Genomic DNA, 46666 nt, shown 5'->3' on the forward strand with positions numbered 1-46666 from the left:
CACCGCGTCCACGATCGTCAGCCTCATCCACCGGGTCCGCCCCTCGGGCGCCTTGATCCGCTGGGTCGTTCCGTTGGGCCGCAGGAAGCTCGTCCGCTCGCCCTTCTCGGTCTCCACCCGCACCCTGGTCGCCGCCGCCCGCACGCTCGCCTGCGGCAGCGGCGTGACCTCGAAGGAGGACGGCATGGCGTAGGGGCCGGTGAAGCCGATGCGCAGCCACTGCCCGTCCGGCGTGTCGGGCGCGCCCTCCGCCCAGGCGGTGTCCGGGTCGCCGTCGAAGGCGTTCACCGGGTCGTACTGCGGCAGGTGGAACAGCCAGTTGCCGTACGAGGAGGCCGACACCGACGCGGCACCGCGCAGTTCGGCCACCGTCTGGTGCCCGGTGCCCGCGGCCGGCAGGATCTGGCGCGGTTCCTCACCCGGGTCCTGCTGCGCCCCGGACGCGTTGCGCTCGTCACGCGTGTACGTGTACGAGGTGTTGGCGTTGACCAGCCCGAACCGGGTGTCGGCCCGCCGCAGCCCGTCGCCCACGACCTGCACGGCGGGGGTGCCGAGCCCGGGATGGTCGTCGCCGGTCAGCACGGCCGGCCGGCCGCGCAGCCGCGACGCCAGCGGCAGCAGCGCCTCCGGCCCGCCGGACACCACGGCGGTGCCGGCGACCGGCAGCACCCCGGCAGGCCCGGGCCGGACGACGTCGGCACCGGCGGGCCGGTAGATCTCCACGGCCCGCTGCCGCGGGTACAGCCCCTCCACCTGGAGCGGCGCGTCCTGCGGGATCCGGCCGCCGGTCATCACCGGCCCGAGCCCCGTCACCCGCTCGTACCCGGACTGCTCGAGCGTCCGCTTGACGGTCGTGGTCGGCACGTAGCCGATCTGGTCGGGGTCGAGGTCGTTGCGCACGACGACGTGGTACAGCCCGGCCCGGCTCAGGTAGTCGGCGAGGCCCGGCACCTCGGCACCGGACATCAGCGCCTGCTCGACGGCGTCCATCGCGCGCCGGTTGCCGGGCGTGCCGAACGGCACGTGGTCCCGCTGCGCCCAGCGCGATCCGGCGAGCACGTCGAGCGGCTGGTCGATGGGGGAGCCCCAGGTGTAGAGACCGTGCGCGGTCGCCGGGACGACCAGGGCGCGGGAGTCGGGCGAGTACTCCTCCAGCCAGTCGGCCGTGGCCTGCCAGTAGGCCGGGAGCTCGCGGAACGAACCCGGGTTGAGGATCGAGCCGTTGAGGTACGGCCAGACGAGCCCCGGCAGGACCAGCACGGCCGCGACCAGCGGGGCGAAACGCCGTCCGCGCACCGGCCGGGCCCCGCGCGGCTCGGCCGCCACGCCCACCAGATGGGCCAGGCCCAGCACCAGGGCCAGGGCGAGCCCCGTCTGGAACTTGTAGATGTTCCGGAACGGCGACAGCCACCCGTCCAGCCAGCCCTGCACGACCCCGTGGAACGGCGCCCCGAACGCCCCGCCGTACCCGGCGAGCAGCACCAGCGCCGTCACCAGCACCGTCAGCACCAGCCAGCGCCGCTCGGGCATGTCCCGCCGGGCGAGCCCGGCCAGGCCCAGTCCGGCGGCCAGCGCCGAGCACACGATCACCACCACCGACGAGGCCACGGTCCAGCCGGCCGGCAGCCACGCCTCACCGAAGTGCAGGTAGGCGACCCAGTTCCCGGCGCCGCGCAGCGCCTCGGCCGCCGACATGGTGCCGGTGGTCGTCTCCGCGGTCTCTATGTAGGGGAGGAAGTTCTCGCCGTGGACGCCGAGCAGCAGCAACGGCACCCACCACCAGGCCGTCACCACGGCCACGGCCGGCGCCCACCAGGCGATCAGCCCGCGCATCCGCGGCCCCGGCGGCCGGGACAGCAGGTACAGCCCGGCCGGCAGCAGGGACGCCAGCGTCGCCGAGGCGTTCACCCCGCCCATGAACGGCACGAGCAGCGCCGACCGCAGCGCCGCGACCCGGGCCGTGTACCGCTCGTCCGCCAGCGGCAGCAGCACCCACGGCAGGAACGCCCCGGGCAGCGCCGCGGCCGACGTCGAGCCGACGACGGTCGTGAACAGCGGCCACAGCGCGTACGCCGAGGCCCCCAGCAGGCGGGACGCCGAGCTGCCCACCCGCAGCCGCTCGGCCAGCCGCAGCGCCCCCCAGAAGGCGACGGACACGACGACCGACAGCCACAGCCGCTCCGCCAGCCACACCGGCAGCCGCACGAGGCCGCACAGCCAGTGGAACGGCAGCATCGGCCACAGGTAGCCGACGTACTGGTCCTGGATGCCGCCGAACCCGGCCCGGTCGTGCCACAACTGCCCCAGGTCGGCGAGGAACCGGCCCGGGTCGACCGTGACACCGAGCTTGGTGTCGAAGGTCTGCCGCCCCGGCCGCACCGCGAGGAACAGCGTGAACACCGCGGCCCAGAACCCCAGCAGCCAGCGACGCGACCGGGGGCCTTCGGGCGGGCCCGCCGCGGCCGCGGTGGTGGGGACGGCTGCCGGGGGAGGAGCCTGGACCGTGGTCGTCATGGGGGACACCGCCGCAGAATGAGGAGGAGGTTCCAGGTGGCGAACTCGCGGAGGCCGGGCGCCTTGACGACGGCCTCCGCGAGGAAGGGCCAGTAGCGGGAGCGCGCCGAGACGACCGTGACGTCGTCGCGGGCACGCACCTGCCGCAGGGTGGGGCCGATGTGCACCGCGAACAGGTTCTCGCCGCGGGTGTGCTTGGCGGGCCTGCCGGTCCGCCGCGCGTGACGGGCCCGGGCCCGTTCGGCGCCGAAGTAGTGCCACGGGGCCCACTCGTGCCCGCCCCACGGCGACAGCCAGTTGGTGAACGACACGTAGATCAGCCCGCCCGGCCGCGTCACCCGCACCAGCTCGCTGAGGAACGTCGCCGGGTCGGCCACGTGCTCCAGCACGTTGGAGGAGAAGGTGACGTCGGCGACGCCGTCCCTCAGCGGCAGCAGGTAGCCGTCGGCGACGACGGCCGACTCGGGCGGCCTCTCGCCCAGTTCCGCCCGGTCGGGCTCGAAGAGGTGGGCCTGCGCGCCGCGCCGCCGGAACTCCTCGGTGAAGTACCCGCCACCGCCGCCGACGTCCAGCACGGTCCGTCCGGCGACGGGCCCGTCGCAGGCCTCGACCTGGTCGACGGCGTCGCGGGCGAGCAGCGCGTAGCAGCCCCGGGGATCGTCCTGCTCCCGGAGGAAGGCGCGGAACAGCGCGAGGGACCTGCGCAGGGAGGGGTCCTTCACGGAGCCCAGCCCCGCACCGCCTCCGCGGCGACGGCACCGAACTGCCGCACCGTGCGCTCCCACCGGAACCGGGCCGCCCGCTCCCGCGCCGCCTCGCCCATCAGCTCCCGCCGCCGCCCGGACAGGGCGAGCGCGCACCAGGCCGCCGCGAACGAGGACTCGCCCCGGGCGAGGACGCCGGTCTCCCCGTCGGCCACGGAGTCCTTCAGGCCCGGCACGTCGAAGGCGACCGCCGGCGTCTCGCGGGCCGCCGCCTCCGTCACGACCAGCCCCCACCCCTCCACGGCGGAGGGGTGCAGCAGCAGCCAGGCCGCGCACAGCAGCCGGTGCTTCTCGGCCTCCGGCACGTACCCGGTGAACTCCACACCAGGTCCGGCCAGTCGCTCGAGACGGCTCCGCTCGGGCCCGTCCCCGACGATCACCAGCCGCCCGCCGGTCACCGGACGCACCCGCTCCCACAGCCGCAGCAGGAGATCGATCCGCTTGTACTCGACGAGCCGCCCGACGGCGACGAACAGCGGCTCCGGTGACCGGTCGGCCCGCGGGCCCGGCTCCTCGACCCCGTTGTGCACGACCCGGATGCGCTCCCGCTCGACCCCGATGGCCCGCAGCGCGTGCGCGGTCGAGGAGGACACGGCGACCAGCAGACCGCGCCGGCGCGCCCCGGTCAGCGCCCAGTGCTCGAGCCGTCGGCCGATCCGGGCCGCCGGGGCCAGCGGACCGCCGAAGCGCATCGGCCACAGGTCGGTGTGGACGTGGTTGACCAGGCACAGCGTCGGTCCCCGGTGCCACAGCGGCGCCAGGTACGGCATGCCGTTGCACACCTCGACCAGCAGATCGCAGTCCCCGACCTGCCGGGCGAAGGCCGACCGGGCGCGCAGGTAGTGCCCGTAGGGACCGCCGGCCGACACGACACGGTAGTCGCGGAGGGGGGCACCTCCCTGCTCGAGCGGAGCCGGGAGCTCGCAGGACGCGGGCCCTCCGCACAGCAGGGTCACCTGGTGGCCCTGCCGGGCCAGTCCGTCGGCGAGCCGGTCGACCAGCAGCTCGGAGCCGCCGGCGGAGGGATTGCCCAGATCACGATGGGCGAGGAAGACGATCCGGCGCGGATGCGGGGGGAGCGCCGGGGGGTGCTGCGGCGCGCTGGGGGACACGGCGCGCAGCGGGGACGGCACGTGCTGGGGCATGGGTGCTCCAACTCGTCTCGGGGTGCGGGACTCCGCGTGGGGGAAACGGTGGGGTGGGTCGTCGCAGGGGGCGGCCTGTGGGGGCCTGAGCTCTTCCTGGGAGGGGGGTGGGGACGGGATGTGCCCGGGTGGGGTTGGACAGTTTTCGCCCGGACGTTCCCCGCGGCTACTCACCGACGTGACAAGTTCGGGCTTTGTTGCAGCTGACGTCACATCACATCGTGAGGGTGGGCCGGGGCGTAGCGGCCGTATCGGTCGGAACGGGGTGTTCCGGCTCCTTCCGTCCACGGGCCACCAGAACGCCGCCCACCACCGCGAGCACCAGCCCGGCCAGTCCGGCACCGATCGGCAACGTCGTGCCGAGCAGGCGCAGTTGGCCGCTGTCCCGCTTCGCCTGCCGTACCGCCTCCCGCTGCGTCGCGGTGGTGAAGGCGACCTTCCGGCTGTCCAGCAGCACCGCAGCGTCCTTTGTCCCGCCCGGCGCCCGCAGGGTCCGCCTCGGCCCGGTCCGCGCGTACAGAACCCGGCCCGTGGCCTGGTCGACGACCAGTTCGAAGCCGTGGTTGGCGTACCACTCCTCGGCCAGCACCTGCGGCCGCTCCGGCCGGCCGACGAGGGTGCCGGGCACCATCCGGGTGCCGGTCCTGGTGGGTTCCACCGAGCCGGTGAACCGGTACCCCGTGTAGCCCTGGACCTTCCCCGTGCCCCGGTAGCGCAGCACGACCGTGTCGCCGAGGGTGTTGTCCCACCACTGGTAGGACCGTTTCTGCACGTCGAAGGGGAACTTCAGGTACGCCTCGCCCTCGATGGAGGGCTTCTCCCCGCAGCAGTGCACGGGCCGGGTGGTCCTGCGGTCCATCACCCAGCGGTGCGGCGTGAAGTCCAGCGCGTCGTGCGGATCGGCGGCCGGCAGCGTCTCGTCCGTGTCGACCGTGGTCGTCACGTCCCAGACGGCGTTGCCGCTGCGCTCGCTCGCCTCGACGTCGCCCCGCACGCGCTGCGTCACGGTGATGTTCCGGCCGGGCACCGTCTCGATCCGGTCGGTGTCGAAGACGCTGCCCTTGCCGGTGTAGACGGCGGTCGTGTCGATGTCGATCGGGTTCACCGCTGCACGCGGCTGCACGTACCAGGCGAGCAGGGGTGCCAGCACCAGCAGGAACGTGCCGAGACCCAGCAGGAACAGGGAAAAGGGAGAGGCTGTACGGCGCATCCGGGCACTCCAGTGGCTTGGGACGGCTCGACGTACGAGGGGGCCGGCACGGCGGCGGAGACGGCGCGTGCGGCCGGGCCGGGAACCGTAGGCCGCTCTTGACGGGGTGTCAATGCTTGTCGAGACTGGGCCCGACAGGCAGGGACGGGACGCCCGGGGTGGGGCGACCTCCGGACGACCTCCGGACGCATCCGGACAGAGAGGCTGACCCTGCGATGTCCAGACTGCTCGCCGCGGCGCTCACCGTCGCGCTGGCCGCCGCCCTCGCCGTGGGCGCCGCGCTCGGCGTGGTCGCGCTGCTCGAAGCGACGCCCGACCAGCCCGACACCCCCCTGATCACGTACGAGCGGGCCGGGCAGGGGAGCTGACGGATGACGGCCGCCCGCACCGCAATCGTCACCCCCCTGTCGGCCTGGCTCGACGTACCGCGCCACCAGGTGCGCCGGTTCGCGGCGATCGCCATGGCCGAGGCGCCCGAACTGGCCGAGGAGATCCTCCGCGAGATCCAGCGGGAGTACCCCCATCTGCCCGTCGTCCTCGACGACTCCGGCGAGCCCATGGCCCTGGTGGGCATCCGCCGTGCCATCGAGGTCTTCGTGCAGCACCTGGAGCGCTCGGAGGGACGCCCGACCGTCCCGCCCGGCGTCTTCCAGGACTTCGGCCGAGGCGAGGGCCTCAACGGCCGCTCCCTCGACTCCCTCCAGGCCGTCTACCGCATGGGCGTACGCCTGGCCTGGCGCTGCTTCGCCGACATCGGCCAGCGCGTGGAGATCCCGCCCCCGGCGATGTACGAACTCGTCGACGCGGGCTACGAGTACCTCGACGGCCTGGTCGACCAGTCGGTACGCGGCTACGCCGAGGCGGCTGCCCGCCAGGCAGGCGAACGCCTGCGCCTGCAGCGCCGCCTGATGGAACTGCTCCTCGCCGACCACCACCGCGGCGACCCCACCGAGGCCCTCGCCGAACGCGCGGCCCGCATCGGCTGGCCCCTGCCGGTGAAGGTCGCCGTCGGCGTCCTGCTCCGACCCGCCCGCGAGGCCATGGCCCCCGCGGTCGGCCAGGGCGTCCTGCTCGACATGGAGAACGAGCAGCCCCGCATGGTCGTCCCCGAACCGGACGCGGCTGGCCGCCACGAACTGCTGCACCGCGCCCTGACCGGCTGGTCCGGTGCGATCGGCCCGCCCGTCCCGCTCGCCGAGGCGGCGAAGTCGCTGCGCTGGGCCGAGGCGGCGGTACGCCTGATGGAACGCGGGCTGCTCCCCTCCGGCGAGGTCCTCCTGTGCACCGAGCACACCGAGGCCCTGGTCCTCCTCCAGCCGGAGGAGCTGATCGACGACCTGGCCCTGCGCTGCCTGGCCCCCCTGTCCCACTGCGGCCCCACCCACGGCCGCCGCCTCGCGGAAACCCTCCTGGCCTGGCTGGAGACCCGCGGCGGCGCCCCCGAGGTCGCGACCCGCCTCGGCGTCCACCCCCAGACGGTCCGCTACCGCCTCCGCCAGATCCGCGAACTGTGGGGCGACGAGATCGACGACCCGGACCGCCGCTTCGAACTGGAACTGGTGCTGCGGGCAGAGCGGTTGCGGGGGGAGCTGGGGGTGGTGCGGGGGCGGCGGGACCACGGCTGACCGTTCCGCCCTCATGCGGCCGGGTGCGGCGGGCAAGCCCCGGGTGTGCCTCTGCCCGTTGCCCGCCCCCACCTCTATGGCTAGCCTGTGTTCGTCATGCCGATCGCCTGTTGACATATCGAACGCGGGCGCTGAGACACCCTAGGGAGGGGGCCGGTCGTGGGACGCCTGGTACCTGCCGTGACCCGGGCTCTCGACATTCTCGAGCTCTTTCTCGACGCGGACGGGTCGCTCTCCGCCCCCGACATCGTGCGCAGGCTGCAGTTGCCGCGTACCAGCGTGCACGAGCTGGTGACCACGCTCGCCGCCCGGAAGTACATCGTCCCCGTGCCCGGCCAGCCGGGACGCTACCGGCTCGGGGTGCGCCCGTACCAGCTCGGTGCCCGCTACGCCGAGCAGCTCGACCTCGCCGCCGAGGGCCGGCACGTCGCCCGGTCCGTCGCCGAGACCTGCGACGAGACGGTGCACGTGGCGATCCTCGAGGACACGGACGTCATCTACATCGCCAAGGTCGACTCCACGCACGCCGTGCGCATGGTGTCGGCGGCCGGCCGGCGGCTGCCCGCCCACTGCACCTCCGTCGGCAAGATGCTCCTGGCCTCCCTTCCCGAGCACGAGCTCGCCGCGCGGATCCCGGACGGCGCCGAGCTGGTCGCGATGACCCCGAACAGCATCACCGACCCGGCCGCCCTGCGCGAGACCCTGGCCGGGATCCGCGAGCGGGGCGTCGCCGTGGAGAACCGCGAGTCCAACCCGGACGTGAGCTGCGTGGCCGCCCCGGTGCGCGACCGCACCGGGCAGGTCGTCGCCGCCCTGTCGATCTCCGTTCCCATGATCCGCTGGACCGAGGAGCGCCGGGCCGAGCTGGAGCAGCTCGCCGCGAAGGGCGCCGCCGAGCTGTCCGAGCACCTCGGCCACCGGAGCCCGGCATGACGACGGGGCCGTACGAGGTCGCCGTACGCGCCGAGGCCGAGCTCGGGGAGGGCCCGACCTGGGACGCGGCGGCCGGCCGGCTGCTGTGGATCGACCTCCTCGGCTGCCGTGTGCACACCTTCGACCCCGCCACCGGACGCCGCGGCACCCGGCGCACCGAGCAGCACATCGGCGCCGTCAAACCACGCGCCGGCGGCGGCCTGGTGCTGAACCTGCGGGACGGGGTCGGCCTGCTCGACCCCGACGGCGGCTTCCGCTGGCTGCACCGCGAGCCGGTCCCCGGCCGTCGCGCCAACGACGCGGCGGTCGCGCCCGACGGCTCCCTGTGGGCGGGCACCATGCGCTACGACGAGGCGCCGGGCGGCGGCACGCTGTCCCGCCTCACCGGCGACGGCACGGTCGAGGTCGTCCTGGACGACGTCGCCGTCAGCAACGGCACGGGCTGGAGCCCCGACGGGCGCCTCATGTACTACATCGACTCCCCGACGCGCCGGATCGACGTCTTCGACCACGCGGACGGACGGCTGGGCAACCGCCGGGCCCTCGCCGTGATCGAGGACGGCGCGGGCTTCCCGGACGGCCTGACGGTGGACGCCGACGGATGCGTGTGGGTCGCGCTGTGGCAGGGCTCGGCGGTACGGCGCTACACGCCCGGCGGCGATCTGGACCGCGTGATCGAGTTCCCGGTGCCCCTGGTGACGGCCTGCGCCTTCGGCGGAGCCGCACTGTCCGACCTCTACGTCACCACGGCCCGCGTGAGCCTGCCCCGGCCCCCCGCCCTGGCGGGCTCCCTGTTCGTGATCCCCGCGGCGGGCCGGGGTCTGCCCCAGCCCGCGTTCGCCGGCTGACCGCGGGCGGGCCCGCGCCAGGAGCCGAGGGCGGCTTGCCGCCCCCGGCTCAGCGGCCCGTGCGGTCAAGTTTCCGCAGCAGGGCCCTCTCCTGTTCCGTCAGCGGCGGTCCCGCCGCCGGCAGCGGCGGCCCGCTCAGGGTGGCCAGGACGGTCGACGGCCGCAGCAGCCGCGCGGGCCCGGTCGTCATGCTCATCACGTCCCAGAGCGCCGACGCCGCGGTGTACGAGCCGGCCGCCGTGCGCATCAGGCGGCGGGTATAGGGGGTGACCAGGCGGTCGGCCACCCCGGGCGAGCCCCCTCGCGTGCCCGGGAACCAGACGTCCTGACTCACCGCCATCGTCCACGCCGCCTGCACCGGCGAGGCCGCCCCGCGCTGCACGCGCCGGGCCAGCCCCCGACCGCAGAGCCCCGCCCGCCGCAGTTCGCCGTGCAGTACCCGGGCGCCCAGCGCCGCCACCGACATGCCCTGCCCGTAGGCCGGGTTGAAGGTGGCCAGCGCGTCACCCAGCACGACGAGGCGTTCGGGCCAGTGGCGGGTCTTCTCCAGGTGCCGCCGGTGGTTGCTGGTGCTGCGGCTGACGTGGACCTCGGTGAGCGGTTCGGCGCCGGAGATCAGCCGGCCCACGAGGGGGTCGGGCAGGTCCAGGGTGTACCGGAGGAACGCGTCCGGGTCCTTCGGGGGTTCGCCGCCGCCCCGCGTCCCGGCGAGGCTCACCATCCAGCGGTCGCCCTCGATGGGCATCACCATCCCGCTGCGGCCGGGCCTGCCCTGGTAGGGGTCGGCCTGCACCATGGTCAGGGGGAAGTGTTCGGCGCCCTCGGGGGTGCGGTAGAGGCGGGTGGCGTTCACCAGACCGGCGTCCACCGTCGTCTCGCGCACGTCCCGGAGGCCCAGCCCGGCCAGCCAGCTGACGACCCGTGAGCCGCGCCCGCTCGCGTCCACCACGAAGTCGGCGGCGAGCTCCTCCTCCCCGGCGGCGTCCGACAGCCGGACCCCGGTGACCCGCTCACGCGACCCCGTCAGCCCCAGCACCCGGCCCTTGCGGATCACCACCTGGGTGCTCGAGAGCACCGCGTCCCGTATCACCCAGTCGAGCAGGGCCCGGGTGCACGTCAGCATCCGGGGGCCGGGATGGCGCCAGCGCCGCAGCCAGCCCTCGGGGGTGAGGGCGACCATGCCCCAGCCGAGCGGGATCTCGTGCGCGCCGGCGGCGACGAGGTGCTTGCGCACGCCCACCCCCGGCACCAGGTCCTCCATCGCGGCCAGACCGCCGGCCATCAGCAGATGCGCGTGGCGCCCCTGCGGGAGCCCCTTGCGGTGCTCCGGACCCTCGGGCAGATCGTCGCGGTCGAGCACGACCACCTCGTCCGCCGCGGTGGACAGGGCGGCCGCGGCCAGCATGCCGGCCAGACCCGCACCGATGACGACAGCTCTACGCGACATGCGACCCCTCGCACTCGGCCATGAAGACTCCCCCCGCCCTGAAGGCATTGCCCGACGCCGGTCCGCCGGCACCGGGAACCGGTCACGAAGCCGCGGAGCCACGCAGGCCTTCGGCTCCGAGAGGCATGGACCGCGCCGGAAGCTCTCACCGTACCTTCACGCCCCGTGTTCGCGCCCCCCTGTGCGCGAACGGCCGTCACGACGGTCCGTCACTCTCCCCCCGCAGCGGGCGCCGGGTGCCGTCCGCGGGGCGCGGCGCCCGGACTGCGGCCGTCAGGCCGGTCAGCCGGCGAGCGAGTGGCCGTCCGTCCGCGCCTCCATGCGGGCGCGCACCTCCCGGATGCCGTCGGTGTCGCGCAGGGCGCGGGACACCGCCCCGATCTCCCGCAGGAGTTCGGTGGCGTCGCGCGACTCCGCACCGTCGTCCTCGCGCCGGTGGTTGCGGGCGTCGATCGCGTCCAGGATGGCCACGGTGAAGGCGAGGGCCCTGGCCCGGTCCGGGGGGTGGCCGAGGGCGACGGCGGCGTCGTGGGACCGCTCGCGCCGCTCCTCGTCGATGTACCGCGCGAGCGGCAGCAGGGCGTCCCGGATGAACGTCTCCCGGCGGACCAGCCGCAGTTCCGGGGTGGCGCGCAGCAGGAAGGGGACGCCGCCGCCGTTGACCGTCCTCATGAGCAGGTACAGCGGCCGCAGTTCGTGGCAGGCCAGCCGGACGTGCCAGCGGCCGTGCAGATACTGCCCGGCGTGCGGGAAGATGAAGCCCACCGCGATCAGGATGGCGGACAGGCACGCGATGGGCGGCGCGACGGCGGTGCTCAGCCAGTCCAGGTTCCCCCCGGCCCAGCGCGCCCCCACGGCGGTGAGTTTGGCCGCGTCGAAGACCAGCTGCAGCGCGTAGCCGACGCCGAGGAACTTCAGGCCCCAGCGCAGCAGGGAGTCCAGCCCGTCGGTGCGGATCCAGTTCCAGACCAGCACGTTGGTGACCAGGACGGCCACGGTGTGCGCGAGCAGGTAGAGCAGGATCATCTCGCGCATGTACGGGGTGTTGGCGTAGTACGTGTCGAGGTCCCACAGCCGCTCCTCGGGCACGTCCGCGAGGGCGAACAGCACCCACATGGCGGCGATCACGCAGGAGTAGACGGCCATCACCCCGCGCATGGCCCGGCGGGTACGGGCCGAGCGGTCGGACAGGCCGTTGCGCCAGGTGATGATCAGCAGCAGGCAGCAGGCGCAGAAGGCGGTGAGGAGCGAGTAGACCCAGGGGCCGGAGAAGTTCGCCACCCCGGTCAGCCGGTTGATCCGGACGATGGTCGACGGCGCCAGGAACACGAACACCGCGCAGGCGAGCAGCAGCAGCCCGCCGACCGCCCGCAGCATCGGGTCACTCCACAGCCGGATGATGCTGGGCAGCTTGATGGCGAGGGCGGCGGCCAGGATCCCGGCGGGGATCCACCAGAACGTCGGATAGAACTCGTTGACGAACTCCATCGGGGTCAGCGCCACGGCCGTCACGGTGCCGCACCCCCTCGGGGTCCGCGGTAGCCCAGCGAGCGCTGCACGGGTTCCAGGGGCGGGTCCGCGTCCCGCGCGCCCGACAGCAGGGGCCGGAACACCGCGGCCAGCCGGTGCCCGAAGTCCTCGGCCTCCGCCTCGTCCCGCTCCCGCGAGCCGTTGCGGGCGGCGATCACCAGCGCGACGTCCGACCACCCGGGCCGCTCGGCCAGCGCGCGGGCGGCCGCCGCGCCCACCACGTGCTGGTGGCGCTGCCCGGCGTGCAGATGCCACAACTCGTGCCCGATGATGACCAGTTGCTGCACGGCCTCGGCCCGCTCCTCGACGATGACCAGGTCGAAGTCCTGGAACTCCACCCACAGGCCGGTCACTTCGATCTCGTCGGGAAAGCGCTCGAACCGCAGCTCCACCGGCCGCCCGCCGCGCCGCGCGCTCATCTCCTCGCACAGCGCCCGGCCCAACTCCCCGACGTCGCGCGGGGCCCGGGGTCTGGACCGGACCGCGGCGGCGAGCTCGGCGGCCAGACCGCGCATGGCGGCGCCCCTGCGCGGACGCCCGAGCGCGGCGGCGACTCGGGCGGCCAGCGTCCGCGCGCCCGCGATGTCCATCGCTCCCCCTTCTCACCACCGGCCGACTGCTTGGCAGCGCATCCGAGCCTACGCGCACGCAACTGTGCGCGTCATGCGATCGCACGTCCGACGTCCGGGGGAGAGCGGCGGCCCCACCCGGTCGACGGCACGGCGCTCCGGGACGGCACGCTGAGCGCCGTCCTGGAACGTGATCCCGCTGGCGTGAGAAACGTCCGGCGTGAGGAACGTCCGGCGTCCGGCCGGACGGGTCACACCGGTCGCACGGGGACCCCTCCGGCCGCGGCGCCCAGCAGCGTCAGCCGTACCGTCCCCGGCCCCGCCGGTGTGGTCCCGTCGGACAGCACCGCCAGGGCCAGCGTGTTGGCACCCCGTGTGCGGAGGATCCCGTTCGGCAGTACGAAGGTGTGCTGCGGCCCTACGTCGTTGATGTACTGGCCCAGGTTCCAGCCGTTGAGGAAGATCTGGACGCGATAGGCCCGGCCCGGGTCGTCGTCGAGGACGAGGCCGATCGAGGCGTCGACCCCCCGGTTGACGTCCAGCCGGAAGCGCGTCCGGTACCAGCTGACGCCCTGCCGCCGGTCGGACCGGGGGAGTCCGGTGTCCTTCCAGTCCCCGTCGTCGTGCTCCGGCAGGTGCCAGCCCTCGCGCTCGCCGTACAGGCCGCCGTTGTTCATCGGCCCGCGCACCGGGTCGGGCGCCGTGGCGCCCCGGATGCGCCAGGTCACCTCGGGGTCGGCGCCCTCGAAGGTCACGGCGGTCAGTCCGCGCGCCGCCTTGTGGGTGTCGCGCGCCGTGCCGTCCAGGTCGTGCTGCATCCGCCGGACGAGCACGGACAGCACATGCCGCCCCCGGCCCTCCTCGCGGAGCCTCTTCCGCAGGTCCCGGGGCAGGGCGAAGGCGGCCTTCGCCGTCCAGGTCCCCCGGCGTGCCCGGGCCTTGTCGGGCACGGGCATCCGGTGGGTGCCCAGCGGCTCGCCGTCCAGCCAGGCCATCAGCAGGCCCTGCGTGCCCGTGCTGTAGGCGAGGGACACCGACTCGACGTCGCCGTCGCCGGTCCAGGCGCCCCGGTACCAGACGTCGCCGTAGTGGAAGCCGTAGTCGTCGGCGAAGAGCACGGGCTGCCCCTCGGGCACGGGCGTCGTGCTGAAGGTCGTCGTCCTGTCGGCCACGGTCCAGTCCGAGTCGTCGAAGTCCGGCTCGGACTCCGGGTTCTCGGTGCGGCGCCGCCAGCCGTCGAGGGCGGGCAGCACGGGCCGGGTCACACCGGGCAGCGGCCGCAGCGCCAGCAGGCCGCCGGAGGCGCTGATCCGGGTGGGCACCGCGCGCCCGTTCCACGTCACCCGCGTGATGCCCCGGGGCGCCCACACCTCCAGGCCGGTCGCGGTGACGGTGTCGCCCGTGAGGTGGACGGTGGAGCCGCGCAGTTCGGCCGACCGCAGCAGGGCAGGGCCGTAGACCAGGAGCTGTCCCGACGGTGTCTCGTAGGGCCACAGCCGCAGGGCGGTGGCGTCGTCGGCGAACAGCAGCAGCATCGGCGTGTCCACGCCGTCGCCCTCGACGCGCACCCGGCTCAGCCCGCCGGCGCCGAGCGGGGCGCTGACGTTGAGCTTGCCGAGGTTGTAGGCCCAGGCGGGCTCCGCGTCCAGCCGCATGGGCGTCGGCTCGTCCGCGCAGTCCAGCACGACCTGGGCCAGATCGCCCCGGCGGCCCGCGAACACGGCGATGTCCTGCCGTCCCGCGGTCAGGCTGAGCATGGGCTGCACGGAGGAGTACACCAGCGTCCGCCTGCCGAGCCGCAGCCGGGCGGCGATCAGCTTGGCGTCCCGGGCGGGGACGGTCACCGGCACGTCGATCCCGGCGTCCGGCAGCGTCGAGGAGACCGCCTCGTCGGTGTCGTTGCGCAGGACGTAGACGTGGGCGCCGGTGTCGGGGTTGGTCAGGTGGTAGACCTCGATCCGCTCGTCGGTGGCGCGGACCTCCTTCGCCGGGTTCAGCCGGGCGAGGTCGGGCACGTGCCGCAGCAACTGGCCGATCTGGTGCATCGGGGCGAGCTTGGGGGTGGCGTTGCGGGCCTCGTCGAAGGCGGCCCCGTAGTCGTACGACGTGCAGAAGGCCGGGGCGGGCAGCCAGCCCCAGGAGGTGCCGCCGTACGCCATGTAGACGTTGTGGAGCGTGATGCCGTTGGCGAGGTGCGTCAGGTAGACGCGCCGCTCGTAGGCCGCGTCCCGGGTCCGGCGCGCCTCGGCGTACCCCTTGCCGTCCGACTCGGCCCCGCCCCAGGTGCCGGGCCGGCCCCCGCCGGACTCGGACAGGAACCCGGGCGTGCGCGCACTGGCCGTCGCCCCGCCCTTCGCCCCGCCGGCGCCGAAGTGCCCCCAGTCGGGCGGCACCCGGTCCGGCTCGGGCGAGCCGCCGAACCCGTAGAGCCAGCGCCCCTTCTCCCCGCCGGTCCCGAACGACCGGGGCACCCACTGCCCGTCGCGTCCGCCGTCGTTGTGGAACAGCGGCACGTCGACGCCGTCGGCGCGGACCTTTTCGTAGAGGTACCTCATGTAGGCACGCCCGGCGGGCCCGCCGACGTGCCGCGCGTCCAGCTCGTTCTCGATCTGGTACAGCAGCACGGTGCCCGTGCCCCGGGTGAACAGGCGTCCCGCGACGACGGCGTCGACGGCGGTCAGCCACTCGTCGACGTAGCGCAGGTACGTCGGGTCGGAGGTCCGGGCGCGGCCCTCGGTGGCGGTCAGCCAGCCGGGGAGGCCGCCGGCGTCGACGTCCGCGCCGATGTACGGGCCGGGCCGCACGATGACGTACAGCCCCGTCTCCGCGGCCGTGCGCAGGAACAGGTCCAGGTCGCGCACACCGGTGAAGTCGTAGCGGCCCGGGGCGGGTGAGTGGTGGTTCCAGGCGACGCACACGCTGACGGCGTTGTAGCCGTGGGCGCGCATCTTCTGCAGCACGTCCCGCCACAGCGACGGGTTCGGCAGCCGGAACGGGTGCATCTCGCCCGACCAGAGGACCAGGCGGCGGCCGTCTACCAGGAGGGAGTGCCGGTCGAAGCCGATCTCGTGCCGCCGGCCGTCCGCGCTCGGCACCGGCGGTGGCGGGCCGGTGCGCACCGGGCGCGCCGAGGTGGCGGAGGTCGGCGACCCGCTGCCGGTCAGCGCGAGGCCGAGCGTCGCCGTACCGGCGAGAGCGTGGAAGGTACGCCTGCTGAGCTCCAAGGGAGCGCCTCCTGTGTACGCCGTGCTGGGTGCTGCGTGGTGCACCTTATGCGCCGGGGGGCCCGTCTCGCCCGGCGGGCGTCTTCCGGTGTGCTGTCCGCCGGCGCGAAGGGCCAAGGACCGCCCTGGCCGGCCCCTGCCGCCTGCGTACGATGCGACCGCCCCCGGCCTTCACGACTTCTTCATGCGAGGTTCACGGTCCGGGCCGCATGCGCAGCCATTTGGCATGGGCACGTTCAAATCGCTCGAGGTTGTGGACACGCGCAGTGGGCCACCGCGTCCACCCGCGCCCGGTGCCGTGCGGACGCCTCAGCCCCTCGACGAGCACGGCCGTGGTTTCCTGGTCGACGCGTTCGCCGACCGCTGGGAGGTGCTCGACCGCGAGCCGCCCGGCAAGACCCTGCGGGCGGAGGTCGACCTGCGTTCCCGGCGACACGGTCGGCCGGGAGCCGCCCGGCAAGACCCTGCGGGCGGAGGTCGACCTGCGTTCCCGGCGACACGGTCGGCCGGGAGCTGCTCGCCGTGATCCGGGCGGGCGCAGCAGCACGGCCCGGGTGCGCTCGTGGCCCTCGTCGTCGCGGGTGGTGGTCTCGTCGGCGAGGTAGCCGCCCGCGTTCTCGGTGGCGGCGCGGGCCTCGGCCAGGGACTCGGGGACGTTAGGACCAGTTCCTGCGGCACCTGGTCGACGAGCGCCGGGTCGTCATCCGGCTGCGGGTGGACCGGCTCTACGGGACCACGTTCGACGTCGACGGGTAGGGCTTCTCCCTGGGGAGGGATCACAAGCTCGGCGTCAACCTCCCGAAGCGGAGCAGCGGATGGCCCGTCCCCCGCTCATCCTCTCAGTGGCACGGGCAGGGGTGCGGACGGCCGCGGCCTTCCGTACCCGCCGCGCTACCCGGCCTGCCCCATGCCCGCCGCCTGGGGCCGGTTCTGTGCGGCGGGCCAGCCGGTGGCAGGGGCCGGGGACAGGCCGTTCGTGCCTCTGACCTGGGCAGCCGTGAGCCCGCCCCGGGCGGGGACGCCGGGCGGCGTCGGCCCGGTGGCGGCGGGGACCTGCGCCGGGGCGGCTGCCGGCATCGGTGCGGCTGCCGGGAACTGGGCAGCCGGAGCCAGCGGCTGTGCGGGAGTCAGCGGCTGTGCGGGAGTCAGGGGTTGGGTCGGTGCGAGCGGTTGTGCCGGCGCGGCCATGGGCTGCGGTGCCGGCTGTGGCACCGCCTGCGGCACCGGCTGGGGCGCCGACGGGCCCGGCAGCCCGCCGCCACCGCCCGCCGGTCCGGCGGACGCGGCGGCGGGAAGCGGCATACCGGTGCCGACGGCGGCCGGGGCCGGCCCCGGGCCCCCGGGCGCCGTACCCGCGCCCACCGACTGCGCGGCGAGCCCTCGCACACCCGACCCGTTCGTCTCGCTCATCAGACGGTCCACCGCCGCCGTACCCGAGCTGTAGCCGGCTCCGTCGGGCGGCTCGGGTACGGCGGCTCCCTTCCTCGACGTCCCGTAGAGCACCTGTTCCAGGCCGGACACCAGGCGACGCACGTCCACCTGGGGGCGCACCGCGAGCCGCAGGAAGCGACCGGACGAACCGATCTTGTTGCCGCACTCACGGACCAGGATGCGGTGCTCGGTGAGCATCCGGTCCCGGACCACGGTGCCCTCGGCTCCCACCGGCAGACGCACGAAGAGGAAGTTGCCCTGTGAGGGGTAGACGGTCAGCCCCGGCAGCGCGGACAGCTGGCCGGCCATGTCGAGCCGGTCGCGGCGCACCTGCCGCAGGCTCTGCGCGTACTCGGCGCCGTGCTCCTTGAGCATGAAGACGACGTGCTCGGCGAAGGAGTTGAGGTTCCACTTGGGCAGCATCGAGCGGACGCGGCCCGCGAGCGCCGGGTTGGCGACGAGGTAGCCGAAGCGGATGCCGTGCAGGCCGAAGTTCTTGCCGAGGCTGCGCAGCACGACGACGTTGGGCCGCAGTATCGCCTCCTGCACGACGGAGGGCTCGGCCTCGGCGTCCGCGAACTCCAGGAAGCACTCGTCGACCACGACCAGGTCGAGGTCGGCCATGGCGTCCATGAACTGCACGACGGCGTGCTTGTGGACGAAGCCCCCGTCGGGGTTGTTGGGGTTGCAGATCACAGCGACGCGCGTGCCCCTGGCGCGGATGAACTCGGCGTACTGGGCGAGGTCGAGGGCGAAGCCGCTGGACTCCTGGAGCGGGAACATGTCGACCCGCTTGCCGGTCTCCATGGGCTGGTCGGTCCAGCGGCCGAACGTGGGGACGGGGACGGCGAGGGACTCGCGCACCAGCAGGTGGTCGATCCAGGTGATCAGCTCCGTCGACCCGTTGCCCATCGCCACGCACTGCGGCGGGAGTTGCAGCAGGCTGCACAGCTCGGCCGTGATGGTGTCGGCGCTGCTCGGGTAGTACGTGATGATGTCGCGCAGCTTGCCGGCCATGTCCTCGAACATGGCCGGGGTGGGGAAGTAGGGGTTGCAGGGGATCCAGAAGTCCACCGGCCCGGCTCCGTCGCCGCCGCCCTCGCGTGCCAACGCCGCCATCGACGGGCTGTGGGCCGCGGTCCTGCGGAACAGCGACGTGACGTTGTCGGCCATGGAACCTCCGTGTGGGGCGGGCCTGTTGGGGACGGACGGATCCGACGTGCAAGGGCGGCCCGCGCGGGGGAGCGCGGGCCGCCCTTGGATACGGAGGCCGCCGAGGCACCGTTCAACCGTCGCGGAACCGGTCCGGACTCATGCCCATACGGTGAAGGCCGGGCGGGTGTCTCAGCAGCCGAACGTGTGGATCGTGGTCGTCCGGTACGTCTGCCCGGGCCGCAGCGCGGTCGACGGGAACGACGGCTTGTTCGGCGAGTCCGGGAAGTGCTGCGCCTCCGGGCACAGCGCGTCTGCCGGTGGTCCAGCTCGAAGGTTTGTTCGGTATTTCGTCACACGTTCGAAATGCTGGCGTGACGGTAGGGATCGGGCGGCGGTGGTGTCAATGGGTCGCGCGCATTACGGTTTCGGCGGTTTCGAAACCTCGGGTGAGGGGGGTCGTGGCGGGTCCCTACAGAACCTTCACAGCTGGATCTAGGAACGTGACCGGCGCGGATCTTAGTCTTCCGGCGTCATGGACTACTGCGACCCGTGCCGACGGCACCTCAACGGCGCGCTGGCCTGCCCCGGGTGCGGCACCTCGGCGGAATCGCTGCGGCGGCGTGCGCCGCGGGGTGGCGTGGGACATGGGCCTGACCCGTACGGGCCTGACTCGTACAGGCCTGCGTCGTTCGGGTCTGACTCGCGGGAGCCTGACTCGTACGGGCCTGCCTTGCGGGAGCCTGTCTCGTGTGAACCCGAAGGGGTCGGGGGGCCGGTGGGGTTCGAGGTGTCCGACCAGGACCAGGCCGGTGCGCCCTCCGGGCGTGCCGCGCGGCGTCGTGGGCGCGGTCCTGCCGCCGACGGCCCCGGCGGGGCCGGCCGGCGGGACCGGAAGGCCGCGGCGCACCGCCGGCGGCGGCGCCGCACCCTGTTCGTCGCCGCGGGGTTCGTGCTGGCGGCGGGCGGGCTGAGCCTCGCCGAGCTCGGTGCGGACGCCCCGCGGTCGGCGCCGCGACCGGCTGACGCCGGGGGCGAGTCCGCGGACGGTGACGCCGCCGCGGAGGCGGGGGACGCGCCCGGGAGCGGGTCGGGACGACAGGTCGTCGCTGAACGGCCGTCACGTTCCGCTTCGGTGGAGGCTTCCGACTCGCCTTCCGTGTCCGCGTCCCCTGAGGAAGAGGAGTCGGAGTCACCCAAGGGCGACGAGGCCGCTGCGAGGGCCGAGCCGGCCGGGGGCGGGGGTCCTGCCAGCCGTCCCCCGGCCGCACCGACGGCCGCCCCTCCGGCGCCTACCGTGGCTCCGACCAGTTCGGTGCCCGCGCCCGAGCCTGAGCCCTCGGAGTCCTGTGACCGGTTCCTGTGGTGGTGCACGTGACGTCTTCGTCAGGCCGGGTGCCGGTGTAGCGCCTGCGGCAGCCTGTGGCCGGTTCGGTGGGGGTGCGCGTCGCCCCTTGCGGTGGGGGGCGGGGCGGGGCCGCGCCGGGGTGGTTGTCCTCGGATCGGCGCGATGGAGCTGCGTAACGGCTGACTGTTCGTTGACGCGCCGACCGCTGCGGGCGGGCACCCCCTCCGGCACGTCCCCTCGCGCCGTCCGGCGGGTGCGGGGGCTCAGCCCAGCATTCCGCGGAGTGCGTCCCGCAGGGCCACCCGCTCGGCCTCCGACAGGCCCGCCAGCGGCTCGCGGGCGAAGCGCAGCGACTCGCGCAGGCTCCGGGCCACCCGGCGTCCCTCCGGGGTGGGCGCCGCCACCTTCACCCTTCGGTCCGAGGGGGCCGGCTGCCGTTCCACCAGGCCCCGGGCCTCCAGCCGGTCCACGATGCCGGTGACGTTGGAGGGCTCGCACTTCAGGCGCTGGGCCAGGCGCCGCATGGGCAGAGGCTCCAGGCACAGCAGGGTGAGCAGGCGGGCCTGCGCTCCTGTCAGGGCGTGCTCGGCCGCGGCCTCCTCGTAGTCCTCGTGGAACCGTGCCACCACTTCGCCGATCAGTTCCACGACCTCGAGGGTCAGGGGGTCGGGGCGGGGGGAGGTGCCGCGGGGGGTCGATGTGGTGGAGGCCATGCCGTCGAGGGTACCCGGTTATTTGACAATCTGAAATTTTCAGGAGCATGGTTGTTTCAGGCACTGAAACATTCGCTTCGCATCCAGGAGGCCAGGCACACCATGACCGACACCCCCGCCCTTCCCGCCGTCAGCCGCGAGTGGCACCTGCTCAGCCGGCCGGTCGGCTGGCCGAAGCCCGAGGACTTCGCCCTGGTCGAGGCGGAGATCCCGCAGCCGGGTGAGGGCCAGGTCCTCGTCCGGAACCTCTACCTCTCCGTGGACCCGTACATGCGCGGCCGGATGAGCGCCGCCAAGTCCTATGTCGCCCCGTTCGAGCTGGGCAAGGTCATGCAGGGCGGTGCCGTCGGCGAGGTCGTCGCCTCCAACGTGGAGGGGCTGGCCGTCGGGGACCACGTGCTGCACTTCCTCGGGTGGCGCGAGTACGCCGTCGTCGCTGAGAAGAACGCCGTCAAGGTCGACACGTCGGCCGCGCCGCTGTCGACGTACCTCGGCGTCCTGGGCATGACCGGCCTCACCGCCTACGCGGGTCTGCTGCGCACCGCCGCGTTCAAGGAGGGCGACTCCGTCTTCGTCTCCGGCGCCGCCGGCGCCGTGGGCGGCCAGGTCGGTCAGATAGCCAAGCTGAAGGGGGCCTCGCGCGTCATCGGGTCCGCGGGGTCGGACGAGAAGGTCAAGCTCCTGGTGGAGGAGTACGGCTTCGACGCCGCCTTCAACTACAAGGACGGGCCCGTCGGCGAGCAGCTGCGCGCCGCCGCCCCCGACGGGATCGACGTCTACTTCGACAACGTCGGCGGGGACCACCTGGAGGCCGCCGTCGGCTCCCTGAACGAGGGCGGCCGGATCGCCGTCTGCGGCATGATCTCCGTCTACAACAACACCGAGGCCGCCCCCGGCCCGAAGAACCTCGCCCGTCTCATCCAGACCCGCGGCCGCATCGAGGGCTTCCTGGTCGGGGACCACTACGACCTGCAGCCGCAGTTCGTGCAGGAGGTCGCCCCCTGGGTCGCCTCCGGCGAGCTGAAGTACCGGGAGACCGTCGTCGAGGGCATCGAGAACAACCTCGAGGCGTTCCTGGGCGTGCTGCGCGGCGACAACACCGGGAAGATGATCGTCAAGCTCTGACTGGGCCATGGTTCCGGCATGCGGTAGTTTCCTTCCGAATCCGTCCCGGCCCGGGCGCGAGCCGCGGCGGCGACCGAAGGAAGACCGCCTCATGCCGATCCAGCAGTCCGACGTCCTGTACACCGCCGTCGCCGAGAACGGGCGCGACGGCCGGGTGGCCACCGACGACGGCAAGCTCGACGTCGTCGTCAACCCGCCGAAGGAGCTGGGCGGGAGCGGCACCGGCACCGACCCCGAGCAGCTGTTCGCCGCCGGTTACAGCGCCTGCTTCCAGGGCGCGCTCGGTGTCGTCGCCCGCCGGGAGGGCGCCGACCTGACCGGTTCGACCGTGACCGCCAGGGTCGGTCTCGGGAAGAACGGGGACGGGTTCGGGATCATCGTCGAGATCTCGGCCGACCTCCCCGGGCTCGACCGGGACACCGCCCGGTCGCTGATCGAGACGGCCCACGAGGGGTGCCCCTACTCGAAGGCGACGCGCGGGAACATCACCGTGACGCTGGCCTGACGACAGCCGTTGCGTACGCGGAGGCCGCACCCTTGGACGTGGGGTGCGGCCTCCGCCCGGTCGGAGCGCGAGTGCCGCCCGGTCCAGACGGTCGTTCTCCGGGGCCGCAGCGCCGGGAAGGGCCGAACGGCGGCGCGTGCAGCCGTAGGAGAGCCCGCTCCTGGATTCCCCTCGGGGTGGTCACCGACGAGTGGTTCGGCCCCGGGCGCACGCGTGCCTCCCGCCGGGTCCGCGGAGTTCGGTTCGGCGAGGCGGACCGGTTCGACTCGACGCCGGCCCGCCGGGCGGCTCCCCGGAGGGGCTGTGACAGCGGTGTGACCGGAGCGCGTCAAGAGTGCGACACCGGCCCGGATAGGGTCGTCCCATGCGCGATCTAGGGACGGGTTTCCGGTACCTCCTCAAGGGCCAGCGATGGGTGGCCCGGCACGGCAAGAGCTACGGCCTCGGGCTGCTCCCGGGCCTGATCACCCTCGTCCTGTACGCGGCGGCGCTGGTCGCGCTGGCGCTGTGGGGCGAGGACGCCGTGGCCTGGGCCACGCCGTTCGCCGACGACTGGTCCAGCCCGTGGCTCGGCCTCTTCCGCGGCATGCTGACCGCCGTGCTGTTCGCCCTCTCCCTGCTCCTCGCGGTCGTGACGTTCACCGCGGTGACCCTGCTGGTCGGCCAGCCCTTCTACGAGAACCTCTCCGAGCGGGTCGACCGGGACGTCTCCCCGGACGGGCACGCCCCCGAGTCGGGGCTGCCGCTCTGGCGGGAGCTGTGGATCTCCGCCCGCGACAGCCTCCGGATCGTCGTTCGGGCCGCCGTGTGGGGTGTGCTGCTGTTCGCGTGCGGTTTCATCCCGGTGGTGGGCCAGACGGCCGTCCCGGTGCTCGGGTTCTTCGTCACCGGGTTCTTCCTCACCGAGGAGCTGACCGCCGTCGCCTTCCAGCGCCGCGGCGTCGAACTGCGCGCCCGGCTCGCGATGCTGCGGTCCCGCAGGACCCTGGTCTGGGGCTTCGGCACGCCCCTCGCCGTGGCCTTCCTGGTGCCGTTCGTCGCGGTGTTCCTGATGCCGGGCGCGGTCGCCGGCGCCACCCTGATGGCGCGTGAACTCCTCGGCGAGGAGATCGCCGAGGGCGCCGGCGAGAAGGGCGACGAAGCCGCTACGACGTTTCCGCTGCCACCGTCAGGATCTTCTTCACCTGCGCGATGATGTCCAGCCGGTTGCGCACGAACTCCGGGTCGGTCACCTCGGTGGTGTTCCCGGCGCCGAACTGCAGCACCGGCGTGTGCACGTGCCCGCCCGGCAGCGTGCCGTGCAGCCCCAGCCGGTCGCGCAGCAGGGTCGCCCGGTAGGCGATCTCGTTGGACAGGTAGTCCCCGCCGCCGCCCGCCCGCGCGGTCGAGCCCGGGGTGGGCCCCTCGGGGCGCACGACGGGTTCGGTGCCGCCCGCCGGGATCTCGGTGACGGTGGTGTTGTCGTACACCGGGAAACGGCCGGTGTCCGCGGCGGCGATCTCGCGGAAGGGCAGCGTGGTCGTCGTCCACTGCGGCTGCGAGGCGGGGTCGGCGACGGGGACGGTCCCGGTGCTGCCGACGTTCTCGTTGTCCCCGAAGCCGCCCCGCCAGGCCCCGTTGGTCCGCTCGACGTCGAACCGCCCGACGCGGCCCTGGCTCACGGTCGTGAACAGGTCGACCTCCGGCAGGTGCGGCCGCAGCGCCCGCTCCACCGCGCCCGCCGCGAAGTCCCCCCAGCGCACCGGGAACACGACCGTCTCGATCCGCGCCGGTCCGTCCGCCGTCCGGACGACGGTGCCGTCGAGGGCCAGCGCGGTGGCGCCGGACGGGTTCGAGACGCGGATGTCCCGGTCCAGGGTGAACGGGTCGAAACCGGTGAGCAGGATCCGCTTCGGGCCCCTGCCGTGCGGGAGGCGGACGGCGGTCTGGCCGCGCGAGGTGCGCTCCAGTTCGTCCAGCAGCCCGGCCCGCTGCCCGTCCGCCAGCCCGAACGACGGCTCCCAGGTGCGCACTTCACGGGTCATGCCGAGCCGCGCCCAGTACAGCGGCCGGTCGTCGTCCCGGCTGATGTCACCACCGGCCGGTCCCCGCCCCTGCGCCCGGTCCACGGCCCGCCGCCACAGGGCGCTCCCCTCGCGGGAGACGATCCGGCGCGCCTCCCCGTAGGAGCGGGCGGCCTGCAGTGCCCGTGCCAGCCGCGGAGCCAGGGCGTCGAAGCCCGAGCGGCGCAGGATCTCCCGCGGGACGGCCCGGTCGAGCCGCTGCTCCTCGACGGTGGGCGAGGGGGCCGCGGCGGCGGCGCTCGCGGCGGTGGTGGGGTGAGACCGGTCAGCAGGGCCAGGCCGAGGACGCCGAGGCGAACGCGTATGGAGATCAAGGAGGTTCGGGCCTTCCGTCACGGTGGGGCGTGGTGGGACGGCGGAAGTATCCCGTGACGGGAGCGGCCGACGCCATGGGGCGGGGGACCGGGGCGGGGACGGACGTGCGCCGGCTCAGCCGGTCTTCTCCCCCAGCAGGGTCAGGAGGTCCCGGAAGGCCGCCGCCATGTCCACCGACTCCGGGTCCAGCAGCCACTGGTACTGCAGGCCGTCCAGGACCGCCACCAGCAGGGGGGCCGCGCGCTCGGGGGTGAGTCGGCAGGCGCTCGCCGTACTCGGCGCGCAGCACCTCGGCCAGCGAGGCCCGGACACCGACGTAGCGCTCGGTGAAGTAGGGGCGGGCCGGGTGTTCCTCCGTGCGGCCCTCTCCGGCTCCCCCGTCCCGCACGCCCGGATCGACCTCACCGCGGGTGAGCCGGTCGAGGTCTCGCTCACCCACACCGTCCTGCCGCCCAGCGGCCACCCGATGCACGTCATCGTCTTCACCCTCGCCCACCAGGACCCCCAGCGCAGCCCCGACGAGCTGATCGCCGAGGCCGTCACGGCCGCCCGCGCCGCCGACACGGCCGTCGTCGTGGTCGCCACCACCGAACAGGTCGAGTCCGAGGGCTTCGACCGCCGCGACCTGCGCCTGCCCGGCCGCCAGGACGACCTGGTCCGCGCCGTCGCCGCCGCCAACCCCCACACCGTGGTGGTCGTCAACTCCGGCTCCCCGGTGGAGCTGCCCTGGCGCGAGGACGTGGCCGCCGTCCTGCTGTCCTGGTTCCCCGGCCAGGAGGGCGGCGCCGCCCTCGCGGACGTCCTCACCGGCGCCCACGAGCCCGGCGGCCGGCTGCCCACCACCTGGGGCTCCCTGGCCGACGCCCCGGTCACCCGCGTCGTCCCGGAGAACGGCGAACTCCCCTACGACGAGGGCGTGTTCATCGGCTACCGCGCCTGGGAGAAGCACGGCCGCACACCCGCCTACCCCTTCGGGCACGGCCTCGGCTACACCGACTGGACCTACGAGTCCGTCCAGGTGGACACAGGTCCCGACGGCACCACCGTGAAGGTCCGCCTGCGCAATCGCGGCGACCGCCCCGGCCGCGAGGTCGTGCAGCTCTACCTCGCCCCCCGCGAGGCCGACCCCACCCGCCCGGCCCGCCGGCCGGCCGGCTTCGCGAGCGTCGGCGCCGCGCCCGGCGAGAGGACCGAAGCGGTCCTCGACCTGCCGCGCCGCGCCTTCGAGATCTGGGACGAGGAGACCGGCTCGTGGTCGTGTGTGAAGGGTTCGTACGAGATCCAGGTCGGACGCTCGATCACCGACCGCAGGATCACCGCGACGGTTACCGTCTGACCCGGGACGCGTTCCCCGCCGAGCAGCCCCGGTCCGGGACCTGACCTCCGGGCCGGGGCTCGGCACGGCCCGTCACGGAAGCCCCCGGGCGCTCGCCACCGGCCGGTCAGCGGGCGCCGAAGCCGTACACCGTCTCCGAGCGGAACAGCTCACCCGGCCGCAGGACCGTCGTCGGGAACTCCGGCCGGTTCGGGGAGTCCGGGAAGTGCTGGGTCTCCAGCGCGACGCCCCCGCCCGGCGCGAACGGCTCGCCCAGGTGGTCCGCGGTGTACAGCTGCAGGCCGGGCTCGGTCGTCGCCACCGTCAGCACCCGCCCCGACACCGGCTCGTACAGCTCGGCGACCTCCACCGGCGTGGGCGTCACGCCCTTGTCCAGCACGAAGTTGTGGTCGTGGCCGGACCCGACCTCGCGCGCCCGCCGGAAGTCGAAGCGCGTGCCCGTCACGTCCTCGAGACGGCCGGACGGGATCAGGTCCGCGTCGGCCGGCGTGTACCGGGAGGCCGCCAGCCGCAGCTCATGGCCGCCCGCGTCTGCGGACCCACCCAGGTTGAAGTAGCCGTGATGGGTCAGGTTCACCACGGTCGGGGCGTCCGTCACCGCCTCGTAGGAGATCCGCAGCGCCCCGCCCTCCAGCAGCGTGTACGTCGCCGCGACCTCCAGCCGCCCCGGGAAGCCCTCCTCCCCGTGCGGGCTGACCCGCGACAGCCGCACCCCGTGCTCCACCGGCTCCGCGTCCCACACCCGCCGGTCGAAGCCGCACGCACCGCCGTGCAGCGAGTTCGGCCCGTTGTTCGTCTCCAGCGCGTACGTTCGCCCGTCCAGCGGGAAGCGGCCGCCGGCGATCCGGTTGGCGTACCGCCCGACCAGGGCGCCGAGGTACGGCTCCGGGTGGGCGAGATACCCGTCGAGATCCGGGAAGCCCAGCACCACGTCCGCGGTCCGTCCCCTCCGGTCCGGCACCTCCACGGACTGCACGATCCCGCCGTACGTCAGCACCCGCACCCGCAGGCCCGCGCGCTCCAGGGTCCAGCGGTGCACCGGCGTGCCGTCGGAAAGTGTGCCGAAGAGTTCGTTCATGTGCGGAACTCTAGGTCAGGGGTTTCTCCGCGGTGACCGTGCGGTAGGCGATCTCGGCCAGCCTGGCCTGTCCGTCCACGCTCGGGTGGAAGTAGTCCCAGCGGCTCAGCTGGGCGGCGCCGAAGCGGTAGTCGTGGACCGCGCCCCCGTCGTACCGGCACCGCTCGTCCTCGGAGCAGACCTCCTCGAGGACCTCGTTGTAGTCCTCGACCCGCTGCTGCACCGTGTTCCGCCGCTGGTTCGCCTCGGTGTCCAAGGCGTCCGCGTCGCCCAGCATCGAGGGGCAGATGCCGAGCTTCCACACCTGTTTGCTGAGGGAGTTGGTCCGGCCCTGCGACCACAGCCGCTTCAGGTCCGGCACGCTCGCCACGAACACCTGGGTCTTGGGCAGCGCCTTGCGCAGGGTCCGCAGGGAATCCTCGAAGTCCGCGCGGAAGTCCGCCACCGGCGTCATCGCCGACGGCGTGGCCCGGCAGGCGTCGTTCGCCCCGATCAGCACCGTGACCAGCTGGGGCTTGCGCCGCACCGCCTGGGCGATCTGCCCGGGCAGGTCGGCCATCCGCGCCCCGCTCACCGCGTGGTTCCAGCTCCGCTCGGCGGCCTTCGCCCGGCCCAGCAGCCGCACCGCGAGCGAGTCGACCCCAGGGCTGGTGCCGGTCGCCCAGGACGCCTCGGGGCAGTCCGACAGCACGTCGCACGCGTCGAAGGCGCGCGTGATGGAATCGCCGACGGCCGCCACCGAGCCCGGGCTGCGGTCCCACAGCGGCGTGGGCTTCGGGGACGGCCCGGGGGCCCGGGACGGGGCGGCCGAGTCGCCGCCCACGGCATCGCACCCGGCCACGCCCAGCACGGCCGCGGCGGTCACGGCGAGGACGACCCGTGAGCGATGGCCCCGTTTCCGCATCCCTGGTCCGTCCCCTCGCCGTGTGCGTGCGATGCCTGTATTCCCCAACCCACGACAGCGCATCAGGGTTCCCGGCCGATCAGGTGCAACGGCTCACACCCGTACAAGCGTCCCCCTGGGTGAATGACGGACGTTTCCCGACACCGGGACCGACCGTACGTCACACTCCTTGCGTCACCGCACGGTAGCCTCGCCATCAGCGTGACCCGCCCGGTCACCGCCGTTCCGCCCGTTCCAAGATGGTCCGCTCTGCCCGGAGGTTCCGGTGACGACTCGTGGAGTCCTGTACGTGCACTCCGCGCCGCGCGCGCTGTGCCCGCACGTCGAGTGGGCCGTCGCCGGGGTGCTCGGCACGCGCGTCAGCCTGGACTGGATCCGCCAGCCCGCCGCCCCGGGCACCTGGCGCTCGGAGTTCTCCTGGCAGGGCCGGGTGGGCACGGCGTCCCAGCTCGCCTCGGCGCTGCGCGGCTGGCACCTGCTGCGCTTCGAGGTCACCTCGGAGCCCTGCCCCACCGCCGAGGGCGAGCGCTACAGCTGCACTCCCGGCCTGGGCATCTTCCACGCGGTCACCGGCATCCACGGCGACATCCTCATTCCCGAGGACCGTCTGCGCGCGGCACTGCAGCGCAGCCAGAGCGGCGAGACCGATCTGGAGGCGGAGCTGGCGAAACTGCTGGGCAAGCCCTGGGACGACGAACTGGAGCCCTTCCGCTACGCCGGTGAGGGCGCCCCGGTGCGCTGGCTCCACCAGGTGGTGTGAAGGCCGCCTCAGGCGCGCGGGGCCCAGGGGCTGTCGTCACACTCCCGTCTGCCCCGCGACGCCTGGCACTCCCCCACGCTCTTCGAGCAGGGGGGACCCCCACTCCCGCCGCACCGGGCGAAAGCCCGACTACGCCCGGTACGAGGACGTCCGCCCGGCACGCCGAGAGCACGCACCGGACGCCGCGGGGCGGCCCTCCGGGCGACGACGGGAGTGTGACGACAGCCCCTGGAGACGACGAGTGGCCCGGACTCCTCGTGAGTCCGGGCCACTCGCCGTTTCGACGAGATCAGACCGTGCGGAACGCCAGCACCACGTTGTGCCCGCCGAAGCCGAACGAGTCGTTCAGCGCGGCGATACGGCCGTCCACGGGCAGCTTGCGCGCCTCACCCCGGACGACGTCCGCGTTGGCCTCCGCCTCCGGGTCCAGGTTCTCCACGTTGATCGTCGGCGGCGCCAGGCGGTGGTACAGCGCGAGCACGGTCGCGACCGTCTCCACGCCACCGGCACCACCGAGCAGGTGCCCGGTCATCGACTTCGTCGCGGACACCGCGAAGTGGTCGGCCTCGTCGCCGAAGACCTTCCGCAGCGCCTTCAGCTCGGCGATGTCACCGGCCGGCGTCGACGTGGCGTGCGCGTTGACGTGCACGATCTCCGCCGGGTCCAGGTCGGTGCGCTCCAGCAGGTTCTGCAGGGCGTGCGAGATGCCGCGCCCCTCCGGCTCCGGCTGCACGATGTCGTGGCTGTCGGCGGAGATGCCCTGCCCGACCGCCTCGGCGTACACCCGGGCCCCGCGCTTGGCGGCGTGCTCGGCGGACTCCAGGACGACGACACCGGCGCCCTCACCGAGGACGAAGCCGTCACGGGCGACGTCGTAGGGACGCGAGGCGCCCTGCGGGTCGTCGTTGTTCTTGGACATCGCCATCATGTTGCCGAACGCGGCGATGGGCAGCGGGTGGATCGCCGCCTCCGTGCCGCCGGCGACGACGACGTCGGCACGGCCGGTGCGGATCATCTCGATGGCGTAGCCGATGGCCTCGGCGCCCGAGGCGCAGGCGGAGACCGGCGTGTGGACGCCCGCCCGGGCCCCCACGGCCAGTCCGACGTTGGCCGACGGGCTGTTGGGCATGAGCATGGGAACGGTGTGCGGGGAGACGCGGCGGACGCCCTTCTCCTTCAGCACGTCGTACTGGTCGAGCAGCGTCGTCACACCGCCGATGCCGGAGGCGATGACCGCGCCCAGCCGGTCGGGGTCGACGTTCGGGTCCTCGCCGGCCTTCGCCTCGAAGCCGGCGTCCTTCCAGGCCTCCTGGGCCGCGACCAGCGCGAACTGCGCCGAACGGTCCAGTCGGCGGGCCTGCGGCCGCGGGATGACCTCGGTCGGTTCCACGGCGACCGGGGCCGCGATGCGGACCGCCTGTTCGGCGGCCCACTCCTGCTCCAGGGGCTTGACGCCGGACTTGCCGGCGACCAGGCCCTCCCAGGTAGAGGCTGCGTCGCCACCCAGCGGTGTGGTTGCGCCGATACCGGTGACGACCACGGTGCGATTGGTCGAGCTCACGGGAATTCTTTCTCCAGCGGATACGAGGATTAAGCGGCGCCACCGCCGGGTGGCGGGGCAGTCAGCCCAAGGACCTGATCGGTCGATCAGCCCTGGTGCTTGAGGATGTAGTCGGTCGCGTCGCCGACGGTCTTGAGGTTCTTGACGTCCTCGTCGGGGATCTTGACGTCGAAGCGCTCCTCGGCGGCGACGACGACCTCGACCATGGACAGCGAGTCGACGTCCAGGTCGTCGGTGAAGGACTTGTCCAGCTGGACGTCCTCAACCGGGATGCCGGCGATCTCGTTCACGATCTCGGCGAGACCGGCGACGATCTCTTCCTGAGTGGCGGCCATGTGGCGCTCCTTCGTAGATATCCAGAGGGTGTGGCAGGTGTTGCTCCCGTCCCGGACCGCATGATCCGGCACGGAGTGCCTAGGGGAGGGTAACGACAGTCGCGGCGTAGACGAGACCCGCCCCGAAGCCGATGACGAGCGCGGTGTCGCCGCTCTTCGCCTCGCCGGTCGCCAGGAGCCGCTCCATCGCGAGCGGGATCGAGGCGGCCGAGGTGTTGCCGGTGGTGCGGATGTCACGGGCGACCGTGATGTGCTCCGGCAGTTTCAGCGTCTTCGCCATCGAGTCGATGATCCGCACGTTGGCCTGGTGCGGGATGAAGACGTCCAGGTCGTCCGCGCTGATCCCGGCCGCGTCCAGCGCCTGCTGGGCGACCTTCGCCATCTCGAACACGGCCCAGCGGAACACCGCCTGGCCTTCCTGGGTGATCGCGGGGAACTTCTCGACCGTCCCGTCGCGGTAGTCCGTCCACGGCACGGTCTGCTTGATGGTCTCGGACTTGTCGCCCTCGGAGCCCCACACGGTCGGGCCGATCGCGGGCTCCTGGGACGGGCCCACGACGACCGCGCCGGCACCGTCGCCGAACAGGAAGGCCGTCGCGCGGTCCTCCAGGTCCGTCAGGTCGCTCAGCCGCTCGACACCGATCACCAGGACGTATTCCGCCGAGCCCTCGACGATCATGCCCTTGGCGAGGGTCAGGCCGTAGCCGAAGCCCGCGCAGCCCGCCGAGATGTCGAAGGCGGCGGCCTTGGCGGTGCCCAGCTTGTCGGCGATCTCGGTGGCGACTGCCGGCGTCTGCTTGAAGTGCGAGACCGTCGAGACGATCACGCCGCCGATCTGCTCGACGGAGATGCCCGCGTCCGCGATGGCCTTGCCGGACGCCTCGATCGACATCGCGGCCACGGTCTCCTCGTCGGAGGCCCAGTGCCGTGTCTCGATGCCGGAGCGCGAGCGGATCCACTCGTCGGACGAGTCGATCGTCTCCAGGATCACCTCGTTGGGCACGACCCGGGTCGGGCGGTAGCCGCCCACGCCGAGGATCCGCGCGTACGGGGCGCCCTTGCTGGGCTTGATCTTCGCCATGCTCTCCGGCTCCTTCTCAGGCACCCGCCGCGTCAGCGGCGGGTGTCGTCGCCTCGGCGATGAGCTCGCGAGCCGCGTCGAGGTCGGCGGGGGACTTCAGGGCCAGCGTCTTCACGCCGGGCAGGGCCCGCTTGGCCAGGCCCGTGAGGGTACCGCCGGGACACACCTCGATCAGGGCCGTGACACCGAGTTCCTTGAAGGTCTCCATGCACAGGTCCCAGCGGACCGGGTTGGCGACCTGCCCGACCAGGCGGTCGAGCACCTCGGCGCCGGTGGTGACGACCTGCCCGTCCGCGTTGGAGACGTAGGGGAGGGCCGGGTCACGGGGCGTCTGGGCCTCGGCCGCCTTCGCCAGCGTGTCGACCGCCGGTGCCATGTGGTGGGTGTGGAAGGCGCCCGCGACCTTCAGCGCGACGACCTTGCGCACGCCCTCGGGCTTGTCCGCCTGCAGCGCGGCGAGCTGCTCCTTGGTGCCGGCCGCGACGATCTGGCCCGCGCCGTTGATGTTCGCCGGGGTCAGGCCCAGCTTCGTCAGGTGCGGAACGGTCACTTCGGGGTCGCCGCCCAGCAGCGCGGCCATGCCCGTGTCGGTGACGGCCGCGGCCTCGGCCATGGCGTGCCCGCGGGTGCGGACCAGACGGAGCGCCTCCTCGTGCGGGAGCACCCCGGCGAGCGACGCGGCGGTGAACTCGCCGATACTGTGACCGGCGATCGCGCCGACCGTGCGCGTGAGGTCGGCCGGGTCGGCGAAGAGCAGGGACGCGGACGCCATGCCGGCCGCGACCAGCAGCGGCTGCGCCACCGCGGTGTCGCGGATCTCCTCCGCGTCGGCCTCGGTGCCGTAACGGATCAGGTCGAGCTCCACGGCGTCGGACCAGGCCTCGAGGGCACCGCGGACACCGGGGAAGTCGAGCCATTCGGTCAGGAAGCCGGGCGTCTGAGCGCCCTGGCCGGGAGCGACGAGTACGAGCACTCTCACACTCTCTCTTGGGGACGGGCACGGCCGCCCGTGAGGACAGGGACGAAGAACACGAGGGGGTTTTGTCGAGGCTCGACAAAACCTTAGGGCTGAAGATCTCCATCGACCAGACGCCCCAGGATCAGCGCGATACGCAGCGTGAAGGCAGAGCGTACATCGGAGGGCGACCAACCGGTGACGTCAGTCACACGTCGAAGCCGGTAGCGGACGGTGTTGGGGTGAACGAACAGCATCCGGGCGGCGCCCTCCAGGCTGCTCGCCTGTTCGAGGTAGACGCTGAGAGTCTCCAGGAGCGCTGCCCCGGCCTCCTCCAGCGGTCTGTAGATCTCCTCCACCAACTGCTCACGGGCCGAGGGGTCACCGGCGATCGCGCGCTCCGGGAGCAGGTCGTCCGCCAGGACCGGGCGCGGGGCGTCCTGCCAGGCCGTGCACGCCTTCAGGCCCGCCGCCGCGGCCTGCGCGGACCGGGTCGCGGCCAGCAGGTCGGGCACCACCGGGCCCGCCACGACCGGCCCGGCCGCGTACGGGCCGATCAGCGACTTGGCGACGGCCAGCGGGTTGTCGCTGCCGCCCGCGATCACGACCAGCCGGTCGCCGAGCACCCCGGTGAGCACCTGGAGCTTGGCGTGCCGCGCCGCGCGCCGGATCGCCTCCACGGTCAGCTCGCTGTCCCCGTCGGGCGCCGTGCCGAGTACCACGCACACGTGTTCGGGGGAGTTCCAGCCGAGGGCGGCGGCCCGCGACACGGCTCCCTCGTCGGCCTCGCCGCTGAGCACGGCGTTCACGACCAGGGACTCCAGACGGGCGTCCCAGGCACCGCGTGCCTCGGCGGCCTGCGCGTACACCTGGGCGGTGGCGAAGGCGATCTCCCGGGCGTAGACCAGCAGCGCCTCGCGCAGCACGCTCTCGTCGCCCGGGGCCGCGACCTCCTCGATCGCGCTCTCCATGACCTCGATGGTGGTGCGCACCATCTCCACGGTCTGCCGCAGGGTGATCGCCCGGGTCAGCTCGCGCGGGGCGGTTCCGAACACGTCCGTGGAGATGGCCTGCGGGGCTTCCGGGTGCCGGAACCACTCGGTGAACGCGGCGATGCCCGCCTGCGCGACCAGCCCGATCCAGGAACGGTTCTCCGGCGGCATGGCCCGGTACCAGGGCAGCGTCTCGTCCATCCGCGCGATGGCCTGCGCGGCGAGCGATCCCGACGACTTCTCCAGCCGCTTCAGCGTGGCGGCATGGGCGCGGACGTCGTGTGCTGCGGCTGTGTTCTTGCTGGTTTCGGGTTCGGGCACGGGGACAAGACTGCCGTATCCGGACGGGAGGGTGGGCGGCCGGGTCTACGGTGGACCCCGTGATGGACATTCGGCGCGCCGATCAGCGCGACCGGGGCGGCGATCCGGCGGCCGGGATCGAGACCCGGCACGCGTTCTCCTTCGGCTCCCACTACGACCCCGACAACCTCCGCTTCGGCGCGGTCCTCGCCTGCAACGAGGAGACCCTGGCCCCGGGCGCCGGCTTCGAGGAGCACGCGCACAGCCACACCGAGATCGTGACGTGGGTGGTGCGGGGCGAGCTGACGCACCGCGACTCCACCGGGCACGAGTCGGTGGTGCGCCACGGTGACGTGCAGCGGCTCAGCTCGGCGGGCGGGGTGCGCCACGTGGAGCGCAACCACGGCCCCGAGCCCCTGACGTTCCTCCAGATGTGGCTGGCCCCGCGGCGGCCCGGCGGCGAGCCGTCCTACGAGGTCGTCCGCGGCATCGCCGACGCCACGCCCTACGCCGTCCCGGAGGCCGGCGCGACGCTGCACGTACGGCGGCCGGCGGCGGGGGAGCGGACGGCGGTGCCGGACGGGGCGTACACCTACCTGCACGTCGTGCGCGGCGAAGTGCGCCTGGACGCCGAGCACCTGGGCGCGGGCGACGCCGCCCGCATCACGGGCGCCGAGGGCCTGGAGGCCGAAGCCGTGACGGACGCCGAGCTCCTCATCTGGGAGATGGCCTAGAGCTCAGCGAGCACCGCGTCCGTGAACGCCGGCCACGCCTCGATCGCCCACGGCCCGAACGCCCGGTCCGTCAGCGCCACGCAGGCCGCGCCCGCCACCGGGTCGATCCACAGGAACGTACCGGACTGACCGAAATGCCCGAAGGTGCGGGGTGAGGACGAGGCGCCCGTCCAGTGCGGGGACTTGGAGTCGCGGATCTCGAAGCCGAGCCCCCAGTCGTTGGGGTTCTGGTGGCCGTACCCCGGCAGCACGCCCTTGGTGCCCGGGTACTGCACGCTCATCGCCTCGGCGACCGTACGGGGATCCAGCAGCCGCGGCGCCTGCACCTCGGCGGCGAACCGCAGCAGGTCCTCGACGGTGGACACCGCGTCCTTGGCCGGGGAGCCCTGCAGGGTGGTCGAGGTCATGCCCAGCGGCTCCAGCACGGCCTGCCGCAGGTACTCCGCGAACGGGATGTCGGTGGCCTTCGCGACATGGTCGCCGAGCTGCTCGAAACCGGCGTTCGAGTACAGCCGCCGCTCTCCGGGCGGGGCCGTGACCTCGTGCTCGTCGAAGGCGAGGCCCGAGGTGTGGGCGAGCAGGTGCCGGACCGTCGAACCGGCCGGGCCGGCGGGCTCGTCGAACTCGATCGCGCCCTCCTCGTAGGCGATCAGCACCGCGTAGGCGGCCAACGGCTTGGTCACCGAGGCGAGCGGGAACCGCTGCCCGGCCGGGCCGTGGGTGCCGGGGACGGTGCCGTCCGCTCGCACGGCACCCGCCGCGGCGGTGGGAACCGGCCAGTTCTCGATCAGCGCGAGGCTCTTCAGCGACATGTCTGCGAGCCTAAGCGCTCAGGGCGCCGCCCCCGGCGGGGGGTGGGGGCCGGACCGGGACCCGGGGGAGCCGAACACGCCGCCTTTCTCACCGTCGGTACTTGCTTGGAGCGCACTCCAGCGTTCTAGCGTGGGGGCCATGACGGTGATGGAGACCACGGGGACCAGGACCGACACCTGCGCCGGCCCGCCGCAGCAGAACCGCCGCCCGGACGGCGAGGACCGCTACACGATCAGCGAGGTCGTGGCCTTCACCGGCCTGACGGCGCACACCCTGCGCTGGTACGAGCGCATCGGCCTGATGCCGCACGTCGACCGCTCCCACACCGGCCAGCGCCGCTACACCAACCGCGACCTCGACTGGCTCGACCTCGTCGGCAAGCTCCGCCTGACGGGCATGCCCGTCGCCGACATGGTCCGGTACGCGGAACTGGTGCGTGAGGGAGACCACACCTACGGCGAGCGCTTCGAGCTGCTGAGGGCGACCCGCGAGGACGTCCTGGCCCGGATCGACGAACTCCGGGGCACGCTCGCCGTACTCGACCGGAAGATCAGTTTCTACGCGGACGCCGGGCGCGCCCCGGCGTCGGAGAGGTCCCGATGACGGACGGCAGGATCACGACGGTGAAGCTCGGCGGTAACGGCCCCGAGGTGGGTGTCCAGGGCCTCGGCTGCATGGGCATGAGCTTCGCCTACGGCCCCTCGGACGCGGACGCCTCCCGGGCCACCCTGGAGAAGGCCCTCGACCTGGGCGTCACCCTCTACGACACGGCCGACGCGTACGGCGCCGGCGAGAACGAGCGGTTCCTCGCACCGTTCTTCCAGGCCCACCGCGACGAGGTCGTCATCGCGACCAAGTTCGCCCTGTCGATCCCCGCGGACGACCCGACCCGGCGTGTCATACGCAACGACCCGCCCTACATCCGCCAGGCCGTCGAGGCGAGCCTGGAGCGCCTCGGCGTCGACGCCATCGACCTCTACTACATGCACCGGCGCGATGTGGACGTGCCGATCGAGGAGAGCGTGGGCACCATGGCCGACCTGGTCCGCGAGGGCAAGGTCAGGCACCTCGGGCTCAGCGAGGTCACGGCCGACGAGCTGCGCGCCGCCCACGCCGTGCACCCCATCGCCGCCGTGCAGTCGGAGTGGTCCCTGTTCAGCCGGGACATCGAGCCGAAGGTGGTCCCCGCGGCCCGTGACCTGGGGGTCGCTCTCGTCCCGTACTCGCCCCTGGGCCGCGGCTTCCTCACGGGCTCGTTCGCCAGCGCCGAGGACCTGTCGCCGGACGACTTCCGCCGGCAGCAGCCCCGTTTCACCGGCGACAACGCGACGGCCAACGCGACGCTGCTGGGACTGATCCGCGCGGTGGCCGACGCCCACGGCGCCTCCCCGGGCCAGATCGCCCTGGCCTGGGTCCAGCAGCAGGCGTCCGTCCACCGTCTGCCGGTCGTGCCGATCCCGGGCACCCGCAAGCCGTCCCGGGTGGAGGAGAACGCGGCGGCCACCGCGATCGTGCTGACGGCGGAGGAACTGCAGCTCCTGGACGGCATAGCGGCCCAGGTGGCGGGCAACCGCTACGCGGACATGGCCTTCACGTCGGCGGGCAGGGAGCAGGGGAACACCTCGACGGGCGGCGGACGCTAGGGCCTGTCGTTTGGATCAGGTCGCAGGAAACGGACCGTGCTGGTCAACGCCGGTGAGCGGGGTCTGGTGCGTGCAGTTGCAAGGCGGAGGAGGGAGTCGACGCGGAGCGTCGGCGACTGACGACAACGCGGTAGATGCGCGTGCCAGACCCCGCGTCTGCGGGCTGATCCAAACGACAGGCCTAGAGCTCCGACAGCAACTCGGCCTTCTTGACCGAGAACTCCTCGTCCGTCACCAGCCCGGCCTGGTGCAACTCCCCCAGGTGCCGGATCCGTTCGGCGATGTCCGCGGGATCACGATGCGCCCGGGCCGCGGGCACCGCCGCGACCGGCGTGGACGTCCGCACGGCGGCCAGCACCGCCGCGGCGAACGGCAACGACTCGTGCACCGGCCCGTAGCCCAGCCCGAACACCACCGCTGCCGGGTCCTGGTCGGCCTGCGCCGCGGACTCCCCGGCCCGCCGCAGCAGCCGCAGATGGCCCTCGAAGACCTCGGGCGAGCGCCACTCCACCCCGGTGAGCTCGTCGACGGAGAAGCTCTGGTCGCCGGCCTTCCACTTCGCCGAGGAGGCTCCCGTCCAGAACCAGCGGAAGTTCACCGTCCGCCCGTCGAAGCTCGCCTTCCCGTCGTACGCCTTGAACGACAGCGGCCCCTTCGGCGGCTCCACCAGGAACCGCTCCGCCGGCCCGGACCCGGACCCGGTGAGCAGGGAGCGCAGTTCGTCGGCGTAGTACTCGGCGAGCACCTCGCGGTCGGCCGGCAGCACCAGCCGGTAGGGGTCGCCGTTCTCCTTCAGCTGCCCGGCGGCGGCCTCCATCAGGGGGTCGGCCCCGGGGCGCGGCTCGACGCGCAGCACGACCGTGCCCCGCTTCCCGCGCGTCAGCGTCACTCCGGCGATCGCCTCCAGGGGCACCCGGCGCTCCCCGAGGGCCTGGAAGAGCCTGGGTGCCCGAATCCCCCGTTCGTAGCGGATGAGCACGGAGTCGGACTCGAACTCCCAGGCGGCATGAAATCCGGCCAGTACGTCACCCATGCGGCTCATCGTATGCGGCACGTGCTCCTCCGTCCCCCTGCCGGTCAGACCGCCGTTCCTTCCGTCTCCACGCGGGTCAGGTCGTCACCCTGCCGGACAAACCGGTCCGGCAGGGGCCGTCTTCGTGCGCGCAGTGCACCGAGCGGTATGCGCCGACGCCGATCTCTGCGAAATTGAACAGACTTGCCGTACCCGGCTCGAAGTAGCCGGCGTGACCCTTCGCGCCCGCCGCCGACAGCACCCGGGCACCGAACCCGGAGGACACCGGATCCGCGCCGTGCCCCAGTCCGCCGACCTCCAGGTACGGCACGTCCTGGATCCAGTCGTCGGCGTCCCGCATGGCCCAGACCCGGGCGGTGGTGCGCAGCTGGGCGGCCCTCTCGACACGCATGCCGGGGCTGCCGGCCACCGCGATGTCGGACACCCGGCCCGGCAGCTCGTCCGCCGCGACCCCGCACACCACGGAGCCGTAGCTGTGGCAGAACAGCGAGACCGGCGAGCTGCCCGGCAGCGCCCGCACGAGCGCGTTCAGCCGTACGGCACCGTTCCTGGCCCGCATCGCCGTGGCCGACTCGATGCCGAGCCCGCTGGGTGCGGTGTAGTCGGCCCAGGCGATCACGGCCGTACGCGTCGAGGGGCTCGCCTCCCGCTCGGCCCGGTACAGCGATCGCGCCATGCCGGCCGGTGCCGCGTACTCGCGCCGGGTGCGCTGGAAGGTGAGCAGGTTCGTGTCGACGCCGGGCACGACGACCGAGATCCGGTCCGCCTCGCGCAGGTCTCCGAAGACCTCCGCGACCCGGCCCGAGCCCTCGGGGTCGAAGGCCAGGATGCGGCGGCCCTTCTCCAGCAGGTCCTCGAAACGGTGCATCCTGCGCCCGGCCTCCTGCTGCCCGGCCGGGGTGAGGCGCTCGTCGTGCATGCGGGCGCGCTCGACGTCACGTGCCCTGGCGAGCGCCACGCGGTTGGCGCGGTAGCGCAGCTCGACGGGGGCGCCGTTCATGTTGCCGACAGCGAGCGCGTACCGGCGGACCAGCACCGCGCGGTCCTGCTCGGTGAGCGCGGCGAAGAAACGGGACAGCTCCGCCGGCTTCGACCGCGGGTCGGGCAGCCGGTGACCGGCGATGCCGCCCTGCTCCCACGCGGAGAGCGAGGTTTGCAGCGGTGTGGCACCCCGCTGGCTGCGCGTCGCCGTCCAGCCGGTGGTCGCCAGCATCACGAAGACGACGGCCAGCGCGAGCAGTGCGCGCCAGACGTTCACTTGCGGGGAGGTGTCGAAGGAAGTCACTGAAAGGACACACTAGGAGAACGAGAGGGTCTCGCGTGAACCAAGTGACCGGGATCACGTTTTGACCGGGGCGTCAAGGGGATCGACCCGCACGCCAGTTCCCGTCCAGTGCGGGACCCACCTGATCCAGGTAGTCCGCGGTGAGCCGGCGCAGTCCGTCCAGGGTGAGGTCGTCCCCCGTGGACCACAAGCGTTCGGTGACACGAATCACCCCGCCGAAGAGGGCGACGACGATCCTCGGCCGGGGGTCGGCGTCCACGTCGAGCCCCTCGCGTTCGGCGATGATCCGCGCGAGCTGCTCCTCCAGCTCCGCCGCCCGCCGCAGATGGGCGGCGAGCAGCGCGGGCGTGGACTCGATCACCCGGTAGACGCGCACGTGGAGCTCGATCGGCACGAGCTCCACGACCGCCTCGTTGATCGCGTCCCAGCTCTCCAGCACGGCCCGCCGCAGCGCCTCCAGCGGCGCCTCCTCCGGCGGGCGGGCCCGTACGGCGTCCACGACGAGCGCCTCGGCGAGGCGCGGCAGGAAGAACGCCGTCTCCTCCTTGCCCGCGAAGTAGCGGAAGAAGGTGCGCTGCGAGACGTCGACGGCGGCGGCGATGTCGTCGACGGTGGTCCGCTCGTACCCGCGCGTGGCGAACAGCTCTAGGGCCGCTCGCAGCAGCGCGTCCCGGGTGCGCCGCTTCTTGCGCTCGCGCAGGTTCAAGGCGTTCCTCTCGTCCACAGTGTTCGCCCAGCTCACGCTATACGCCCGGGGAGTGTCAGCGACTGACTGATGAATCGGTTTGTCAACTGTCAGTGGCTGTCACTAGCCTCGAACGCATGACTAGTCAGACCACCATCGACGCGACGGGACCGGGCGGCGGGGCACCCGGCGTTCCGTCGGACGCGACGCCGGGCAAGGGGCTGCGAGGGCACCCCTGGCTCACCCTCATCACCGTCGCAGTGGGGGTCATGATGGTGGCCCTCGACGGCACCATCGTGGCCATCGCCAACCCGGCGATCCAGCGGGACCTCGGCGCCACCTTCGCCGAGGTGCAGTGGATCACCAACGGCTACTTCCTCGCCCTCGCGGTCTGCCTGATCACCGCCGGCAAGCTGGGTGACCGATTCGGCCACCGCCGGACGTTCCTCATCGGTGTCGTCGGCTTCGCCGCCGCCTCGGGCGTCATCGGCCTGTCCGACAGCATCGCGTTCGTCGTCGTCTTCCGCGTCCTGCAGGGCCTGTTCGGCGCGCTGCTGATGCCGGCCGCGCTCGGCCTGCTGCGGGCCACCTTCCCGGCGGAGAAGCTGAACATGGCGATCGGCATCTGGGGCATGGTCATCGGCGCCTCCACCGCGGGCGGCCCGATCCTGGGCGGCGTGCTCGTCGAGCACGTCAACTGGCAGTCGGTGTTCTTCATCAACGTGCCGGTCGGTGTCCTCGCCGTCGCCCTCGGCGTGTGGATCCTGCTCGACCACCGCGCCGAGAACGCCCCGCGCTCCTTCGACCTGCCGGGCATCGCCCTGCTGTCGGCCTCCGTGTTCTGCCTGGTCTGGGCGCTGATCAAGGCCCCGCCGTCCGAGTGGGGCTGGGGCGACGCCAAGACGATCGGCTTCCTCGGCGCCTCCGTGCTGGGCTTCGCGCTGTTCGCCCTCTGGGAGACGAAGGTCAAGGAGCCGCTGATCCCGCTCGCCCTGTTCCGCTCCGTGGCGCTGTCCGCCGGTGTGGTGCTGATGGTCCTGATGGCCATCGCGTTCATGGGCGGCCTGTTCTTCGTGACGTTCTACCTGCAGAACGTGCACGGCATGAGCCCGGTCGACGCGGGCCTGCACCTGCTGCCGCTCACCGGCATGATGATCGTCGGCTCGCCGCTGGCGGGCGCGGTGATCACCAAGGTCGGCCCGCGCGCCCCGCTCGCCGGCGGCATGGCGCTCACCGCGATCGCCATGTACGGCATGTCGACCCTGGAGACGGACACCGGAAGCGGTGTCATGTCGGTCTGGTTCGCCCTGCTCGGCCTCGGCCTCGCGCCCGTCATGGTCGGCGCGACGGAGGTCATCGTCGGCAACGCCCCGATGGAGCTGTCCGGTGTCGCGGGCGGTCTCCAGCAGGCCGCCATGCAGATCGGCGGCAGCCTCGGCACGGCCGTGCTGGGTGCCGTGATGGCCTCCAAGGTCAACAGCGACCTCGCGGGCAACTGGGCGAAGGCGGGGCTCCCTCCGCTGACGCCGGAGCAGGAGCACCAGGCGTCCGAGGCGGTCCAGGTCGGCGTCCCGCCGGTGGCCCCGGGCACGCCGGACGCGATCGCCGCGAAGATCACGGGCGTCGCGCACGACACGTTCCTCTCCGGCATGAGCGCGGCCTCGCTCGTCGCCGCGGGCGTCGCCGGGGTGGCCGTCCTGGTGGCGTTCCTCACCAAGCGCGGGGTGAACGCGGGCGCGGGGGCCGGCGCCGCGCACATCTGACCCGGCGTCAACCGCGCGGACGCCCCCGGGGAGTTGCTCCCGGGGGCGTCCGCCATGTGGCGCGCCGGGATCGAAGCCCGCTTCGGGGGCACTCGCGATGTATCCGAACCGAACCCCAACCGGCCTGAGGTCCGGAGGAGCTGATGACGGCGAGCTTCGCAACTTCCCTGATGATTGAGCGAGTTCAAGCGTCAGGGGAGGCGTTGGTTGAACGAGTGGCATGTGGTGCGCGTGCCGGATCCAGAGCGCTGGGGGACGCTGCCGCCTGAGGGAGTCCTGGGGATACAGGACCTGTCGGCGGCGGTCGCCCGGATTGGTCTGCGGCCCGGTGATCCGGTGTTCGGGACGGCACGGTCGACCGGGATCTGCTGGACTTCGTCCGCTCTCACGAGTTCCGGAACCTGGAGCGGGAGACGAAGCGGAACTACGCGACGGACATCCGGCCGTTGCTGACGGCAGATCCGCGGCTGTCCAGCGGGCCGGTCGCGGACGAACTGGCCCGGCGCATTCCCAGCCCGAGGCCGTATGAGAAGTCCTACGACAAGCAGGAACGGGAGCAGGTGGTGCTGGCCGCACAGCGGCAGTTCCGGTCCGCGCTGCTGCGGATCCGGGAGAACACCCACCTCCTGGAGAGCTGGCGCGCCGGTGAGCTGGTGGAAGGCAGCCGGGAATGGAAGATCGGCCGGATTCTCGATCACCTCGCGCGCACCGGCGAGGTGCCCACCAAGATCACTGCGCGCGGGCATCACGCCGTGAAGAACCGCGTGTTGCTGGGAGGCAGCGGAGCGGAGGCCACATGGGGCCGGCTGTTCCTGTCGCGCTCGGAACTCACGGCACTGGCGGTGCTGCTGACCGACCGGTTCGGGTGGAATCTGTCCGTCTACGACTGCCTGCCGGCCCCGACCCGGGCGCCGTCGGCCGGGGAGACAGCCTCGGTGACTTATCAGCTGCAGATCGAAAAGCGCCGCAAGGGCCGCGGCCACTGGTTCTCCACGGAGAACATCACCGACTCCGGGGCTGACTCCCCGGGGCGGCTGATCACCCAGGCGCTGGAGGCCACCGCGCACGGCCGTGCACTGGCCGCCCGCCTCGATCCAGGCATACGGCTGTTGATGGTCGCGCGGATGCACTACCCCCGCGGGCTCCGACCGGAGAATCCCCCGGCGCGGGAACGGCGCCGACCCGCGCCCAGCCGGGCTCCAGCGCCGCGTCAGATGTCCGTGCAGAGGGACTTCATACGGTTTCCCTTGAAGGTGGCCACGTCAACTCCCGCCTCGAAAATGCCGCGGTCGTTCTTGGCGGTCGTCCACCAAGTCTTGTAAACACCGTCCCCGACGGCCTTGCGCCAACGGTAGTAGGTTCGGTGCCCTTGATTGTCGTCGGTCACGAGGCGAATTCGTGCGTGGCGTCCGTCGGCCTGGATGTCAGCCAGGTCCAGCTTGATGGAGAGAGTCGCCATGGGATCGGTCCAGTTGTAAATGATCGCGCCTCCCGATGCACCGGACGGACGCTCCGGCGTTGAGCAGCCTCGAGACACGGGGTCAGGATCGGCCGCGCTGGCGCTGGTGGCGGTGAGAATCATGGCAGCGGCAGCGGCGCCGGAGACAGTTCCGAGACGGTGCGGTAATCCCATAGGGGCCTTCCTTACCTCAGAGTGATCCTCGAACAGCCCCAATGTAGGACCGATCGGTGAAGGATGGTGAGCGCTTTCTCGTCAGAGTGGTCGTAAACCAGGCGCAGTGATGGTTCGTCAAGTAACCACAGAACCGGCACGATACGGCGCCAGGGGTCGAAGACGTCACACTCGAACACTGACGACTTGCCCTGCAGCAGAGAGGCCAGCCGCTCCAGACCGAGCCCAGTGAGTCATTGTCAAGAGTTGCGGATCAGTTGAAGTGGCTCAGGCTGCGCTGAGCTTGGGGCGCTCGACGAGCTGGCCGCCTCTGACAGCCAAGTCGCCGTCTACCCGGTCTGCGCGGGGAGTGGGCGGGGTAGTGTCTTCGTCCGTCCGCGTCCAACGCGGTGGTCCAGATACGACGTACGGGGGTGCAGGTGCAGAGTTTCGCGCGACTTCCATTGGAGGGCGGGGGCGTGGTGCTGGTTGAGGCCGCGCCGGAGGTGGATGGGCCGGTGAAGGCCGGGCGCGTCGCGGATGCGATGCGGGAGCTGCCGCAAACCTTGCAGCAGGCGCTGGTACCGGTGCGCGAGACCGCGCGGGCGGTGCTGGAGCAGTTACGGCAGGCCGGTCCGGATGAGATCGAGGTGGAGTTCGGGGTGGACCTGTCGGCTCAGGCGGGAGCAGTTATCGCCAAGAGCGAATCGGCGGTGCATCTGCAAGTCAGAGTGGTGTGGAACCGCCAGGAATCCCCTGACGGCGCGCTATGACGGCAGCCGGACAGGACCGGCCAACAGTGCTCGGCGCAATTGCCCGAGTCCTCGCCGAGGACGGCCGGACGGCCGGGACGGGTTTCCTCGTCGCCGAGGAGACCGTCGTCACCTGCGCACACGTAGTACAGGCTGCCGGCCAGGAGCCCGGCGGGCGCGTGCGACTGACTTTCCCGCACCTGCCCGGCAGCCCATACCTGACCGGGCACGTGCTGTCCGCGTCGTGGCGCGGACAGCAGGCCGAGGACCTCGCGGTCCTGCGCCTGGACAGCGCCCCGACGGGTGCCCGACCGGTGCGGCTGGGGTCCGCGGCAGGCTGCCGCGGACACCGCATCCGGTCCTACGGATTCCCCTCCCAGGCACCTGTCGGCGGCCACTTCGGCTACGGCACTGCTGGTGACCTGCTCCCCAGCAGTGCGGGCCCCCTGCTGCAACTGGCCGACGCCAACGACCTGACCACGGGATTCAGCGGGGGACCGGTACTCGATGAGGTCACCGGCCTGGTGATCGGCATGGTCACCGCTATCACCGCCCCCGACTCCCACGCCCGCGGCGTCGCAGTCGCCTACGCCACCCCCACCCAGGTGCTGCGCCAGGTATGGCCCGGCCTGGCTGAGCAGCAGGTACACCCCTACCGCGGTCTTGAGCCGTTCACCGCCGAGCACGCAGGGTGGTTCCACGGCCGGAAGACCGCGGTCGAACGCGTCGTGGCGGCTCTCACCAGGCAGCGTCGTGGGCTGCTGCTCCTCGGACCCTCCGGCGCGGGCAAGTCATCGCTGGTGCAGGCGGGAGTGCTGCCGGCCCTGGCGGAGGGCAGGCTGCCCGGCAGCGACCGTTGGCTGCACGTGATCGCTCGTCCCGGGCAGGACCTGCTCGCCGAACTGGAGCGTGCTGGCCTGCCCGGCGCCACGAGCGGCGGGATCGTCACAGCGGCCGAGCGCAGACTCACGGCGGAGCCGGGCGACCGGCGCCTGGTGCTGGTCATCGACCAGTTCGAGGAACTACTCACCGAGCCCGCCGCCAGCCGGCAGCCGACCCGGCAGCACGCCGCTGCCGAACAACTCGTGGAACTGATGAGCTCATCGGTGGCGGTGACCGTAATCCTGGTCATGCGCGACGACTTCTACTCGCGCCTGGCCGCCTGGGCCCCAGACCTGCTGGACGCCGCGTCCTCTGGACTGCTCAACATCCCTGCCAGCTTGGACATCCAGGATCTGCACGCCATCATCACCAGGCCTGCCCACACCGCGGGCGCGAGTGCGGAAGACGGCCTGGCGCAACGCATCATCACCGATGTCCTGGCCGCCGATCCCACCGCCTCGGTCACCCGGCAGGCACCGGTCACCCTGCTGCCGCCCCTCCAACTGGCCTTGAGCCAGCTATGGGAGCGCCGTGAGGACGGCAGGCTCACCCACCGCGCCTACGACCGGATCGGCGAAGTCACCGGAGCCCTGACCAACTGGTGCAACACAGTCCTCGCCGGCATGCCCGCCGACCACCTCCCCACCGCACGGCGGATCCTGACCGCCCTGGTACGGCCGGCCGACGATGCCCACGCCATCCCGGCCACCCGCCGCCAAGTGCCCCTGACCGACCTGCGCGCCCTGGCCACCGACCCCTACACCGCCACCCCACAGGACGACCAGACCTTCGAGACAGTCATGGCCGCCTTGACCGGCCACCGGATCATCGTCACCCGCACCATGCCTCGCCCTGACGGCACCCCCGATACCGCGACCGCCGAACTCATCCACGACGCACTCGTCCGCGACTGGACCGACTTGCGCGACTGGATCGCCGCCGATCAGCACTTCCACACGTGGCTCCAACGCGTCGGCGAACAGCAGGCCCGCCACGCCGTGACCGGTCACCCCGGCGACCTGCTGGACGGCACCGACCTCGCCGAAGGCACCACCTTGGCCCAGCACCGCGGCCTGCCCCCACACGTTACCGATTTCCTCAACGACAGCCGGCAACGACAGCACGCCGCTCTCCGCCGCACCCGCCGCATCAACATCGCCCTGACCGGCCTGCTCGCTCTGGCCCTCATAGCCACCGGCCTGGCCTTCCTGCAACGCCAAACCGCCATCACCGCACAGAAGACGGCCCAGTCCCGGCAGCTGGCCGCGCAGTCCGCCACTCTGATGGATACCGACCCCGATCTGGCGTCACTGCTGGCCGTCCAGGCCTACCGCACCAGCCCCACGACCGAAGCCGTCACCAGCCTCGACACAGCCGCCTCCCGCCCCTTGCGGACCACACTCACCGGCCACGCCAACCTCGTGTCCGCGGTGGCATTCAGTCCCGACGGCCGCACCCTTGCCACCGGCAGCGGCGACCATTCGGCGCGGTTGTGGGACGTGACCACCAGCAGAACCCGCCGGACCCTCATCAGCACCACCGGCCTCGTGTACACGGTGGCGTTCAGTCCCGACGGCCGTACCCTTGCCACCGGGAGCCAAGCCGGGACGGTGCGGCTGTGGGACGTAGCCAGTGGCGAAACCCGCCGCATCCTCACCGACCACACAGGCTCCGTGGAAGCGGTGGCATTCAGTCCCGACG

Annotated in this window: 36 protein-coding genes and 6 pseudogenes (1 of these 42 running past the window's edge); 17 read left to right on the forward strand and 25 right to left on the reverse strand. The window is 72.7% G+C overall.

Annotated elements, in window-relative coordinates:
- The 4 genes from ACFW6P_RS00625 to ACFW6P_RS00640 form a co-directional block, all read right to left on the reverse strand.
- Positions 1 to 2514, reverse strand: partial view of an alpha-(1->3)-arabinofuranosyltransferase family protein gene (locus tag ACFW6P_RS00625; protein WP_386422450.1) — the 5' portion only. Its footprint begins 1659 nt before the window's first position; the window shows 2514 of its 4173 coding nt (coding positions 1-2514); the start codon lies at positions 2512 to 2514; its stop codon lies off the left edge, out of view.
- Positions 2511 to 3236: a class I SAM-dependent methyltransferase gene (locus ACFW6P_RS00630; RefSeq protein ID WP_386350255.1), complete on the reverse strand. Its 726-nt coding sequence runs from the start codon at positions 3234 to 3236 to the stop codon at positions 2511 to 2513. Before ACFW6P_RS00630 ends, ACFW6P_RS00625 begins: the two co-directional genes overlap by 4 nt.
- Positions 3233 to 4423, reverse strand: a complete 1191-nt coding sequence (locus tag ACFW6P_RS00635; RefSeq protein ID WP_386350258.1) for a glycosyltransferase family 4 protein — start codon at positions 4421 to 4423, stop codon at positions 3233 to 3235. Before ACFW6P_RS00635 ends, ACFW6P_RS00630 begins: the two co-directional genes overlap by 4 nt.
- Before the next feature lie 214 nt (positions 4424 to 4637).
- Complete coding sequence (locus tag ACFW6P_RS00640; RefSeq protein WP_386350261.1) at positions 4638 to 5633, reverse strand: DUF3068 domain-containing protein; 996 nt, start codon at positions 5631 to 5633, stop codon at positions 4638 to 4640.
- A gap of 215 nt (positions 5634 to 5848) precedes the next feature.
- Between ACFW6P_RS00640 and ACFW6P_RS00645 the strand changes: the two genes are divergently transcribed.
- From ACFW6P_RS00645 to ACFW6P_RS00660, 4 genes are all read left to right on the forward strand, one after another.
- Positions 5849 to 6001, forward strand: coding sequence for a hypothetical protein (locus tag ACFW6P_RS00645; RefSeq protein WP_386350264.1), 153 nt, complete (start codon positions 5849 to 5851; stop codon positions 5999 to 6001).
- A 3-nt stretch (positions 6002 to 6004) separates the two neighbouring features.
- Complete coding sequence (locus ACFW6P_RS00650; protein WP_386422453.1) at positions 6005 to 7258, forward strand: PucR family transcriptional regulator; 1254 nt, start codon at positions 6005 to 6007, stop codon at positions 7256 to 7258.
- Between the two features lie 159 nt (positions 7259 to 7417).
- Positions 7418 to 8191, forward strand: a complete 774-nt coding sequence (locus tag ACFW6P_RS00655; RefSeq protein ID WP_386422455.1) for an IclR family transcriptional regulator — start codon at positions 7418 to 7420, stop codon at positions 8189 to 8191.
- Positions 8188 to 9039, forward strand: coding sequence for an SMP-30/gluconolactonase/LRE family protein (locus ACFW6P_RS00660; RefSeq protein WP_386422458.1), 852 nt, complete (start codon positions 8188 to 8190; stop codon positions 9037 to 9039). The genes ACFW6P_RS00655 and ACFW6P_RS00660 overlap by 4 nt, the downstream gene beginning before the upstream one ends.
- Positions 9040 to 9088: 49 nt before the next feature.
- Here ACFW6P_RS00660 and ACFW6P_RS00665 read toward each other — a convergent pair whose 3' ends face one another.
- The 5 genes and pseudogenes from ACFW6P_RS00665 to ACFW6P_RS00685 all read right to left on the reverse strand — a co-directional run.
- Entirely contained in the window at positions 9089 to 10486 is a 1398-nt protein-coding gene (locus ACFW6P_RS00665) for an FAD-dependent oxidoreductase (protein WP_386350275.1), read from the reverse strand.
- 282 nt (positions 10487 to 10768) lie between these two features.
- Positions 10769 to 11974: a DUF6545 domain-containing protein gene (locus tag ACFW6P_RS00670; RefSeq protein WP_386422598.1), complete on the reverse strand. Its 1206-nt coding sequence runs from the start codon at positions 11972 to 11974 to the stop codon at positions 10769 to 10771.
- Positions 11975 to 11994: 20 nt separating this feature from the next.
- Positions 11995 to 12606: a toxin-antitoxin system, toxin component family protein gene (locus tag ACFW6P_RS00675; protein ID WP_386422460.1), complete on the reverse strand. Its 612-nt coding sequence runs from the start codon at positions 12604 to 12606 to the stop codon at positions 11995 to 11997.
- A gap of 230 nt (positions 12607 to 12836) precedes the next feature.
- A complete protein-coding gene (locus ACFW6P_RS00680) occupies positions 12837 to 15809 on the reverse strand; it encodes a beta-galactosidase (protein WP_386422462.1) in 2973 nt (990 codons plus the stop codon).
- A gap of 523 nt (positions 15810 to 16332) precedes the next feature.
- Positions 16333 to 16467 (reverse strand): annotated as a pseudogene (locus ACFW6P_RS00685) (DUF4349 domain-containing protein); the annotation flags it as partial.
- Between the two features lie 2 nt (positions 16468 to 16469).
- Between ACFW6P_RS00685 and ACFW6P_RS00690 the strand changes: the two are divergent.
- A pseudogene (locus ACFW6P_RS00690) lies at positions 16470 to 16565 on the forward strand (PPOX class F420-dependent oxidoreductase); the annotation flags it as partial.
- Positions 16566 to 16700: 135 nt separating this feature from the next.
- Here ACFW6P_RS00690 and ACFW6P_RS00695 read toward each other — a convergent pair.
- The 3 genes and pseudogenes from ACFW6P_RS00695 to ACFW6P_RS00705 form a co-directional block, all read right to left on the reverse strand.
- On the reverse strand, positions 16701 to 18413 hold the full coding sequence (locus tag ACFW6P_RS00695) for a pyridoxal phosphate-dependent aminotransferase (protein ID WP_386422465.1): 1713 nt from the start codon (positions 18411 to 18413) through the stop codon (positions 16701 to 16703).
- A 171-nt stretch (positions 18414 to 18584) separates the two neighbouring features.
- A pseudogene (locus ACFW6P_RS00700) lies at positions 18585 to 18707 on the reverse strand (galactose-1-epimerase); the annotation flags it as partial.
- Positions 18708 to 20003: 1296 nt separating this feature from the next.
- Positions 20004 to 20453 (reverse strand): MarR family winged helix-turn-helix transcriptional regulator, encoded by a 450-nt coding sequence (locus tag ACFW6P_RS00705; RefSeq protein WP_386422467.1) that lies wholly within the window; start codon positions 20451 to 20453, stop codon positions 20004 to 20006.
- A 102-nt stretch (positions 20454 to 20555) separates the two neighbouring features.
- Between ACFW6P_RS00705 and ACFW6P_RS00710 the strand changes: the two genes are divergently transcribed.
- The 3 genes from ACFW6P_RS00710 to ACFW6P_RS00720 all read left to right on the forward strand — a co-directional run bounded on the left by ACFW6P_RS00710 (position 20556) and on the right by ACFW6P_RS00720 (position 23278).
- Positions 20556 to 21578 carry an NADP-dependent oxidoreductase gene (locus ACFW6P_RS00710; RefSeq protein WP_386350289.1) on the forward strand — a complete coding sequence of 341 codons (1023 nt, stop codon included), beginning with the start codon at positions 20556 to 20558 and terminating at the stop codon, positions 21576 to 21578.
- Between the two features lie 91 nt (positions 21579 to 21669).
- Entirely contained in the window at positions 21670 to 22083 is a 414-nt protein-coding gene (locus tag ACFW6P_RS00715; RefSeq protein WP_386422469.1) for an organic hydroperoxide resistance protein, read from the forward strand.
- Between the two features lie 364 nt (positions 22084 to 22447).
- Positions 22448 to 23278 (forward strand): EI24 domain-containing protein, encoded by an 831-nt coding sequence (locus ACFW6P_RS00720; protein ID WP_386350295.1) that lies wholly within the window; start codon positions 22448 to 22450, stop codon positions 23276 to 23278.
- On the opposite strand, the pseudogene ACFW6P_RS00725 reads toward ACFW6P_RS00720, so the two are convergent.
- Together ACFW6P_RS00725 and ACFW6P_RS00730 are read right to left on the reverse strand one after the other, a co-directional pair.
- A pseudogene (locus ACFW6P_RS00725) lies at positions 23229 to 24460 on the reverse strand (pyroglutamyl peptidase). The gene ACFW6P_RS00720 and the pseudogene ACFW6P_RS00725 sit on opposite strands and share 50 nt — an antisense overlap.
- Positions 24461 to 24575: 115 nt before the next feature.
- A pseudogene (locus ACFW6P_RS00730) lies at positions 24576 to 24831 on the reverse strand (TetR family transcriptional regulator C-terminal domain-containing protein); the annotation flags it as partial.
- On the opposite strand from ACFW6P_RS00730, the pseudogene ACFW6P_RS00735 reads away from it, so the two are divergent.
- A pseudogene (locus tag ACFW6P_RS00735) lies at positions 24832 to 25797 on the forward strand (glycoside hydrolase family 3 C-terminal domain-containing protein); the annotation flags it as partial.
- A 106-nt stretch (positions 25798 to 25903) separates the two neighbouring features.
- Here the strand turns inward: ACFW6P_RS00735 and ACFW6P_RS00740 are convergent.
- Positions 25904 to 26875 (reverse strand): aldose epimerase family protein, encoded by a 972-nt coding sequence (locus ACFW6P_RS00740; RefSeq protein ID WP_386422471.1) that lies wholly within the window; start codon positions 26873 to 26875, stop codon positions 25904 to 25906.
- 10 nt (positions 26876 to 26885) lie between these two features.
- Positions 26886 to 27779 (reverse strand): SGNH/GDSL hydrolase family protein, encoded by an 894-nt coding sequence (locus tag ACFW6P_RS00745; protein WP_386422473.1) that lies wholly within the window; start codon positions 27777 to 27779, stop codon positions 26886 to 26888.
- Between the two features lie 265 nt (positions 27780 to 28044).
- Between ACFW6P_RS00745 and ACFW6P_RS00750 the strand changes: the two genes are divergently transcribed.
- On the forward strand, positions 28045 to 28539 hold the full coding sequence (locus ACFW6P_RS00750; RefSeq protein WP_386422475.1) for a DUF3145 domain-containing protein: 495 nt from the start codon (positions 28045 to 28047) through the stop codon (positions 28537 to 28539).
- A 289-nt stretch (positions 28540 to 28828) separates the two neighbouring features.
- Here ACFW6P_RS00750 and fabF read toward each other — a convergent pair whose 3' ends face one another.
- The 5 genes from fabF to fasR all read right to left on the reverse strand — a co-directional run bounded on the left by fabF (position 28829) and on the right by fasR (position 33784).
- Complete coding sequence (gene fabF / locus ACFW6P_RS00755; RefSeq protein WP_386350309.1) at positions 28829 to 30100, reverse strand: beta-ketoacyl-ACP synthase II; 1272 nt, start codon at positions 30098 to 30100, stop codon at positions 28829 to 28831.
- An 86-nt stretch (positions 30101 to 30186) separates the two neighbouring features.
- Positions 30187 to 30435 carry an acyl carrier protein gene (locus ACFW6P_RS00760; protein ID WP_003989952.1) on the reverse strand — a complete coding sequence of 83 codons (249 nt, stop codon included), beginning with the start codon at positions 30433 to 30435 and terminating at the stop codon, positions 30187 to 30189.
- 79 nt (positions 30436 to 30514) lie between these two features.
- Positions 30515 to 31516, reverse strand: coding sequence for a ketoacyl-ACP synthase III (locus ACFW6P_RS00765; protein ID WP_386422478.1), 1002 nt, complete (start codon positions 31514 to 31516; stop codon positions 30515 to 30517).
- A gap of 16 nt (positions 31517 to 31532) precedes the next feature.
- A complete protein-coding gene (locus ACFW6P_RS00770) occupies positions 31533 to 32489 on the reverse strand; it encodes an ACP S-malonyltransferase (protein WP_386422481.1) in 957 nt (318 codons plus the stop codon).
- Between the two features lie 89 nt (positions 32490 to 32578).
- The gene (fasR, locus tag ACFW6P_RS00775) at positions 32579 to 33784 is read right to left on the reverse strand and encodes a fatty acid biosynthesis transcriptional regulator FasR (protein WP_386350320.1); all 1206 of its coding nucleotides are present in this window, start codon (positions 33782 to 33784) and stop codon (positions 32579 to 32581) included.
- Between the two features lie 62 nt (positions 33785 to 33846).
- Here fasR and ACFW6P_RS00780 point away from each other — a divergent pair, with 62 nt between their 5' ends.
- Entirely contained in the window at positions 33847 to 34497 is a 651-nt protein-coding gene (locus tag ACFW6P_RS00780) for a pirin family protein (protein ID WP_386422601.1), read from the forward strand.
- Here the strand turns inward: ACFW6P_RS00780 and ACFW6P_RS00785 are convergent.
- The gene (locus ACFW6P_RS00785) at positions 34494 to 35309 is read right to left on the reverse strand and encodes a serine hydrolase domain-containing protein (protein WP_386350323.1); all 816 of its coding nucleotides are present in this window, start codon (positions 35307 to 35309) and stop codon (positions 34494 to 34496) included. The two genes, ACFW6P_RS00780 and ACFW6P_RS00785, sit on opposite strands and share 4 nt — an antisense overlap.
- Positions 35310 to 35448: 139 nt before the next feature.
- Between ACFW6P_RS00785 and ACFW6P_RS00790 the strand changes: the two genes are divergently transcribed.
- Both ACFW6P_RS00790 and ACFW6P_RS00795 read left to right on the forward strand, forming a co-directional pair.
- Positions 35449 to 35913: a MerR family transcriptional regulator gene (locus ACFW6P_RS00790; protein ID WP_386350326.1), complete on the forward strand. Its 465-nt coding sequence runs from the start codon at positions 35449 to 35451 to the stop codon at positions 35911 to 35913.
- Positions 35910 to 36953 (forward strand): aldo/keto reductase, encoded by a 1044-nt coding sequence (locus ACFW6P_RS00795; RefSeq protein ID WP_386422484.1) that lies wholly within the window; start codon positions 35910 to 35912, stop codon positions 36951 to 36953. The genes ACFW6P_RS00790 and ACFW6P_RS00795 overlap by 4 nt, the downstream gene beginning before the upstream one ends.
- 181 nt (positions 36954 to 37134) lie before the next feature.
- On the opposite strand, the gene ACFW6P_RS00800 is transcribed toward ACFW6P_RS00795, so the two are convergent.
- From ACFW6P_RS00800 to ACFW6P_RS00810, 3 genes are all read right to left on the reverse strand, one after another.
- Positions 37135 to 37995: a DUF4429 domain-containing protein gene (locus tag ACFW6P_RS00800; RefSeq protein ID WP_386422603.1), complete on the reverse strand. Its 861-nt coding sequence runs from the start codon at positions 37993 to 37995 to the stop codon at positions 37135 to 37137.
- 67 nt (positions 37996 to 38062) lie between these two features.
- Positions 38063 to 39271 (reverse strand): alpha/beta hydrolase, encoded by a 1209-nt coding sequence (locus ACFW6P_RS00805; RefSeq protein WP_386422487.1) that lies wholly within the window; start codon positions 39269 to 39271, stop codon positions 38063 to 38065.
- A gap of 73 nt (positions 39272 to 39344) precedes the next feature.
- A complete protein-coding gene (locus ACFW6P_RS00810; RefSeq protein WP_386422490.1) occupies positions 39345 to 39977 on the reverse strand; it encodes a TetR family transcriptional regulator in 633 nt (210 codons plus the stop codon).
- A 116-nt stretch (positions 39978 to 40093) separates the two neighbouring features.
- Here ACFW6P_RS00810 and ACFW6P_RS00815 point away from each other — a divergent pair, with 116 nt between their 5' ends.
- The 4 genes from ACFW6P_RS00815 to ACFW6P_RS00830 form a co-directional block, all read left to right on the forward strand.
- Entirely contained in the window at positions 40094 to 41719 is a 1626-nt protein-coding gene (locus ACFW6P_RS00815; protein WP_386422493.1) for an MFS transporter, read from the forward strand.
- Between the two features lie 446 nt (positions 41720 to 42165).
- Positions 42166 to 43041 carry a hypothetical protein gene (locus ACFW6P_RS00820; protein ID WP_386422496.1) on the forward strand — a complete coding sequence of 292 codons (876 nt, stop codon included), beginning with the start codon at positions 42166 to 42168 and terminating at the stop codon, positions 43039 to 43041.
- A 769-nt stretch (positions 43042 to 43810) separates the two neighbouring features.
- Positions 43811 to 44104 (forward strand): CU044_2847 family protein, encoded by a 294-nt coding sequence (locus ACFW6P_RS00825; RefSeq protein ID WP_386360139.1) that lies wholly within the window; start codon positions 43811 to 43813, stop codon positions 44102 to 44104.
- Positions 44101 to 46666 (forward strand): trypsin-like peptidase domain-containing protein (locus ACFW6P_RS00830; protein WP_386422499.1); only part of this gene is annotated, 2566 nt, incomplete at its 3' end. The genes ACFW6P_RS00825 and ACFW6P_RS00830, both read left to right, overlap by 4 nt.

The sequence above is a fragment of the Streptomyces sp. NPDC058741 genome, from assembly GCF_042746715.1.
Lineage (GTDB): Bacteria > Actinomycetota > Actinomycetes > Streptomycetales > Streptomycetaceae > Streptomyces.

What these genes read in the sequence shown, in the direction of transcription:
- ACFW6P_RS00670 (WP_386422598.1), bottom strand. Translation starts at nt 11,974, where the DNA reads ATGGAGTTCGTCAACGAGTTCTATCCGACGTTCTGGTGGATCCCCGCC.
- ACFW6P_RS00640 (WP_386350261.1), bottom strand. Translation starts at nt 5,633, where the DNA reads ATGCGCCGTACAGCCTCTCCCTTTTCCCTGTTCCTGCTGGGTCTCGGC.
- ACFW6P_RS00795 (WP_386422484.1), top strand. Translation starts at nt 35,910, where the DNA reads ATGACGGACGGCAGGATCACGACGGTGAAGCTCGGCGGTAACGGCCCC.
- ACFW6P_RS00650 (WP_386422453.1), top strand. Translation starts at nt 6,005, where the DNA reads ATGACGGCCGCCCGCACCGCAATCGTCACCCCCCTGTCGGCCTGGCTC.
- ACFW6P_RS00800 (WP_386422603.1), bottom strand. Translation starts at nt 37,995, where the DNA reads ATGAGCCGCATGGGTGACGTACTGGCCGGATTTCATGCCGCCTGGGAG.
- ACFW6P_RS00710 (WP_386350289.1), top strand. Translation starts at nt 20,556, where the DNA reads ATGACCGACACCCCCGCCCTTCCCGCCGTCAGCCGCGAGTGGCACCTG.
- ACFW6P_RS00790 (WP_386350326.1), top strand. Translation starts at nt 35,449, where the DNA reads ATGACGGTGATGGAGACCACGGGGACCAGGACCGACACCTGCGCCGGC.
- ACFW6P_RS00665 (WP_386350275.1), bottom strand. Translation starts at nt 10,486, where the DNA reads ATGTCGCGTAGAGCTGTCGTCATCGGTGCGGGTCTGGCCGGCATGCTG.
- ACFW6P_RS00780 (WP_386422601.1), top strand. Translation starts at nt 33,847, where the DNA reads ATGGACATTCGGCGCGCCGATCAGCGCGACCGGGGCGGCGATCCGGCG.
- ACFW6P_RS00635 (WP_386350258.1), bottom strand. Translation starts at nt 4,423, where the DNA reads ATGCCCCAGCACGTGCCGTCCCCGCTGCGCGCCGTGTCCCCCAGCGCG.
- ACFW6P_RS00760 (WP_003989952.1), bottom strand. Translation starts at nt 30,435, where the DNA reads ATGGCCGCCACTCAGGAAGAGATCGTCGCCGGTCTCGCCGAGATCGTG.
- ACFW6P_RS00740 (WP_386422471.1), bottom strand. Translation starts at nt 26,875, where the DNA reads ATGAACGAACTCTTCGGCACACTTTCCGACGGCACGCCGGTGCACCGC.
- ACFW6P_RS00705 (WP_386422467.1), bottom strand. Translation starts at nt 20,453, where the DNA reads ATGGCCTCCACCACATCGACCCCCCGCGGCACCTCCCCCCGCCCCGAC.
- ACFW6P_RS00660 (WP_386422458.1), top strand. Translation starts at nt 8,188, where the DNA reads ATGACGACGGGGCCGTACGAGGTCGCCGTACGCGCCGAGGCCGAGCTC.
- ACFW6P_RS00720 (WP_386350295.1), top strand. Translation starts at nt 22,448, where the DNA reads ATGCGCGATCTAGGGACGGGTTTCCGGTACCTCCTCAAGGGCCAGCGA.
- ACFW6P_RS00815 (WP_386422493.1), top strand. Translation starts at nt 40,094, where the DNA reads ATGACTAGTCAGACCACCATCGACGCGACGGGACCGGGCGGCGGGGCA.
- ACFW6P_RS00715 (WP_386422469.1), top strand. Translation starts at nt 21,670, where the DNA reads ATGCCGATCCAGCAGTCCGACGTCCTGTACACCGCCGTCGCCGAGAAC.
- ACFW6P_RS00745 (WP_386422473.1), bottom strand. Translation starts at nt 27,779, where the DNA reads ATGCGGAAACGGGGCCATCGCTCACGGGTCGTCCTCGCCGTGACCGCC.
- ACFW6P_RS00785 (WP_386350323.1), bottom strand. Translation starts at nt 35,309, where the DNA reads ATGTCGCTGAAGAGCCTCGCGCTGATCGAGAACTGGCCGGTTCCCACC.
- ACFW6P_RS00645 (WP_386350264.1), top strand. Translation starts at nt 5,849, where the DNA reads ATGTCCAGACTGCTCGCCGCGGCGCTCACCGTCGCGCTGGCCGCCGCC.
- ACFW6P_RS00765 (WP_386422478.1), bottom strand. Translation starts at nt 31,516, where the DNA reads ATGGCGAAGATCAAGCCCAGCAAGGGCGCCCCGTACGCGCGGATCCTC.
- ACFW6P_RS00695 (WP_386422465.1), bottom strand. Translation starts at nt 18,413, where the DNA reads ATGGCCGACAACGTCACGTCGCTGTTCCGCAGGACCGCGGCCCACAGC.
- ACFW6P_RS00675 (WP_386422460.1), bottom strand. Translation starts at nt 12,606, where the DNA reads ATGGACATCGCGGGCGCGCGGACGCTGGCCGCCCGAGTCGCCGCCGCG.